Source organism: Arthrobacter sp. H20, from assembly GCF_000520515.1.
In the GTDB taxonomy this organism is placed as follows: Bacteria; Actinomycetota; Actinomycetes; order Actinomycetales; family Micrococcaceae; genus Arthrobacter_D.
The window spans coordinates 1-51201 of record NZ_AZRY01000139.1; the positions used below are offsets into that span (position 1 = coordinate 1).

The 51201-nt window shown below is 60.6% G+C and carries 37 protein-coding genes, 1 tRNA gene and 1 pseudogene; 13 read left to right on the forward strand and 26 right to left on the reverse strand.

Annotated elements, in window-relative coordinates:
* From Y703_RS0100005 to Y703_RS0100030, 7 genes are all read right to left on the reverse strand, one after another.
* On the reverse strand, nucleotides 1–810 hold an 810-nt coding region (locus tag Y703_RS0100005; protein ID WP_253907875.1), incomplete at its 3' end, for an IS3 family transposase.
* The gene (locus Y703_RS0100010) at nucleotides 810–1148 is read right to left on the reverse strand and encodes a transposase (RefSeq protein ID WP_081743284.1); all 339 of its coding nucleotides are present in this window, start codon (nucleotides 1146–1148) and stop codon (nucleotides 810–812) included. The genes Y703_RS0100010 and Y703_RS0100005, both read right to left, overlap by 1 nt.
* Nucleotides 1149–1226: 78 nt before the next feature.
* A complete protein-coding gene (locus Y703_RS0100015) occupies nucleotides 1227–1865 on the reverse strand; it encodes a tyrosine-type recombinase/integrase (protein WP_162148835.1) in 639 nt (212 codons plus the stop codon).
* Between the two features lie 95 nt (nucleotides 1866–1960).
* Nucleotides 1961–2188 carry a hypothetical protein gene (locus Y703_RS22260; protein ID WP_162148836.1) on the reverse strand — a complete coding sequence of 76 codons (228 nt, stop codon included), beginning with the start codon at nucleotides 2186–2188 and terminating at the stop codon, nucleotides 1961–1963.
* Nucleotides 2185–2529 carry a tyrosine-type recombinase/integrase gene (locus Y703_RS21125; RefSeq protein ID WP_081743285.1) on the reverse strand — a complete coding sequence of 115 codons (345 nt, stop codon included), beginning with the start codon at nucleotides 2527–2529 and terminating at the stop codon, nucleotides 2185–2187. The genes Y703_RS22260 and Y703_RS21125 overlap by 4 nt, the downstream gene beginning before the upstream one ends.
* On the reverse strand, nucleotides 2427–2963 hold the full coding sequence (locus Y703_RS21815) for a tyrosine-type recombinase/integrase (protein ID WP_155849337.1): 537 nt from the start codon (nucleotides 2961–2963) through the stop codon (nucleotides 2427–2429). The genes Y703_RS21125 and Y703_RS21815 overlap by 103 nt, the downstream gene beginning before the upstream one ends.
* Nucleotides 2964–3111: 148 nt before the next feature.
* Nucleotides 3112–3516 carry a hypothetical protein gene (locus tag Y703_RS0100030; RefSeq protein WP_026551097.1) on the reverse strand — a complete coding sequence of 135 codons (405 nt, stop codon included), beginning with the start codon at nucleotides 3514–3516 and terminating at the stop codon, nucleotides 3112–3114.
* 590 nt (nucleotides 3517–4106) lie between these two features.
* On the opposite strand from Y703_RS0100030, the gene Y703_RS0100035 reads away from it, so the two are divergent.
* The 7 genes from Y703_RS0100035 (at nucleotide 4107) to cysC (ending at nucleotide 13287) form a co-directional block, all read left to right on the forward strand.
* Entirely contained in the window at nucleotides 4107–5471 is a 1365-nt protein-coding gene (locus Y703_RS0100035) for a GumC domain-containing protein (RefSeq protein ID WP_162148838.1), read from the forward strand.
* Nucleotides 5472–5782: 311 nt separating this feature from the next.
* Nucleotides 5783–7036, forward strand: a complete 1254-nt coding sequence (locus Y703_RS16920; RefSeq protein WP_162148839.1) for a polysaccharide biosynthesis C-terminal domain-containing protein — start codon at nucleotides 5783–5785, stop codon at nucleotides 7034–7036.
* A 227-nt stretch (nucleotides 7037–7263) separates the two neighbouring features.
* Nucleotides 7264–8841: a CBM96 family carbohydrate-binding protein gene (locus tag Y703_RS20570; RefSeq protein ID WP_051427150.1), complete on the forward strand. Its 1578-nt coding sequence runs from the start codon at nucleotides 7264–7266 to the stop codon at nucleotides 8839–8841.
* Between the two features lie 293 nt (nucleotides 8842–9134).
* Entirely contained in the window at nucleotides 9135–9980 is an 846-nt protein-coding gene (locus tag Y703_RS16930) for a hypothetical protein (RefSeq protein WP_155849340.1), read from the forward strand.
* A gap of 149 nt (nucleotides 9981–10129) precedes the next feature.
* Nucleotides 10130–10870, forward strand: coding sequence for a hypothetical protein (locus Y703_RS0100055; RefSeq protein ID WP_026551099.1), 741 nt, complete (start codon nucleotides 10130–10132; stop codon nucleotides 10868–10870).
* Between the two features lie 99 nt (nucleotides 10871–10969).
* Nucleotides 10970–11974, forward strand: a complete 1005-nt coding sequence (locus Y703_RS16935; protein WP_253907876.1) for a sulfite exporter TauE/SafE family protein — start codon at nucleotides 10970–10972, stop codon at nucleotides 11972–11974.
* Between the two features lie 2 nt (nucleotides 11975–11976).
* Nucleotides 11977–13287 (forward strand): adenylyl-sulfate kinase, encoded by a 1311-nt coding sequence (gene cysC, locus Y703_RS16940; protein WP_253907879.1) that lies wholly within the window; start codon nucleotides 11977–11979, stop codon nucleotides 13285–13287.
* A gap of 22 nt (nucleotides 13288–13309) precedes the next feature.
* Here cysC and cysN read toward each other — a convergent pair whose 3' ends face one another.
* The 6 genes from cysN to Y703_RS0100095 all read right to left on the reverse strand — a co-directional run bounded on the left by cysN (nucleotide 13310) and on the right by Y703_RS0100095 (nucleotide 22647).
* Nucleotides 13310–14560: a sulfate adenylyltransferase subunit CysN gene (gene cysN, locus Y703_RS0100070; RefSeq protein ID WP_026551100.1), complete on the reverse strand. Its 1251-nt coding sequence runs from the start codon at nucleotides 14558–14560 to the stop codon at nucleotides 13310–13312.
* Entirely contained in the window at nucleotides 14560–15480 is a 921-nt protein-coding gene (gene cysD / locus Y703_RS0100075) for a sulfate adenylyltransferase subunit CysD (RefSeq protein ID WP_026551101.1), read from the reverse strand. Before cysD ends, cysN begins: the two co-directional genes overlap by 1 nt.
* Nucleotides 15481–15508: 28 nt before the next feature.
* Nucleotides 15509–16300, reverse strand: a complete 792-nt coding sequence (locus Y703_RS0100080) for a 3'(2'),5'-bisphosphate nucleotidase CysQ (protein ID WP_026551102.1) — start codon at nucleotides 16298–16300, stop codon at nucleotides 15509–15511.
* Nucleotides 16297–17103: an LbetaH domain-containing protein gene (locus Y703_RS16945; RefSeq protein WP_162148840.1), complete on the reverse strand. Its 807-nt coding sequence runs from the start codon at nucleotides 17101–17103 to the stop codon at nucleotides 16297–16299. Before Y703_RS16945 ends, Y703_RS0100080 begins: the two co-directional genes overlap by 4 nt.
* Nucleotides 17104–17386: 283 nt before the next feature.
* Nucleotides 17387–19990 (reverse strand): LuxR C-terminal-related transcriptional regulator, encoded by a 2604-nt coding sequence (locus Y703_RS0100090; RefSeq protein WP_026551103.1) that lies wholly within the window; start codon nucleotides 19988–19990, stop codon nucleotides 17387–17389.
* An 11-nt stretch (nucleotides 19991–20001) separates the two neighbouring features.
* On the reverse strand, nucleotides 20002–22647 hold the full coding sequence (locus Y703_RS0100095; RefSeq protein ID WP_026551104.1) for an AAA family ATPase: 2646 nt from the start codon (nucleotides 22645–22647) through the stop codon (nucleotides 20002–20004).
* A gap of 474 nt (nucleotides 22648–23121) precedes the next feature.
* On the opposite strand from Y703_RS0100095, the gene pssD reads away from it, so the two are divergent.
* Nucleotides 23122–23571, forward strand: coding sequence for a PssD/Cps14F family polysaccharide biosynthesis glycosyltransferase (gene pssD / locus Y703_RS0100100; RefSeq protein ID WP_026551105.1), 450 nt, complete (start codon nucleotides 23122–23124; stop codon nucleotides 23569–23571).
* 173 nt (nucleotides 23572–23744) lie between these two features.
* Nucleotides 23745–24143 (forward strand): hypothetical protein, encoded by a 399-nt coding sequence (locus Y703_RS20575; RefSeq protein ID WP_051427153.1) that lies wholly within the window; start codon nucleotides 23745–23747, stop codon nucleotides 24141–24143.
* Between the two features lie 88 nt (nucleotides 24144–24231).
* Here Y703_RS20575 and mfd read toward each other — a convergent pair whose 3' ends face one another.
* The gene (gene mfd / locus Y703_RS0100110) at nucleotides 24232–27906 is read right to left on the reverse strand and encodes a transcription-repair coupling factor (RefSeq protein ID WP_173400591.1); all 3675 of its coding nucleotides are present in this window, start codon (nucleotides 27904–27906) and stop codon (nucleotides 24232–24234) included.
* A gap of 172 nt (nucleotides 27907–28078) precedes the next feature.
* Here mfd and Y703_RS0100115 point away from each other — a divergent pair, with 172 nt between their 5' ends.
* Genes Y703_RS0100115 through nhaA form a run of 3 tightly spaced genes read left to right on the forward strand, consistent with a single transcriptional unit; the run spans nucleotide 28079 to nucleotide 30189 of the window.
* Nucleotides 28079–28585 carry a DUF2505 domain-containing protein gene (locus Y703_RS0100115; RefSeq protein ID WP_026551107.1) on the forward strand — a complete coding sequence of 169 codons (507 nt, stop codon included), beginning with the start codon at nucleotides 28079–28081 and terminating at the stop codon, nucleotides 28583–28585.
* 8 nt (nucleotides 28586–28593) lie between these two features.
* Nucleotides 28594–28815 (forward strand): SCO4848 family membrane protein, encoded by a 222-nt coding sequence (locus tag Y703_RS0100120; RefSeq protein WP_026551108.1) that lies wholly within the window; start codon nucleotides 28594–28596, stop codon nucleotides 28813–28815.
* Between the two features lie 21 nt (nucleotides 28816–28836).
* Nucleotides 28837–30189 (forward strand): Na+/H+ antiporter NhaA, encoded by a 1353-nt coding sequence (gene nhaA / locus Y703_RS0100125; RefSeq protein ID WP_026551109.1) that lies wholly within the window; start codon nucleotides 28837–28839, stop codon nucleotides 30187–30189.
* Nucleotides 30190–30195: 6 nt separating this feature from the next.
* Here nhaA and sufU read toward each other — a convergent pair whose 3' ends face one another.
* The 9 genes from sufU to Y703_RS0100170 form a co-directional block, all read right to left on the reverse strand.
* Nucleotides 30196–30648 (reverse strand): Fe-S cluster assembly sulfur transfer protein SufU, encoded by a 453-nt coding sequence (sufU, locus tag Y703_RS0100130; RefSeq protein WP_026551110.1) that lies wholly within the window; start codon nucleotides 30646–30648, stop codon nucleotides 30196–30198.
* Nucleotides 30649–31947 carry a SufS family cysteine desulfurase gene (locus tag Y703_RS0100135; RefSeq protein WP_275450764.1) on the reverse strand — a complete coding sequence of 433 codons (1299 nt, stop codon included), beginning with the start codon at nucleotides 31945–31947 and terminating at the stop codon, nucleotides 30649–30651.
* Nucleotides 31948–32059: 112 nt separating this feature from the next.
* Entirely contained in the window at nucleotides 32060–33445 is a 1386-nt protein-coding gene (locus Y703_RS0100140) for a sugar transferase (RefSeq protein WP_162148841.1), read from the reverse strand.
* Between the two features lie 608 nt (nucleotides 33446–34053).
* Nucleotides 34054–36735 (reverse strand): helix-turn-helix transcriptional regulator, encoded by a 2682-nt coding sequence (locus Y703_RS0100145; protein ID WP_026551113.1) that lies wholly within the window; start codon nucleotides 36733–36735, stop codon nucleotides 34054–34056.
* Nucleotides 36736–36739: 4 nt separating this feature from the next.
* Entirely contained in the window at nucleotides 36740–39391 is a 2652-nt protein-coding gene (locus tag Y703_RS0100150) for a LuxR C-terminal-related transcriptional regulator (protein ID WP_081743288.1), read from the reverse strand.
* Nucleotides 39392–39846: 455 nt separating this feature from the next.
* Complete coding sequence (locus tag Y703_RS20580; RefSeq protein WP_081743289.1) at nucleotides 39847–42525, reverse strand: LuxR C-terminal-related transcriptional regulator; 2679 nt, start codon at nucleotides 42523–42525, stop codon at nucleotides 39847–39849.
* Nucleotides 42525–44849 carry a LuxR C-terminal-related transcriptional regulator gene (locus tag Y703_RS0100160; RefSeq protein ID WP_026551116.1) on the reverse strand — a complete coding sequence of 775 codons (2325 nt, stop codon included), beginning with the start codon at nucleotides 44847–44849 and terminating at the stop codon, nucleotides 42525–42527. The genes Y703_RS20580 and Y703_RS0100160 overlap by 1 nt, the downstream gene beginning before the upstream one ends.
* A 341-nt stretch (nucleotides 44850–45190) precedes the next feature.
* Nucleotides 45191–45778 (reverse strand): aminoacyl-tRNA hydrolase, encoded by a 588-nt coding sequence (gene pth / locus Y703_RS0100165; protein WP_026551117.1) that lies wholly within the window; start codon nucleotides 45776–45778, stop codon nucleotides 45191–45193.
* A gap of 19 nt (nucleotides 45779–45797) precedes the next feature.
* Nucleotides 45798–46418 carry a 50S ribosomal protein L25/general stress protein Ctc gene (locus Y703_RS0100170; protein ID WP_026551118.1) on the reverse strand — a complete coding sequence of 207 codons (621 nt, stop codon included), beginning with the start codon at nucleotides 46416–46418 and terminating at the stop codon, nucleotides 45798–45800.
* A gap of 339 nt (nucleotides 46419–46757) precedes the next feature.
* Between Y703_RS0100170 and Y703_RS16960 the strand changes: the two are divergent.
* Nucleotides 46758–48073 (forward strand): annotated as a pseudogene (locus Y703_RS16960) (UDP-glucose/GDP-mannose dehydrogenase family protein).
* Nucleotides 48074–48104: 31 nt separating this feature from the next.
* Here Y703_RS16960 and Y703_RS0100180 read toward each other — a convergent pair.
* The 3 genes from Y703_RS0100180 to Y703_RS0100190 all read right to left on the reverse strand — a co-directional run bounded on the left by Y703_RS0100180 (nucleotide 48105) and on the right by Y703_RS0100190 (nucleotide 50804).
* Nucleotides 48105–49085: a ribose-phosphate diphosphokinase gene (locus Y703_RS0100180; protein ID WP_026551119.1), complete on the reverse strand. Its 981-nt coding sequence runs from the start codon at nucleotides 49083–49085 to the stop codon at nucleotides 48105–48107.
* The gene (gene glmU / locus Y703_RS0100185) at nucleotides 49082–50641 is read right to left on the reverse strand and encodes a bifunctional UDP-N-acetylglucosamine diphosphorylase/glucosamine-1-phosphate N-acetyltransferase GlmU (RefSeq protein WP_026551120.1); all 1560 of its coding nucleotides are present in this window, start codon (nucleotides 50639–50641) and stop codon (nucleotides 49082–49084) included. The genes Y703_RS0100180 and glmU overlap by 4 nt, the downstream gene beginning before the upstream one ends.
* Before the next feature lie 91 nt (nucleotides 50642–50732).
* Nucleotides 50733–50804, reverse strand: a tRNA-Gln gene (locus Y703_RS0100190).
* Nucleotides 50805–51201 lie beyond the last annotated feature (397 nt).

A 51201-nucleotide genomic window follows, 5' to 3' on the forward strand; every position in this document is an offset into this window, starting at 1 on the left:
ATGAAGCCGCTTCCTGTTGTAATAGACTTCAACGTACTCAAATACCTCTCCCCGCACTTCGTCAATGTTCAGCCATGGCCTACGGTAGATAAGCTCCTTCTTGATCGTGGAGAAAAAGGATTCCGCCACCGCATTATCATAACAAGACCCGGTCCTACCCATTGACCGGACCACATTGTAATCCCGGCAGTATTGCGCGAAAGCAGAGGACGTGTATTGAGATCCACGATCTGAATGAAAAATAACATTCTCCGGCATACCTCGGGTGGTCAGAGCATTCGCTAAGGCATCCCGCACCAATGATTCACGCATATGATCGGCAATCGAATAACCAACGACCTTCCGCGAAAACAAATCAATCACCGTTGCCAGATACACCCACCCGGCACCGACCCGTATGTAGGTGATGTCGCCCACCCAGCGTTGATCCGGTGCGTCGGCGGTGAAGTCACGGCCGATCAGGTCCGCCACCTTCGGCGCATCCGGGTCAGGGATCGTGGTCTGCTTACGCGGGCGCGGATGGCAGCAGACCAGCACGGCATCCGCCATCAGCCGCCAGACCCTCTTGACGCTGGTACGCACACCGGAACGGGCCAGCCATGCATGCACGGCCCGGGATCCGACCCGCCCCTTTTGCTGCTCGAAATAATGCCGGATCATCTCCGTCAGTTCACGGTCGCGGCAATCATGGGCGGACTCGCCCCCGCCGGCCCGCCGGTAATACGTGGATTTGGGGACGTTCAGATAATCACACATGAACCGGACGGAGAATTCTCCTTCGTCAGCCCAACCGGCGATAGCAGCACACATCACTGCTCGGTCTTCGCCAGCCAGGCCGCGCATTTTTTTGCGAATCGAAGTTCCATGTCCTGTTGCTGGATCCGCTTTTCCTGATCGTTCCGCTCTGCCCGCAAACGCAATAACTCACGGCGTTCACTCTCATTCAGCGGTTCAGCCTCATCCGGCTCAGGCAAACTTTCCCTCCATTTCTTCACCCAATTGCCTAAAGTCTGCGGCGCAATACCCAGATTCTCCGCAACACCAGCAATCGTCACACCGTCATTGCTCACCAATTCTACAGCGTTCTGCTTATACTCCGCCGTGAACTTCCCTCGAGCCGATCCCATATAAACCAGACGTCCTTCCATAGAAGGCAGCTAAATCACCCGTCCCAAAAATCGGAAACAGTCCAACTGCAGGGTGGTAGCGAGGTAGGTCATGGCGGTTCACTCCATGGTGGTGGTTGTGTTGGTGTTGGTGTTGATGCGGTGGGCAGCCAGTGCCAGGAGCTCCGGGACGGCTTGGATATACCAGTAGGTGGGGGAAGGGTCGGAGTAGCCGAGCCAGGTTGCCAGCAGGCTGAGCCTTGCTGCGGGGTTGCCGCCGTCGGTGGTGTAGGCCTGGATCATCTGCCGGGTAGCAAAGCTATGGCGCAGGTCGTGCAGGCACGGGGCCGGACCCTCCCACGTGAAATTTGCCGCCGCGCGGATCCGCCGGAAGTGATCTTCCACGGTTGCCCGTTGGTAGTCGCTGCCCCTGGTACTGACGAAAAGGGGCCCGTCGAGGTGCGGGCCCACGGTTTGGCGATAAGGGCTGGACTCGTATTTGGCTAGCGCATTCACAGTGGTGGGGTGAAGCGGAATGAGCCTGTCGGGGCCGTGCTTGTTCGCGCGGACCAGCACGGTGAACTCGGGCGCATGGATGTCTTGAGGTCTCAGTCGCAGGACCTCCCCGATCCTCATGCCGCTGACGGCCAGCAGGGCGATGATGTTCGCCATCGTGGCCTGGACGAGCACGGGTGTTAACACCTTTTGGCAGAGGGCGATCAACGTGTCGACCTCATTTTGGGTGTAGATATGGGGCATGCGTCGGTCCTTGGCAGCGTTCAAAGTGCTGGCCGCAGGGACGTGGACGTCCAATTCCCGGGCCTGGCAGTAGCGTGAGAAGCCTCTCAGTGAGTTCAGGCGCTGGCCCTGGTATGAGCTTTTGAAGCTGCCGGCTCCCCGCGCCCACGTGGTCGCCTCGCGGCGGTGAAAGCTGCCCGGGTGTTCCCGCAAGCCCACAGCCATTCAAGAAATCGACGGGTGTGGCGTTCTTCCTCGATGAGTTGGAACCCCAGTGCGTGCCGCCGGCTGAGATAGTCATTCAGGGCAGCCACGAGGACTGCATTGACCGGTTCCTTGTTCACGGCAATTTCCCCCACGCCGGTGCCAACGGGCGCAACGGCGCCATGTCGACTCGGGCATACGTCATCGACGAGGCGATGCTCGCATGCCCAAGGAGTTCCTGGACCTGCCTGAAGTTCCCGCCTCCGGCGAGGACCTCGGTGGCGGCCGTGTGGCGAAGACGATGAGGATAAACGCCATCAAGGCCAGCAATACGGGCATGCTTGAGAATGATCTCGGTAATACCTGCACGCTTCAGGGTCATAAAGGGTGGCAGGGAACGAATGAAAACACCTCGTTCGCCAGGCTCCGCCCGTCGGACTCGTAAGCAGCCCACCAGCGTCTCACCAACATCAACGGGCATAGGCAAAACGAGGACGCTCCCTTGCCGACCACCCGTAAGGACGGTTCCCGCCAGTTAACGTCCTCCAGCGTCAGGCCAGCGATTTCACCCGCACGCGCTCCGAGGCGGGCCAGCATCACGATGACCGCCATGTCGCGACTGCCGGTCGGGCTTGCCAAATCCACTGCACCCTTCAACGCCGCAACGCCGCCAACGCTCAGTGCCTTGGGCAAACCCGAATGGATCCGCCGGGGCGAGAGGACACCGAAAGCAGTCCCACGCTTGACCCATCCGTTGCCCGCAGCCCAGGTAAGCAGGCCACGTAGCAGCGCTGCCGTGCACTGAGCCGTTGATGAGGAATATCCGGCCACAGCACGGACCAGAAAGTCATTGGCCATCGCGACATCGACGCGTTCCCAGTCCAGGTCCCCGGACCGTTCTTCGATCAGCTCCAAGAAGGGTTCCCCGACTCTGCGGGCCTTGTCGACCCAGCTGCTGCCCCGGCCTTGGTCCTCCTCAAGAAACCGCAGCCACTCCGCCAGGCATGCCTTCGCAGGGCGAGGTTGTGCGTGGATTACAGGCACAGATCGGAGGCGACCCGTTTCATGCAGGAACCGAAGGACCGCGGAGAACGTTCTCATTGGCCGAAGCATGCTCCGGGAAGCGTTTGTTGTCCTCCCTGACCAAGCGAATTCCCCGCTCCGCATCCAGGTCACCGAGCCTGAGATCCTCAGTGACCATCCATGAGCCAAGACGCGCTGCCGCACGAACATGGTTGCGTTGGGTGGTCGGGGCGTAACCCTGCATGGTCAGCCACTCGATCAGCTCCATCACCACTGCGGCAAGAGGACCGGCCTGACGACGGAGCCAGATCCTCTCGTGCCAACTACCCGCTGAAGGGGCTGTGCTTCCGTCAGCCACTGAGGCCCCAACGTACGCTAGCTCGTCCTCGTCCTCGTCCTCGACACCGGCAACGAGCGCACACTCGACATGCTTCGGATCATCCATGACCCATCTCCTTCTCCCGTTCGGAGAAGGAGACTCTCACACCGCCACTATGCCGACAATGCCCCGCAGTAACCGGCGCCAGGCAAGGCGGGCATACGCATAGTCGACATAACCCAGACCTCGGCATAAGCGATCAACGGGCGCCTCGAGCATCTTCGCGGCTCAGCCCTGGGTTTCCGGAACCTCAACAACTACATCGCCCGATCGCTTCTGGAATCCGGCGGCTTCAGACCCCAACTACACCCTCGTTCGTGAAGAGCCACTTTTGTTTACAAATTCTGGTCTTATTGACGCCTTCCTATGTCAGAATGGTGCAACAGTCACAGTCTGGGTCTTTTCGCACGACAAAATTGTGGGGAAATAACATGTTGGATCAATCTTCCGCTCGCTCTGCCTTCTTCGGCCGATCAATTAGGAGGCATTGGCGTGTCCTCGCGTCCGTGATGGTCGTTGGGCTGTTGGCTGCCGCCGCCTATTTGGGCATAAACACAGCGCGATATTCGTCCACCAGCATCGTTTTTCTTGAACCCTTGGCGGGAAATCCCTATTCGCCCGCCACTCCGCCGTCACGCCCTGAACAATTGGCTGCCTTGACTACCGAAGCCGGTCTCGTCTACACCGATGCGGTAGTGGACCTCTCGTCGAGCATCGGGACTACCCTCGGGTATGACCTCGGAAGTGGTATTCAGGACGATGTAGTCACCGAGGTTCCGTCAAATTCGCAGGTAGTCCAAATCACCTACACAGAAAATAGCCCGGAGCTGGCGCAGGCCGGCTCGCAGGCATTGGCAGAGGCATATCTGCAGTATCGGCGGGAACGCGCGACACGCGTGGTCGAAGCGCAAACCGAACTCAGCAACCAGCAGTTGGATTCGATCTCTTCCCTTCTTAGTCAGGCGTCTGAGGCGCTGAATGCTGCGATAGCCTCCGGAGATGCAGACGAGGCGGAAGCACTTGACCTTGAGCAACAGGTCATCCTGTACGCGAACCAGTTAGCGCAGGTCCGGCTGGACCAAACTGATGCAGCCACCACCTCAATTACCCCCGGGGACATTATCAGTCCGGCTCCTCTACCGCCGGTTCGTGACGGAGTTCATCCACTGCTGATTGGTTCAGGCATCCTCGGCTTGACGCTGTTTATCGGCATCTCGCTTACACTCGTTCGCGAACACACTGATAGGAGGATTCACGATCGTGAAGACCTGACGGCAGCAGGAGTGTCACCTTTCTTAGGCTCTGTTAGCCGAGGTGGTGGTCCTGATCAAACGGGGGCCCGCGAGGATTACCACCGCCTGACCAATAGCTTGCACCAGTTCATCTCCTTGCCGGAAGGAGCGCTAATGGTTGCGGGCGTCTCCACTCAGACCCCGGCTTGGGAGGTGGCGGCAGGGATCGCCGATACCCTGGCGGAAGCCGGCGTGTCCGTCACTATAGTCCTCGCAACAGATGAAGCCCCACACGGGATGGGTTCCTCGACCGCAGGTTTCACCGACGTGTTATCAGGCCAATACCGGCCCACTGCGGCCCGCGAGTTGGTAGTCCGAGTGACTGACCATGTAGCGGTGCTGGGCCCCGGCACTCAGTCGGGTCGTCTCGAGTCCCTGGTGTGGGACCCGTCACTGGAAATGATCTTCAGGGACCTGTGCACTACCGGGTTGGTGCTCGTCGTGGGGCCGTCAGTGAACACTGCGCTCGGCGGGGTCCTGGCACGCGAGTCCGCAGCGATCCTGTTGGTCGTCGAGGAGGACAGGTCGACCCTATCCGAGGTCCTGACAGCCAGGGAAATTCTTGAGCAAGACCGGACGGAGATCGTGGGCGGGGTGCTTCTGCCCCGTGTACAAGGGAAACGTCAAACCCCAACCAACGTGTCAACCTTCGATCTTTGGGGGCACAGGTCCAGAACACCTTCCGATCCGGAGACCGAAGCTGCCGCCCAGCACTCATCTCATACGTGAGAATCCGGAGGCTCCCCCCGGCCACAACCGCACGCTCCAACGGGCAAACGGCTGTCGCCACCATAGCGCGGTCAGGCAGCGCTAACCTGCTGGGCGCTGGGCTGTCGGCGTTGGCGAACTTCACAATCGTGGTGCTCGTCTCCCGGATGTGGAGTTTGGAGATAGCAGGGTCCCTTTTTGCGGTGACTTCCATCTTCCTTATCGCCCTCGCTTTATCCCAACTTGGAGTTGACCAGGGTTTGGTTAGGTTCATTGCCTGGAACAGCGCTCGGGGTGAGGGCGGGAGTAACCGCTACCTAATAGCCCGAGGCGTGAATATAGCGCTGGCGGTGAGCTGCGTGGTCACGATTGCGGGTCTTGCTCTGGCTGAGGCCTTGAGCGTTCTCCTCGCAGGAAACGACGGTTCAGAAGCGACCCGCGCAATGATCATCGTCTTCGCCGTCGCGCTGCCGGTAGCGGCGACTTATGAACTGTTTCTGGCTATCACCCGGGGGCTGGCTCGGATGCGGCCCACTATTCTGATCGAAAGGATATTACGTCCGCTCCTGCAGCTTGCGGCGGTGGCTTATGCCGGGTTAGTCGGTGCCGATGCGGGTTACCTGGCACTCTCCTGGGTTGCGCCCTACGGTGTTGGCTTGATTTGTGCCATTGGCAGTCTCAGGGGCATCGTGCGCGACAATCCCGGCATCCTTGCGCATGGAGGTTCCGTCGACAAGAAGGCGGTTTCGTCGGAGTTTTGGGCGTTCACCGTGCCACGGGGTGCGGCCCGGCTAGGCCAGGTTGGGCTCCAGCGAGCCGACATCGCGATAGTCGTGATTTTGGCCGGCCCTGCCGCCGGTGCACTATACACAGCCGTGACGCGGTTTCTCGTCCTCGGTCAACTTGCCGGAAGCGCGCTTCAGCAGGTCAGCGAGCCCCAGTTGGCGCGTCTGCTGGCGGTCAAAGACCTCGACGGCGCCAAACTGGTGGCGCGCCGACTAACGTTATGGACGGTCCTGCTGACCTGGCCCATCTATCTGATCATCGCTGTCTATGCCGAGTTTTTCTTGATCCTTCTCTTCGGCACGCCTTACGGGGCTGGGACCCTCAGCCTGCAGATCCTCGCTCTTGCCATGTTGTTCTCCACGGCAATGGGGCCGCTTGACGTCCTGCTATTGATGGCAGGGCGTAGCAGCCTTTCCCTGATCAATACGACGACGGCGTTGGCCGTCGACGTTGCCGGATGCCTCCTGCTTGTCCCGGTCATGGGCATCACCGGAGCAGCGATCGCGTGGGCCTCGGCTATCATCACCAAGAATGTCTTGTGTTTCATTCAGGTACGCCGGTCACCTGGCATCACGCCGTCTTCAAAGGAACTTCTATGGGTGACGGCTGCCCTGGTGTTGTCCTTCGGAGCTCTGCCGTCCGTGGTTCATCACCTGGCGTCCGTACCGCCCGCGGGGGAGGTCACGGTGCTGGCCGTCACTGCGGTGAGCTACGTAGTGCTGTTGTGGCTTCGCCGCGGGGCGATCCTTGCTGGCAGTGCTGGGCCGCCACCGCGCAGACCCGCCTCCAACACGGCGTGAGCCCTGTTGTGTGCCAGTAACATCAGTCTCCCGTTTCCCGCTTCGAATCAATCTTTGTTACAGTTTGGTAACCTTCACCCACCACATAGGGTGCTTCGACTTGCTAGCTGGGACAGGTAAGCAGCCGAAACGGAGTTATATCTATGGCAAAAGTCACTCAATCACGACGGCCAAATCACGGTTCAGATGCCGGCCCCCGATCGTCCCTGAGGAACCAGCTCAGGCTATTGACTGCATCCGGCGGGGTCGCAGTTCTTGCAGCCACCATGCTTGCAGCAGGAACGACCGCAGAAGCAGCCTCCCCCGCGATAAGTGTTGCCGACGCCTACACCGTGTCGACGATGCCTAACGAAAACCGGGGGGACTCGACCAAAATTGCTGTAGGCCTGGACGCCGAGGATCGAAAAACCGGATTCATCCGGTTCGATCGACAAACCGGCGATAGCGATTCGGGTCTGCACCTTGAATTGTCCGTCACCGGCGGTAACGCAGGCAACCTCGAGGTCCATCAGGTTGGCTCTGACTGGACTGAACAGGGCGTCACTGCCACCAACGAGCCGTCGCTTGATTCGCTCGTCGGAAATTTTGCGGTGGCGGGGGGTGCCCAGACCATCAGAATTCCTCTCGTCGGTCTCCAATCGGGTGAGGACGGGACGGTGTCCCTAGCCTTGACCCGCGCTGGCAACGGTGTCAGCCGGATCGCCTCGCGTGAAGGCGGCGCTGAACTTGCGCCGAAGTTCACCAGCGACGTCGAGACCGGATCGCCGGCTCCGACGCCGGCACCTAGCCCTGTGCCGACACCGACACCCGTACCTGCCCCGGTACCGGATCCCGCCGCACCGGAGTGCAGCGTCTCCGCGATACTTGTCCCCAGTTGTGGAAGTTGGTTTGGGGCAACAGCCAACCCGCTGAGCGGTGAGAGCTGGGATACGGCCCTCGCTAACTTCGAGGAAACCGCCGGGCGCACCATGGATATCGCCCACTACTACAAACGCGGTCAGAGCGCCTTATTCCCCAACGAGGTTGAGCTGAACCGTCAGGATGAGGCGGGCAAGAACCGCATCCTGTTTTACAACTGGAAGCCGACCGGTCTAACCTGGCGCCAGGTTGCTGAAGGCGCCGCTGACGGATACTTGCAGGACCTCGCAGCCCATATGAATCGGCACGCGGACAAGCCCTTCTACCTGTCCCTCAATGCAGAGATGGAGGATGAGGTCGACCTAGCCCCCGGATCCGGCCAAACACCAGCCGACTTCCGGAACTTCTTCCGCCATGTCGTAGAGGAACTACGCGGCAATGGCGTCGACAATGCGGTCACGGTCATGAACTACACAGGGATAGAAAAATGGGGGGAAATGCCTTGGTTCAATGACCTTTACCCCGGAAACGATGTCGTCGATTGGATCGCTCAGGACCCCTATGCCTTCGGGAAACCACCAGTCTGGCTGACCGACTTCGCCGGTATGGTCAATCGGACGGACGGCGGCTGGCCAGGATTCTACAACTGGGCCGCCATTAATTACCCGGATAAGCCGCAGATGCTGGCCGAATGGGGGGTGGATGAGGATCCTGCCTACCCGACTTACAAGCGGGACTACTTCAACACCGCCGCTGACCAGCTCGCTCAGCACCCGAAAATCAAGGCCGTCGTGTACTGGGACTCGACGGGCATAGACACGTCAGGAAACCCGCTAATCGTTGGCGATACGCGGGTCGATTCCACACCCTCCAGCTTGAACGCGTTTAGGAGCTTTGTTGACAGCGACATCCTGACCGCGCCCCGAAAGAGCTATCTCGACCGATAAATCTGATTGGGAAACATTAGGTGCCACCGAATGTTTTTCGGTGGCACCTAATGCATTTCCGGAATGCGATGACTAGGATCGATATCTGAGCAACGAGGACGAGGGGGCAGATGAAGCATCCATCCCCGCTCGTCGCGCTCGGCCTCATTCTCTGCATTTTGGCTACCTCGTGCGCAGCACCCACAAAACCGTCGGCAGGGTGTGACGTGTTCTTTGGAGTAGCTGCCAATCCCCACGGGGATGAAAACTGGGACACCGCATTGACAAACTTTGAGCGAACCGTTGGGAGACCGGTGGATATCGTTCATTACTACAAACGCGGCCAAGACACAATGTTCCCGAATGAAACTGAACTGAACCGGCAGGACGAGCTTGGCAGCGAACGGATTCTCTTTTACAACTGGAAGCCGGATTCCCTGACCTGGCGCCAAGTAGCGGACGGCGAGGCGGACGCTTACCTAAGTGAGCTTGCCGCCCATATGACGCGGGAAGCGGATAAACCGTTTTTCCTTTCGCTCAATGCGGAGATGGAGGACGAAGTCAATGAAGACGGAAAGTCCGGGCAAACGGCAGCTGACTTCCGCGACTTTTTTCGTCACACCGTCGAAGTCCTCTCACGCACCAACCCTGAGACGATAGTGACGGTGATGAACTACACGGGGACGCAAAAGTGGTCGGAAAAGCCCTGGTTTGAGGATCTCTATCCGGGCAACGACGTCGTTGACTGGATTGCGCAGGACCCCTACGCCTTCGATCTGGCAGCGACGCCAGACATCTTCCAGCTTGCCAACCAGACTAGCGGCGGATCCTGGCCCGGATTTTATCAGTGGGCGGCAGCAAACTTTCCTGACAAGCCCCAGATGCTTGCGGAGTGGGGAGTGAATGAGAAAACCCGTGGATCACACTCCAAGGCAAGCTTCTTCGGCTCAGCCGAGGAGAAACTATCCCGTATGCCCAAGCTTCGTGCGCTCGTGTATTGGGACCACCCGGAGGTCACCACGGAGGGAGAGGAACTGAACGTGGGCCATACGAATATTCAATCGTCCCCCGAAGCTCTCTCAGCTTTCAACAGCTTCGTTAACGGCCCCTCCCTGACCTCAGAGCGAAGTTGTCAGATAGGGCCTTCCCAATCCGGCTAATTCCCTAAATTCCAGACTAGATTAAGTTTTGGGGCGCAACCAACCAAACCAATTGATTTTTACTGTCTCTTGCGCCCCAACTGGGCTAAGATCGGCCCACCTGTTTGCTTTAGAGTCCTCATAGCCAACCCATCTTCCGGGAGAGCACGATGAATCGTTCGGACCGCATCCTCACCCTAGCCCTCGCTTTCACTTTGACCGGTTGCACGGGCTCGCCAGCCCTGGATTCCTCCGACACTCCGCCCGTTCAGAACGAGTCTTCCGCAGCAACCTCCCCTTCTCCGAGCGCCAGCGCCAGCCCCAGCGCCAGCCCCAAACCATCAGAGATCACGAGCAGCGAAAGCCCACCCCCTCCGGAGGCGACCGGCGGTGCCGAGGACGGCGAGTCCGCTTCACCGCTGCCTGAAACTCCTGAGCCTGGAACCGCCCAGGGGCGGCCGGTCAACGAGCACGGAAACCTGGGCGAAACTGTGGGTGAGACCAGTGTCTTCAACGACGGTTCCGGCACCACGTTCGCCGAAATGGAGGCCGAGGAAATTCAGGTCGATTTTCAGTGTACTGGCGGCTCAGCTCAGAAGAGTATTAACGGCCAGTTCGTCGCACTGCAGTTTTCCGTGGAGGCACAACCCGAGCTGGTGGATTCCGGCTGGCCTTACTTTGCCATGTCAGCCCGCGAATTCAGGGCCTGGGATGCTGACGGGCAACCGGTCGACGACCCGGTAGGAAACAGTGCTGGCTGCGTAGATCCTGACGAACTCTTAGCCAGTCCCATCGAGCCGGGGAGCGACGCCGTAGGTCTCATTGTGCTCGATGTGCCCGCTGGCAGCGGCTCCGCAAGTTTTACGATCGGTGGCTTTGAAGGATCGTACGGGTGGGAATGGGCCTGGTAGCTATCAGAATTTCTTCTTTGGCAAAATGCGACGAATTTCTGGTTCCATAGCAGCCCGAAAAGAAAATGCGGTGAAGCCCTATTCCCGGCATTGTTATTTATGACAGAATCATTTTCCATGGACCAAACCATGGTTGTCGCCGCTTTCGGCGTGGGGATCGTAGTCGGATTGACGGGCATGGGCGGGGGCGCACTTATGACGCCCATTTTGGTTCTCTTTTTCAACGTTCCACCACTGACAGCAGTTTCGAGTGACCTCATGGCAAGCGCTGTGATGAAACCGGTCGGGTCGGCCGTTCACCTGCGTCGGGGCACCGTGAACCTTCAGTTGGTCAAATGGCTGGCGATCGGCTCCATTCCGTCTGCATTTTGCGGGGTACTGATCCTCAAGGCCCTGGGCGACGAGCAGAGTGTTCAGGCGGGCATAAAGTTGGCACTCGGCATAGCACTGATGGTTACTGCGATACTCCTTGTAGTCAGGGCTTACATGCGATTGGTGGAACGGGCACGAACCCGGAGCGGGATCGGGCCGAAGCTGCCGCAGGGACGGCCCGAGGTTACCCCGAGAGTCATGCCGACACTCCTGCTCGGAGCGGCCGGAGGCCTCATTGTGGGCTTGACCTCAGTGGGTTCCGGCTCGATCGTCATCATCGGCCTCATGATGATTTACCCGGGGTTAAAAGCAAGCCAGCTGGTCGGAACTGACCTATTGCAGGCAGTTCCCATGGTGGCTGCTGCTGCTGTGGGGCACATGCTCTTCGGGTCGCTGGACCTTGGAATCGCGTTACCTCTGATCGTGGGCAGTATTCCCGGCGTATATATCGGCGCTCAGATGTCATCGCGGCTCAGCGGGGGTTTCGTCCGCCGGGCTCTGGCGTTCGTATTGCTGGCCTCCGCCCTCAAGATGCTCGGGGTGGACAACGTCACGACCGGCGTGATTCTTGTTGCGGCCCTCCTACTTGCCCCAGTCCTTTGGATGTACCTACGCCGGCGCTATGGTTTTCCGGCTCTGGCGTATACAGAGAAACGACAGAGCGCTCAAGCCCGCAAACTTGCTGATGCCCCCGCCGCAAGTAACGACTCCGGACAAGGAAACGAAAGGTGAACATGATCGCCGGGCACACCCACCTCCTCGAACCCGCCCTGTCACTGGATGGATCGATGCTCGATGAACTTGAACTGCTGTCGGGGGGGCTGTACAGCCCGGCGAACGGCTACTGTCTTCCGGGCCAGATGCCGGCCGGTTGGCCAACTGAATTCACCCTAGGAGTCCCCGCGGCAGTCGCGCAGGAAGCACTTCGGCACGGCGCCATCCTTATTACAGATCCGGACGGCACACCGTTGGCCAGACTCACCGTGACGGATGCCCAGAATGCCTCATCGGTGGTCTTCCTCGCTGGCAGCATCAGCAAACTGCAACCCGCCGAGCATCCACCAGCGCGGAATCTCCGCGTCACTGGGCCACTGTCCCGATCCGGCCCAGATGGCCCACAACGACTCCTCGTTGCGGCGTTCGCCCACCCCCCATTGGCCGACCAAATAGCTCTCACCATGTCTAAAGCGCGGGAGGCGGACTGCGATCTTCTCCTGTTCGCCGTGGTTGACAGCAACCAGACCGGTACCCAATTCGTCCAGGAATTGATCGACAGCCTCCAACTGTGTGCGGACCAAATCCCCAATGCCCGCGTGCGTCTTTTGGTCTTTCCAACAGCTAAAGGCCCTGAAGGGATGCACGCGCCCTTGTTGCGACGGCACGTCCTCGACCGCGTCGACGCCGACCTGGTCCTCGACTTCACCACGCGGGTAGTTGAGCGAACTCCCCCCGCCATCTCGCAGGGGGGCGGACTTGTCGTTCTTTTTACCGGGTTCTCCGGTTCAGGCAAGTCGACCCTAGCGCGAGAGTTGGTCGAACGCCTTCGGATAGTCGACAGCCGGCATTCAACACTCCTGGACGGAGACTCCGTGCGCAGGATGCTGTCCTCGGGGTTGGGCTTTTCCCGGGCCGACCGCGAGATGAACGTTCGACGAATCGGATGGGTCGCCTCTCAGATCGCAAGTGCGGGCGGTATTGCGGTGTGCGCTCCCATAGCTCCTTACGATTCAACGCGACAAGAGGTTCGCGAAATGGCTGAATCGTTCGGGGATTTTCTTCTTGTCCATGTCTCCACCCCATTGGCCATCTGCGAACAACGGGATCGAAAGGGTCTTTACGCTAAAGCACGTGCCGGGCTGATCAAGGAGTTCACAGGAATTGATTCACCCTATGAGATCCCTACCGATCCCGACTGTTGCTCGATAGATACTTCAGCGGTAGAAGTAGAAGACGGCGTCACACGGGTATTGGAAGCCATTAGCCGACTACGCCCTGATCTTGCTCGCGAGACGCCGGTCTCACGGCGGCAGATCCTCGCCGAGTAGGGATCTGCCCCCGTGAGCCGGACTAGTCGGCCCCGACAATCATTCCGGCCCCCACCGTGCTGTTGCTGAACTCATCGATTAGAACGAAGCCGCCTGTCTGGCGATTGCGCCGGTACTCATCGGCGAGCAGGGGTGACGTGGTGCGTAGGCGCACCCGACCTATCTCATTCAACTTGAGATCATCCACGCCAGAGTTCCGGTGCAGAGTGTTGATGTTTAGTTCGTAGTGCAGTTCCTTGACGAGCGCACGAGCGTTCCGGGTCGTGTGCTTGATCGCCAGCTTGTGGCCCGCGCGAAGCGGTTTGTCACTCATCCAGCAGACCATTGCATCTATGTCCTGCGACACGGTCGGCTGGTTGTTGGCCCTGCAGATCATGTCCCCGCGGGAAATATCCACGTCGTCTTCCAGCCGAACCACCACGGACATCGGTGCATAGGCCTCAGCTAAGGGACCGTCGGCTGTCTCGATCGATGCAATCCGGGACGGCAGCCCGCTGGGCAGGACCAAGACGTCGTCCCCCGGCCTCATCACGCCGCCGGCCACCTGACCGGCATATCCCCGGTAGTCGTGGCTGCGGTTCTGATGCGGACGGATGACATATTGCACGGGAAAGCGCACATCAACCAAATTTCGATCGCTTGCAATGTGAATATTTTCGAGGTGATGCATGAGAGCTGGACCCTCATACCACGGCATGTTGCTCGACCGCGTTACCACGTTGTCACCCTTCAGCGCGGACACCGGGATTACCGCGAGATCAGTGATATCAAGCTTCGCCGCAAACTCTACAAACTCCGCATGGATCGACTCGTAAACTTCCTCCGACCAGTCCACCAGGTCCATTTTGTTAATTGCCAGCACAAGATGGGGAACGCGGAGTAGTGAAACCAAAAAGGCATGCCGTCTGCTTTGCTCTACCAGACCTTTTCGGGCATCCACCAGAACGATAGCCACATCAGCGGTAGAGGCGCCGGTGACCATGTTGCGGGTGTACTGGATATGACCCGGGGTATCCGCAATGATGAATTTGCGTTTCGGCGTTGCGAAGTACCGATACGCCACATCAATGGTGATTCCCTGCTCCCGCTCGGCGCGGAGGCCATCCGTCAATAGAGCGAGATCCGTGTACTCGTCTCCCCGGTCTCGGCTGGTCCGCTCAATTGACTCCAGCTGATCGCTGAAGATGGATTTGGAATCGTACAGCATACGGCCGATGAGCGTGCTCTTGCCATCATCCACTGACCCCGCCGTTGCAAAGCGCAAAAGATCCATCAGAAATACCCTTCCTTTTTGCGGTCTTCCATGGCCGCCTCGCTTACCTGGTCGTCGCCGCGGGTCGCTCCCCGTTCGGTGATCCGCGTCGTCGCTACCTCGGCAACGACCTGATCAGCCGTCGCTGCGTCTGACCTGACCGCTGCAGTGAGGCTGGCGTCACCCACCGTGCGGTAACGGACCGTCTCCGTGAAGACCCTCTCGCTTGCATGAGGTGTACAAAACCGGTGCACTCCAAATAACATCCCATTCCGCTCGAATACCTCGCGTCGGTGAGCGTAGTAGATCGACGGCACCTTAATCCCCTCGTGAGCTATGTAGCTCCAGATGTCCAGCTCGGTCCAGTTGGAGATTGGGAAAACCCTGATGCTTTCTCCCACCTGCACTTTGGTGTTGTAAAGATTCCACAGCTCCGGCCGCTGATTCTTCGGATCCCACTGTCCGAATTCGTCCCGGAAAGAGAACACCCTCTCCTTTGCGCGTGCCTTCTCCTCATCCCTACGGGCACCACCCATTAGCGCGTTGAATCCATTCTTCTCCGCGGTTTCCAGCAGAACGGGCGTCTGAATACGGTTCCTGGAACCATTCGGCTCCTCCTGAACCAGGCCGCGGTCAATTGCCTCCTGCACCGAGCCCACCACGAGATGCACCCCTATCCGTTTGACCATTTCGTCGCGAAATTCCAGAACTTCGTCGAAGTTATGTCCCGTGTCGATATGCATAACCGGAAAAGGCACCGGGGCAGGGGCGAATGCCTTGGCCGCCAAGTGCAACATAACGATTGAATCTTTTCCCCCAGAAAACAGCAGTGCGGGGCGTTCCAGCTCAGCCGCCACCTCGCGGATAATATAGACCGCTTCAGACTCCAAGGCTTTCAATTGTGTCAGGTTATACCGCGGGCCTTTGTCATTCTCAACCATAGTGCACATCCCATCTTTTGAGACCGATTTATCGTAGTAATTCTTTTTGGCTTAATACCTGTAATTTCATAATCAACAATTCCGCAAGGTCAGGGCGGCAAATGAGGAGGTCCGGCAAGTAAGGATCGCGCTGGTTATACGCCAGGGGCGAGCCGTCGATTCGGCTGGCATGCAGTCCCCTGCTTCGGGCCACAACCACCGGGGCAGCAGAATCCCATTCATACTGGCCTCCCGCGTGCACATAGGCATCGACTTCCCCACGCACCACAGCGCAGGCCTTATACCCGGCCGATCCCATCGGAACCAGCTCTGCATCCAGCGATTCGGCGAGCACGCCGACTATCGACGGGGGTCTACTCCGCGAGACGGCGATTCTTATCCGGCCGTTCTGGGTTGTGGCCGGGGCGACTTCCGGGCTGCTGTCCAGAACCACTCCGAGACCCGGCAGTGCTACCGCTCCAACCGACAGTTCGCTTCCCTGCCACAATGCGACATGAACCGCCCAGTCAGGGCGACCTTCTGCAAACTCGCGTGTCCCATCCAACGGATCGATAATCCAAACCCGATCCGAATGCAACCGGGCTGAACTGTCGGCGGCCTCCTCCGAGAGAACGGCATCTGTTGGCCGATATCGGTTAAGCCCCGCGCTGATCAGGAGTTGCGACTGAGCATCTCCTTCATCCTTGAGCTGCTCGCGAGTCAGGGAACGGTTCGTTGCCGTTCGCTGACGTTCCAGAAGCATCTTTGACGCTTGGTTTGCTAGCTGGACAGCCAAGCGTAGATCAGAAGCATCCTCGCGTAACCCTGTCCTGGAATTCATGACACCTCTCCGAGGTAGGGCTGATTATGCACGTAGGTTCTGCCGTCGCTTTTGGACGAAATGGCACCCAATTCGTTACCTTGCGTTCGAAACGACGCTGACATGACCAGCCTCTCGAAGGCAGACGAGGAGCCAATTCCTCCCCGTAGCCGGTCGAATCCGGTCCGGGCACCGCGGGAAACCGGCGCCGCGGGTACACCACCCCAGCGTTCGCCGGCCGGTACGTCCTCGAGGACTGCGGCGCCCATATCGACGCTGGCGCCAGCTCCGATCAGGACCCCGCCCCGAACGCTGGAGTTCATCCCAAGGTAGGCTTCACGGCCAACATGCACCTGACCGCCGAGCGCCGTTCCCGCGGCAAGCATCGAAAAATCCTCCAGTATGTCGTCATAAGCCAACGACACCCGGGGCATCACTACCGCATGATGTCCAATCGACACGGCTGTAGTCATCACCACGTGGGCCAACACGATACTGCCCGTACCGACACAACAACCCGGCGGCACCCGGACGCTCCGATCAATGACCGTGGCGTATCGGTCGGCTGTCACGCCGACATCACAGAGGGCTTCCACCCCTCGTCGTCGTGCAGTCCGCGACGAAGCGCAGACCAGGAACTGCGCACGTGGATACAGTCCGGCATCACTCACGAGGCCTAGAATGGAAACGCCATCCAGGTCAGTCTTGAGCAGATGCTCCTCATCGTCGAGCACCCCGACCACGTCGTAAGTATCAGTTCCTCTGAGAGAGGAAATGACCTCCCTTGCAAGACCGCTCGCCCCAATGAGCAGGAGGGGAATCATTGAGCTGACTTCCGGACGCACCCTAGGAAATCGTTTGTGAGAGACCGCAGCATCGAGACCCTTAATACCGTCGTAACGAGTGATTCCCTAAAGAATAGAAAGACCACAAGTTCAGCACACGCGTAACGCCTACCCGCCGTTCAACTCCCGGTACTTGCATTTCGAAGGAACGCCACCTAGAGGACCGCGTCATCTGGAGCGAGTATCCGGAAATTTACGCGGGAATTGAAAGCGGACTACTTCTTTCCGGGCATCCGACAGCAACTAAAAGCCACCGTCGGTCCTAGCCCTCGGCGCGGAGGTGGTCCTCGTTAATCGATTCCCGACGACTGATGCCGAGCTTCTCGAAAATCCGATACACGTGTCCTTCGACTGTTCGCACAGAAAGCCCCAGTTCCAGCGCTACCTCAGCATTGCGTTTCCCTCTGCCCACCAGAACGGCGATATCCCGCTCTTTGCGAGTAAGCTTTGGTGAGCTCACGCCCCGGTGGAAGGACTGGCCCTTCTGGTGCAGCTGCTCCAGCAGTTGCCTGATGTTCTGCTCCCGCAACCGGTTCTGATCGGAGCCGGCCAGGTTGAGGGCTTCCTGCAGGCAGAGCAGGGCGAGCGGAACGTAGCCGATATCCTCGGCCTGGTGCGCGATACGGACCAATTGATCGGCGTCGTGTTGATCCACAGCTCGGCAAAAGCCAGCCACTAGCGCGGCGCCGGCGCCATCCACCAAGCTGGCAAGTTCCTTTACCCGCGCAAACCGACTGTGCTGTCCCACTCCCAGGGCGAGGACACGCAGGTCCATCTCGGCAGACACCCACCCCCTCGCCTCGGCATGGTCGGCCAAAGAGTGCAGCTGGGCCACTGCATCCGGGTCAGCTGACTGCACCACCCTGGCAGCGAGAATGAAGCCACGGCCCATAAGTTGTGACTGTTGATTTCCCTTATCGCCGATGCTGTCGAACTCCATCGAGAATCGTTGCCAGCTAACCCGCTCGCCCACCACTGAGGCGGTGAACGCGGCGAGTCCGAGTGCCACTGGACGCAAATTCTCCACATCGTGGATGCGAAGGCCTTCCACGGCACCACTCAAAGTTTCAGACGCCTCCCGATATTTGCCCTCACACATCTGGACGACCCCCATGGCTAGGTCAATAGCACCGCCCCAGTAGGCAAACGAGTCCGACGCCGACTCGGTATATCGATTCAGCACCGCTGCAATCTGGCTCCACCGGCCAGCCCGAATCAGTGAGACAACGTGGCGGATAAGGACCCATTCGTGGTCGAGGATGAACCGCTGCGGATTGTCCTTCAACCTACGGAGTGCGTTACCGGTAACATCAGCTCCCCGCGCGGCCTGCCCCGTCGATGCATAGACCTCTCCCAATAGCGTGAGTGCAAGGATTGTGCTGCGTTCGTCATCGTCCGACAATGCGCCGTCAAGGTGCCTACGGAGACGTTCGGTCACGCCCGTGTACTTTCCCTCTGAAACCTCGCGATGCAGCTGCAGCAGGTCGACCTCCCGGTCGGAGGAGAACGGTCTGATCGCCTGGGCATCACCGGCACCAGGTGACTGCAGTCTGATAGCGAGGTGGGCTGCATAGTTCATTGATTCGAGGTCCAGATCGGCTGCAGACAGGTCCTTCAGACACTCCTGAGCTGATCGATACTCGCCTCGGTGGACGTATGCCCGCGCTTTTTGGACACAAGCGGCTGAAGCCATCCTCGGTTGGTCGACCGCTGATGCTGCCCGCAAAGCGAAGGCTGAATCAGCAAGGTTATTGGCCACCGCGGCGGACTGGAGCAGCCTGTCGTTGGGGACAGACACACCACAGTCCAATAACCAGGACGTGTGCCGCACCAGGGCTTCACCGGTTAAGGAACCCGCGCTCGCACCAGCTTCCAGGAGCTGACGAAGCCGCAACTTGCGTCCCGCTGGAACGAGTCCACGAAGGATCTCGCCCAGCAACGGGTAGCTCGGGCGGACCAACGGCATCGGAGGCTCCCCGATAGCAATGAGGTGCGCCTCGTATAGCGCATCGATCGACGAGTGCCTACCCAGTTCGAACAGGGCAGAGATCATCAACGGTTCAGCCAACGCAACCAACTCAAGAACCTCACGATCTCCCGGCGACAATCTCGACAGCTGCCTCTTCGTCAGTTCAATCGAGTGCTTGCCGGGTAACAGGCAGCCCTCCCTGAGAATCCACACCCCATTACTGTTGACTACTGTGCCGCCTCGGCGGGCCTCCGCGATGAGAGTGAAAATGAGGAGCGGATTCCCTCCGCTCACACGTTCCACTGCGGCGCTCGTGCTCAATAGCACCCGCCCGCCGAACACCTGCTGGCATAGTTCATGGACCCCATTCTTGGTGAGAGGCCGAAGCTGGTAGCGGGCCAGAAGCCTGTCTACCGCTGGTCCGAATACTTTTGCATCCATCGCGTGACCTGGTCTACTGAGCAGGAGAACCCGGACTTCTCGTGAAGCCACCACCTGCAGGATCAAATCCGCGCTGGCTTCGTCGAGCTCGTGCGCGTCGTCGACGATCAACAGGGCCGGCGCTGAGCTGGCCGGGTCATTGCCCGCGCGAAGGCTCCCGATCAATGTGCGCATGAAAGCAATCGGGGAATCCGATTCGAGAGGACTGAGCTGTGTCAGCAGCGGCGCCAGCGCCCCGTAAGGGATACCTGCCAACGCCGCGCTGCCGTGCACACGGAAGGGTCTCACTTCTGCTTTGAGCTCTTTGAGCGCGGCCTCGGCGAGTGCACTTTTGCCTAAACCCGCATCACCAACAATCCACGTTCCACTGCCGGACCTGATGTATTCCAGGATGATCTGCAGTTCATCCGCCCTGCCAACGAGGTCACAAGACCCGGGGTTAGCTATGAAGTCCATTGATCACACCTTCAACAAAGAATTTCTCGAAGTTGTGCCCGGCCGGAGATGTGAAGCCGCTCGAAAATTTTCCCCAAATGCCAATCAATCGTGCGCGCGGACAGATTCAGACTCCGGCCCAGAGCGGCACTGCTCTCGCCAGCCGCGGCGGCCGTTGCCAAGGCCAGTTCGAACTCGGTGAGCAGCGCCAAACGATCCTCGATCCCGTGAGAGCGCCGAAGCAGGCGGTAGCTTGTATTCTCCACCAACCGCGCGGCCCGAACCCCTGCCCGGTTCCCCGCACGGTGCGCCGCAGCGCGGGAGGCCCTAGCCGCGTCATAACTGAAAAGTGGATTGCCAATCTCCTGCGCTAGTTCGGCTGCGCGGATCAACACTGGTGCGTCGTCAAGAACCAGACCAGCCCCGAAATCCCTACACAGTGTGGCGTATGCCCCATCGTTTCTCCGGGCGGCGCTGGCGAGCATATCCCCTGAAACTGTACCCTCTAACCGAGTCGCGGCTGATAGAAAAACCAGAGCATGGGATACGTTCCCGTTTGCCAGATCCTCACTGGCAAAAGAGGTCAGTTCATCGGCAACGTCCTCAGTTAACCCGCTGCCGGAAGAAGCTAGAAGGGTAAAGTACGTCGTTCCGCGCTGGATGCTCCATGAAGAAGGGTAGCCGTGAACCCGTACCAGACCAAGATGGTGCTTTGCGCGCTCGGTCTCGTCCTGGAGGGAATAGGCGTAGGCCGTAGCGGCCCGAGCATAAGGCGCCATCCCTTCCGGGTCCCGAAGGCTTAGCTGGCTCAGCGCTGGCACTAGGGACTCCAGGGCAAGATCAGAACATCCCGCGTACGCATAGAGTAGGCCCCGGAAAAGTTCGCTACGGGACGCCCACCGCACCCGGTTCATACCGAGTGCTTCCTCGCCGTCGAGCAGTTCAAGGCATTCGGCGTACTCCCCCGCAAACAGGAGCGCGTTGAATGCCCGAAGATACACCGCGTCTCGCGCCGCCTCCGATACGTTCGAGGTGCCGATTTCCCGCAGCAGGTCCCTAACCAACGTCACCGCTTCTTGCTGTCGCCCAGTCACCGACCACGCCTCGCAGAGCAAACTGCCGGCGTACATTCGAAGGTCGGGTAACCGGTCGCGGTCGAAGTAAAGGTCAGGCAATTCATCGGGCAGTTGCGCGTGCCTGCCGTCGAACATTGCCTGCTCAGCTTTGGCCAGGATCAGTCTGTCCACCATCATTGTGGTCTGCGGGTCCACACGATGGATGGCCCTAGCCATGCCTTCGTGCACACACTCGGTTACCGACAAAACTCCGGTTGGCTGGCCCGTTTCGTCGGGCAACGCCCGCGCTAGTTTGTGATGCTCGATTGCTAGGCTGGCCCGTAGCTCTGGATCTGGCACACCTTCGACGGACGAGATCGTGCCCAGAACCTGGCTCGCGGTTGCTAGCTCGCCGAGTGCCACGAGCGCCCGTACCGTTTCAAGGAGTGCTGCCGGCTCGCGTGTCGCTGTGTCGATATCGGGTAGCAGCGCCAGAGCTGAACGGGGGTCACACTGCTCGTTGGCAGCTTTGGCCGCCCGCAGCAGCAGTGATGGGTCAAGATCCACTCCGCAATCGCGGCCCCAACACGCAAAGTGGGGAAGGCTAGCCGGCGGGAGGGTGGAAGGATCCAGGACCGCATTGAGGCGTTCCCAGAGCTCACGACTCCTTCCTGATGGCATTCCAAATCTTAGGGCTTCAGCGGTGAGCCGGTCGCTGATTCGTGCGGTGAGCTCCGGGCCTGGTGAGACCTCCACCATCTCTTGTTCCTGGAGATAATCAGTATCCTCGGGGTCAACGATCTGGTTCAGGACTTTCACGGGCAACGCGCCGGCAAGGGCAAGAACCTCCAGCACGCGACACTGCGCAGGCGTCAGGGCGTCAAGTCCTAGCCTGACGATTTCCGCGATGTCCTCTGAGAAGAGGACATCTCCGGCCAGGACCCACACACCGTCGAGTTCAAACAATCGTCCGCTACTTATCTGCTTTTGGGCCAACACCTGCAGGAATAGGGGATTGCCTCCCGTGACCGACCACAACGTCCGAATAGCGATAGCGGAGAGACGCTTTTCTAACGTCTGTTGCAGCAGATCTCCGGCTTCAACGAGGCTGAGGGGTTCCACGTCTATACGCCGTAAGTGGCCCGTAGTCCACAATTTGAGGAACTCCCCGCTCCCAGCGGCAATGTCTTGGCTTGTGATGAGCAGAGTGACCGAACCGCTGGAGGCCAACTGAGTGATCACTGTCGCGGTGAGTGGATCAAGGCTCTCAGCGTTCTCCAGAAAGATCAGCAATGGTTTCCCCTTGGCATGCTCGATGAGCACGCTCGCAAGTCCCTCAAGGAGGAGTGCAGGATGGCCGAGCGAACGGGCGTCCAGGGCGCTCAATAACAGGCTCAGGGCGCCATACGGCGTCCGGGAAGCCACCGGGCTGCACCGGATGTGTTCTACGTGGAAGTTTGAACCGGTTCGCGAGAGCATAGCGCTGGCAATTGTGGATTTGCCGACTCCTGCGCCACCCACGAGAATGACGCCGCCTCTCCCCGGCTCAAGCGAATGTAGCGCCGCCGAAACCATCTCTTCCCGGCTCCGGATCGTTGCAGTGGGCGTCTGACGGGTTGTCATGAGCCTGAGCCGATACTCGTCGTAAATCGGCTCCAGGTAGAGCTGAAGACGACCATGCGGGCTTCCTCTAGGGAGCGGATAGTGCGATGTCGGGCTGGTGAGCCCATCCTAGGTCCGATTCGAGAATGCGTCCATGGCAACTCGCGATCGGAGCTTTCGATACGGCCCTGAACTGGTGGAGGTGTAAACATGCCCTGCGCCCAACCCCCAACCCGGGAGAACCGAGTACTACCCGGTCGATGACGGGTAGACGGATCGGTACTTAACCTTCCTCGCATGGTTGAGTTCCCCACGGTTTAGCTCGTCGCGGGTACTCGCCACAAGAAGTCCGAGTAGCGAGTACTCGTGTCCTGCCCGACCCCCTCACCCTAGGCTTCTGTCCATCACATCGATATCAAGCCGAAACTCAGGTTCCGTTCGGGAGTGGGCACTGACAGGACGCAGCACGGGGCAGATCCCGGAAAGGAAGAATCGATGAAGATCATGCTAGTGACCTCCGCGGGAGGCCACCTCGCTCAGTTGTTGCCATTGGACGATTGGTGGCGCGCTCATGCGCGATCCTGGGTTACTTTCCGCCGCCCAGAGGTGGAGGCAGCGTTGGCAAGTGAAGAGGTCACTTGGTGCTATTTCCCGACGACTCGCAACATCCCCAACGCATTCAAGAACCTTCTGTTGGCATGGCCAACCCTGCGTCGATTCAGGCCCGATGTGGTGGTGTCAGTCGGCGCCGGTGTGAGCGTTCCATTCTTCGTTGTCGCAAAACTTCTGCAGATCCATACGGTGTACATCGAGTGCTTTGACAGGATTACAATGCCCACCCTTAGCGGCAGACTGTGTTATCCGCTCTCCGACGTATTCTGCGTGCAATGGGAGGAACAAATGCGGTACTACCCTGATGCAATCAATATCGGACCGATCCTATGAGCAATTTCGCCTCCCAACCGCAGGTGATCGTCTCGTTGGGTACAGATCATCATAGATTCGACCGGCTTGTGGATTGGATTGACGAATGGCTCTCCTCCACGCCGTCAGCGCCGAGTTGTCTAGTCCAACATGGTGCCAGTCGCGCCCCCCGATTTGCGGAGGGTGTAACGCGGATGCCCCGACAAGAGCTGCTGGGGCTATACAGTCGCGCAACCGTTGTTGTGGTTCAAGGTGGCCCAGGGTCCATTCTCGACGCCCGGGAGGTGGGGCATATTCCCATCGCAGTCGCGCGTAGACCCGAAATGCACGAGGTTGTCGACAGTCATCAAATCGCTTTCGCGAACACCATGGCGAGATACGGGAACGCGATGGTGGTCAACAGCTCCGGGGCTCTCGCGCAGGCAATGGAACGTGCCCTCCAATACCCGGAATCAATGCGGACAGCGCCCCGCATCTCCGGCGCACAGACGGCTGCAATGAAGCTGGACGAAGCCATTCGCCAGCTCGAAATGAGCCCCCACAAGCCCGTCGCACTCCGGCGCATCAAGCAGTTGGTGAGCCGCCACTCCTAACGCGGGCGACTCGCCATTGCGTCATTCACGGTCCCTAATCTTCCACATTCCCAGCCTCAGCAGTAGTTATTTGATGCCAGCGGAACCGTTAGTCGGTAAAGATCGCGTCCACCACGTTCTGCGCCCAGGTGAGGATGTCAGCGTCGGCGAGGTCCCGTCCGCCCACCGGCGACGATTTGGGTTTCGGGATCAGCGCGGCGTTCAGGGCTGGCTTCACCGAGGACCCCGGATACATGCGCTTGAGCCGCATTTCCTTCGATTCCGGCAGGACGGCCGGGGCGAACTTGATGAAGTTTCCCTGGAGCGCCACATCGGTCAGGCCCACGGCGCGTGCAGCCACCCTGAACCGTGCAACGGCAATAAGGTTCACCACCGGCGCGGGCGGCTCGCCATACCTGTCATTGAGCTCCTCAACCACCCCGTCAATCGCTTCAACTGTGAGTGCCGAGGCAAGTTTTCGGTAGGCCTCCAGCCGCAACCGCTCCCCCGGCACATAGTCGTGGGGAAGGTGCGCGTTGACTGGTAGTTCGATCTTCATCTCGGCTGCCTTTTCCTCAGCCTCGCCGCGGAAGTCAGCGACGGCCTCCCCGACCAACCTGATGTACAGGTCGAAGCCCACCCCCTGGATGTGGCCTGATTGCTCGCCGCCAAGCATATTACCGGCGCCGCGGATCTCGAGGTCCTTCAGTGCCAGCTGCATGCCAGCGCCGAGTTCGTTATGCGAGGCGACAGCCTTCAGGCGCTCGAGGGCCACCTCGCCCAGGGGTCTTTCCGACGGATAGAGGAAGTAGGCGTAGGCCCGCTCCCTGCCGCGGCCCACCCGCCCGCGGAGCTGGTGCAGCTGGGACAGGCCGTAGTTGTCGGCCCGGTCAACGATCAGCGTGTTGGCGTTGGAGATGTCCAGGCCAGTCTCAATGATGGTGGTGCACACGAGCACGTCAAAGCGTTTCTCCCAGAAGTCGACAATGATCTGCTCCAGCCGGGACTCGCTCATCTGGCCGTGCGCGACGGCGACGCGGGCCTCGGGCACCAGCTCCTTCAGGTGCGCCGCGGTCCGGTCGATCGATGACACCCGGTTGTGGACGAAGAAGACCTGCCCCTCGCGCATCAATTCACGGCGTATGGCCGCCGAGGTCTGCTTGTCCGTGTAAGGACCCACATAGGTCAGCACGGGGTGCCGTTCCTCCGGCGGGGTGGCAAGGGTCGAGGTCTCACGGATGCCGGTCAGTGACATTTCGAGTGTCCTGGGAATCGGGGTCGCACTCATGGCGAGGACGTCAACGTTGGTGCGCATCTTCTTCAGCGCCTCTTTGTGTTCAACTCCGAAACGCTGCTCCTCGTCAACGATCACGAGGCCCAGATCCTTGAACTGCACCTGGTTGGAGAGCAACCGGTGGGTGCCAATGACCACATCGACGGCGCCGGTACTGATTCCATCGGTGGTTTCCCGCGACTCTTTCGCACTCTGGAACCGGGACAGAGGCTTGACCCGCACCGGGAAACCGGAGAACCGTTCGGAGAAGGTTTCGTTATGCTGCTGCACCAGCAGTGTGGTGGGCACCAGGACCGCAACCTGCTTCCCGTCCTGGACTGCCTTGAACGCCGCCCGCACGGCGATCTCTGTTTTTCCGTAGCCGACGTCGCCGGAGACCAGACGGTCCATCGGCACCTCGCGCTCCATATCGGCTTTGACCTCGTTGATGGTGGTCAACTGGTCGGGCGTCTCAATGTAGGGGAACGCTTCTTCCAACTCACGCTGCCAGGGTGTGTCGGTGGAGAAGGCGAAGCCACGGGAGGCCATCCGCGCCGAGTACAACCGGATCAGCTCCCCTGCGATCTCCTTGACCGCCTTGCGCGCCTTGGACTTGGTGCTGGCCCAGTCCGAGCCGCCCATTTTGCTTAGCGCGGGGGCATCTCCGCCCACGTACCGGGTCACCTGGTCCAGCTGGTCAGTGGGCACAAACAGGCGGTCGCCCGGGGCGCCGCGTTTGGACGGCGCGTATTCAAGCAGCAGGTATTCGCGGATGGTTTTGGTCGGCCCGGCGCCTGATGCACGTTGCAGCAGCTCAACGAACCGCGCGACGCCGTGCTGCTCGTGCACCACGTAGTCGCCTTCGCGCAGCTGCAACGGGTCAACTGCGTTGCGCCGTTTGGAGGGCATCTTCCGCATGTCGCGGGTTCCCGAGGCGGTGGTCCGGCCCAGCAGGTCGGCCTCGGTCAACAGCCCCAGCTTGAGAGAATCCAGCACAAACCCGCGGCCCGCCGACGCGGTGGTGATCTCGATGATGCCCGGTTGCGGCGGCGAATCGAGTGAGTCCACCCGCGCCGCCGGAATGTCATGGTCGTGGAACAGTTCGGCCAGCCGCGCTGCCGGGCCGGGGCCCTCGGTGGCGACTACCACCCGCCACTGGTCCTTCACCCGCTTGCCCAGGAACTCCATCATCTCCGCCACATCGCCCTGATAGCCGCGTGGTTCGCGGGCGTGAACTGTGAACGTGTCTATCTCGGGCAGGAGGTCCTGAAGCGAGTCATCGGAGGCGAAGGAAGTGATGGACCACCAGGCAACGTCGTTTGCCAGCGCCGCAGACCGGGTGTCGGTCAGCGACCTGAAGCTGGCCGTCTGCAGGTCAGCACCCAGAGTGCCGCCCAGGTCGAGCGGGGCAGCGCCGCCGTCGGAAGCTGTCGCCCAGGCTGCCTCAAGGAATTCCTCGTTGGTGGCGGCGAGGTCGTGGGCCCGGGTTCGCACCTTCTCCGGCTCGATGACGACCGCGATCGACCCTGCCGGCAGTTCGCCTACCATGGGCACCATCGAATCGACCAGGACCGGCGCCAGGGATTCCATCCCCTCAACCGCGATGCCGCCCGCGATCTTTTCCAGCATGGCGGCGGCCGCCGGGAGGCCTGCCTTCAGGGTGGCCGCCCGGGACATGACTGCTGGGGTAATCAGAATCTCGCGGCAGGGCGGGGCGAAGAGCGCGGCCGGGCTGCCGTCGTCGTCCCGCGCCAATGACCGCTGGTCGGCAACAGCGAACCAGCGCATTGCCTCCACTTCGTCGCCGAAAAACTCAACCCGGATCGGGTGGTCCTCGGTCGGTGGGAACACATCAATGATGCCACCGCGCACCGCGAACTCTCCGCGGTGGGTGACCATGTCCACGCGGGCGTAGGCGGCGTCGGACAGCGCCCGAACCACATCGGAAAACACTGCGTCCTGGCCCACGGTGAGGGTGACCGGCAGCAATTCTCCGAGGCCAGCAACCAGTGGCTGCACCACTGCACGAATGGGAGCGACAATAATCCGCACGGGGCGCCCCGCAGGATGCGCCAAACGCCGCAGCACCGACAGCCGCCGGCCCACGGTGTCGGAGCGGGGGGACAGACGCTCGTGCGGCAGAGTTTCCCAACTGGGGAACTCTTCGATATCTGACGCCGGCAGGTAGCTCCTGAGGGCGGCGGCCAGATCTTCTGCTTCACGCCCGGTCGCGGTGACCGCCAGGACCACTGGTGGGCGGCCGTCGGGTGCGCCGCTGTCGGTTCCTGCAGAGGGGAGGCCGTCCACCATCTCTGCCAGGAGTGCCGCCCGCAGCCCCGCGGGGGCTCCGATCTGCAGGTCGGTGTTGCGTTCAGCGACGCCGTTCGATGCGTTCATCCTCACCCGGGCGAAGGACGTGTCCTCGATCAGTGCGGCGCGCAGTCCGTTCAGGCTCAATGGTTCTCCTACAGGATCCGTCAGTTCCGGCAATTTTCGGTCGCAGATGCACATTCGCGGTGGACTACCGAAACGGGCCTGTCCAGCACAAAAGCCCGAAATTCTGTCGAATTCCGGGGATACCCTAAGCTTACCCTGCGGGGCCGACCAGGAGACCGATCAGGCCTTAGGATAGGTGGGACGCAAATCCGCTTTCCACCTCATCGTCTTACCCTTCGGAGGACCCTTGGCACTGAACGCCTCAACAACTCTGCCCTACGACGTCGCCGCGGTAACCGGCGTCTTCACCGACGAGGCCTTCCTGAAGCACGTCAGCGAACACGTCGGCGGCACACTGAAGTCAGTGACTGTCGACGGCGACACGTTGTCGGCCTTCACGCTGACCGCTGTCAGGACGCTTCCCACCAGGCGACTTCCGGAAATGGCCCGCAAGTTCGTCGGTGATTCCCTCACCGTCACCCAGACCGAACAGTGGGCAGCTCCCCTCGCCGATGGTTCTCGGACCGCCACAATCACTATGACCATCGCCGGTGTGCCGGTCACTGTCGACGCCGAACAACTGCTGGTCTCCGTCGGAACTGACACCCGTGTGGACCTGACCGGAACAGTCAGTTCCTCAATTCCGTTCATGGGATCGAAGATCGCCTCAGCTGCGGAACCCATGATCGGCAAGGCCCTCAACCTGCAGGCCTCCGAAGCCGGCAAATGGCTTGAACGCCGGACGGCAGAGTAGGAATCACCGTGTCACTCCCCACCCCCCTGGCGCTGATTCTCATCCTGAGCGGCGTCTGGACGCTCATTGTCTGGCCACCCTTCCTGCGTCGAATCTTCAAGGACCCCCGTTCAAAGGATGAGCAGGGAGCACCGACCCGTTTCCTGAAGGTGCACTTTATGCTGATCAGCACCTCAATGATCCTGGGACTGGCCACCCTGATCATCGGCGTCCGCACCCTGATCGGCTAGAGCACCAGAAGAGGACCAGACGTGAGCGAGAATCAGGAACCCCAAGCCCCGAAGCGCATCCTTGGGCGGTCAAGCTATCCCGAGTACCAACGAATCAGCGAGATCCTGCGTAAGGAAACAGTTGGCGGCATTCTCCTGCTGATCGCCGCGGTCGCAGCGCTGATCTGGGCAAATTCGCCAGCGTCGGCCAGCTACTTCGCCATCCGGGACTTCGAATTCGGATACGAACCGTGGCACCTCAGGTTGAGCGTCGGAGCCTGGGCAGCTGATGGGCTTCTCGCCGTCTTTTTCTTCCTGGTGGGGCTGGAGCTCAAGCGGGAGTTCGTCGCCGGAGACCTGCGGCGGTTCAGCAGGGCAGTTGTGCCGGTGACGGCCGCTGCTGGCGGCGTCGTGGTACCAGCACTGTTCTATACGGTGATCAATCTGGCCTCGCCGGAGTCCCTGCGGGGGTGGGCTATTCCGACCGCAACCGACATCGCCTTCGCGCTGGCCGTCCTGGCGGTGATCAGCTCGCATCTTCCGAGCGCGCTGCGGGTATTCCTGCTCACCCTGGCCGTGGTCGATGACCTGATCGCTATCGGCATCATCGCGTTCTTCTACTCGGACGACGTCGAGTTCACCTATCTGCTACTCATGCTGCTGCCGCTGGCCCTGTTTGGCTTCCTGGCGCAGAAGAACCCCAAATATTTCGGCCGGCACACCCCGGCCGCCTGGCTGATTCTCCTGCCGATCGGAGTGGCCACCTGGATTTTGATGCATGCCTCGGGAGTCCATGCGACGGTCGCTGGTGTGCTGCTTGGTTTCCTTGTCCCTGTCCTGCGCAAGGGCAGGGATGGAAACGCCTTGCTGCCGCGGCCCAATAAACCTGGCCTCGCCGAGATTTTCGAGCATCGGTTCCGGCCACTCTCCACCGGGTTCGCGGTACCGGTGTTCGCCTTCTTCTCCGCCGGCGTTGCCGTGGGTGGAACCGAGGGACTGATCTCGGCGATAGGCGACACAGTGACGCTCGGTATCATTGCCGGGCTGGTGCTGGGCAAACCCATCGGGATTCTGCTGACCACCTTTGCCCTGACCAAGACCACCCGGGCGAACCTTGACCCCGACCTGCGGTGGGTTGACCTCCTGGGCGTTGGGCTGCTCGCCGGCGTGGGCTTTACCGTGTCCCTCCTGGTCAACGACCTGAGCTTCGAGCAGGGCTCTGAACACAATGACCACGCAAAGGTGGCCATCCTGGGCGCCTCACTGATCGCTGCGCTGGCGGCGTCGGTGATTCTCAGGAGCCGGAATAGGCACTACCGCCGGATCGAGGAAGCTGAACGCGTTGACGCTGACGACGACGGCGTTCCGGATCTCTTTGAGGACCGGAACCGCTAGGACCGGCTAACGGTTCGCTGCGAGAAGCGCCTCTTCCAGTGCCACCCAGGCGAGCATCGCGCACTTGACCCGTGCCGGGTACCGGGAGACTCCGGCGAGCGCCGCCGCGTCACCCAGCACTTCCTCGTCGGCGACGATCTTCCCGCGTGATCGCATCACGGTCCGGAACTCGTCAACCAGGTCCATCGCGTCGTCCCGCGCCAGGCCGAGCATCAGATCGGTCATCACCGACGCCGACGACATGGAGATGGCGCAGCCGGCGCCATCCCAGCTCACACTGGTGAGCGTGCCATCAGAGAGAACTGCCCGCAACGTGATCTCGTCTCCGCAGACAGGGTTGAGCTGGTGGGACTCGCCGCACGTACCAACGCCGTCGTGCTCCTGCAGTCCCGCCCCGTGCCGTTCCTTGGCATGATCGAGGATGATCTGTTGGTAGAGCTGCTGCAGGTCATCGGACATTTACTTCACTCCAAAGAACGGGCGGACTCCGGCGACGGCTGCGAGGAAAGCAGCCACTTCATCGCTGGTGTTATACAGATAAGTGCTGGCACGGGTGGTCGCCGTCAGGCCGAGCCGGCGATGCAGCGGCTGGGCGCAGTGGTGGCCCACCCGGACGGCAATGCCCTGGTGGTCAAGATACTGGCCAACGTCGTGGGCGTGGACACCGTCGACGTCGAACGCTGCCAGACCAATCCGGTCCACCCTCGCGGCCGGACCGAGGACCCGGATCCCAGGGATCTGGCTGAGGCCTTCGACCAGCTGCCGCCCCAGTGTTTCCTCCCACTCCTGGATCCGCTCCATGCCGGTTTCGGTGAGGTAGTTGGCAGCGGCAGCCAGAGCTATGGCCTGGGAGATCCGCTGGGTGCCAGCTTCGAATCTCGCCGGCGCCGGGAGGTACCCGGCGCCCTCCATGGTGACAGTGGTGATCATTGATCCGCCGGTCAGGAACGGGGGCATCGCATTGAGCAGCTCGGCCCGGCCGTAAAGGGCTCCGATGCCGGTGGGGCCAAGCATTTTATGGCCGGAGAACGCCATGAAGTCGATGCCGAGGTCATGGACATCAACGGGCAGGTGAGGCACCGACTGGCACGCGTCAAGGACGGTCAGTGCGCCGTGCTCGCGAGCCATCGCCACGAGTTCGGCAACCGGGTTGATCGTGCCAAGCACGTTGGAGGCGTGGGTGAAGGCCACTATCGCCGTGGCCTGGTTGATAATGGCCGCTGCCTCGTCCAGACGGAGGGCGCCGTCGTCGTCGACCGGGATATAGCGGAGCGTAGCGCCGGTGCGGGCCGCCAGCTCCTGCCACGGGATGAGGTTGGCGTGGTGCTCCATCTCGGTGACGACAATCTCGTCGCCGGGACCGATCGCGAGCCGGTGGGCAGCTGCTCCACCTCGACCCACGGAGGCGTTGGAGAACGAGTAGGCCACCAGGTTCAGCGCCTCGGTGGCGTTGGAGGTCCACACAATCTCGTCCACCGCTGCGCCGACGAAAGCTGAGATCGTTTCGCGGGCCGCCTCGTAGGCGTCGGTCGCGTCGACGGCCAGTGTGTGCGCGCCGCGGTGGACAGCTGAATTGCGTTGTTCGTAGAACTCCTGCTCAGCCTCCATCACGGTCAGCGGGTTCTGTGACGTGGCACCGGAATCGAGGTAGATCAGTGGGCGTGAGTTGACCTGAGTGTCCAGAATGGGGAAATCGTTGCGGATCCGCCGTACCTCGGTGTCGGTCAACGGATGATGCGGTGCGGAGGGTATGGACAAGCGGGCTCTCCTCAGTTATTACGGGGCACCTATACTCTACCCGTCCCGGCCTCATGAAGATCAATCAGTTCTACCCTGCCCATCGCCATGATGGTGCGTGGAGCTCAAACTCCTAGTATGCGCCGACCGGCTGAATCATGACCTTGAAGGTCCGCCACATGATCATCAGATCGCCAGTAACCGACCAATTCTCTACGTAGTAAAGGTCGAGGCGAACACTCTCCTCCCAGCCAAGGTCCGAGCGCCCGCTGATCTGCCACAGACCGGTTAGCCCCGGTTTGATGAAAAGCCTGCGGTGGGTGTGCCCGGCGTACCCGGACACCTCACTCGGCAGCGGTGGGCGGGGCCCCACCAGCGCCATGTCGCCTCGAAGGACATTATAGAGCTGTGGGAGTTCATCGATTGAGTACTTGCGCAGCCAACGTCCCACAGTGGTGACCCGCGGATCGTCACGCATTTTGAAGAGGACCCCGTTGCCTTCGCTGCGGGCTTTCAGTGCAACCAGGTCTTCTTCAGCGGTTGTCACCATTGAACGGAACTTGTACATCGGGAACTCGGCTGACGATCGGCCAACGCGATTCTGGGTGAAGAGCACTGGTCCGGGGCTGTCATGTCTGATCAGCAGCGCAACAACTGCAAAGACGGGTGCCAGCGCGATCAACGCTGAAAGTGACACGATCACGTCCATTACCCGCTTGACCACATGACGTCCCCCAGCGAATTGGGGCATCTCTACGTGCATGAGGGGCAGACCTTCGACTGGCCTCATCTGAATCCGTGGACCCGCCACATTGGTCAGAGTCGAGGCCAGCACCAGTTCAGTGGCGGAGCGCTCAAGCCGCCACCCCAGTTCCCTGATGTATTTGCTCCCCTTGTGCAGGTGTCCTGCGACAATTACCGCGTCGGCTCCGGTCTCGGCGACCGATTTCTCGACTCTGCTCAAGCCGTACACCACTGGGATACGTCGTTCACCTGCGTGGATGAACTGCGATCTGTCCCTACCCTCAAGCACTGTGCCTACGACGTCATAGACCGCGCCTGATTTCTTGGCCAGCTGTCCGACGACGTACTGGACGTCATCGTACCGTCCTACCACTATGACTTTGGAGAGGAACAACCCAAACCGGCGCTGGCGCATGAGCCAGTTGCGCCAGATCCAGCGGCTGCACAGCAGCCCCAGTAGCCCCGCGGGAAGGGTGACGATGAGAAAGTTGCGGAAATCGTTGGCGCCGAACAGCACCACTGCGACAGCCATCCAGCTGAAGGTGGTCGCGCTGGCCTGGACGATCCGCTTGTATTCGGAGGCTCCTGTCCCGATAAGCAGGGGGTCACGGGTTCTAAACATGGATAGCATGACCAGCCAGCCCACGCCGACTGCGGCGGCAAAGGTCACCGTTTCAGCAGTGGCTGTGCCGCTTGCCATGTTTGTCAGGATCCAGTCGGTACTGATCAGGACTACAGTCAGCACGATCAGGGTATCTGTTACACGCAGGGACATCTGGTAGCGCTGGCGCCAGGGGACTCCCGAGACTGCTGCGCCGCGAACCCGAGGGCGCCGCGAGACGGAGGGGAACGGAAAACGTAGCGTCTGTTCTTGAGCCTGATACATGTCAGGCCGCCGGGCGGCAGCACGCGCCCACGTAGATGGCGCTCGTGGAAGGAGCCGACGACGGCTGGGGACGAGCCTTGGTCTCAGAAGGCTCCGACGTCGCCGGCTCCGAATAGGGAGGACGTAGTTCAGAGCGATGGCCCAGTGCCGATACAGAAAACTTTCGGCGGGGTCGCAGCTGCGTCCAGGACAGAATTGGGTGGTCTAACTCGGCCACTATTCCGCCACCTGAGGGGAGATGGGAATTTGTAACTCCAGATGACCAGCGGTTTGCACCGCTGGTTGAATCGATTGACATGGCGAGACCCGCTTCATAAACGCCCTGGAACTGCTTTCGGGGCAAGCCTATGAATCAGCTGAATGCCGGACACGAGTGGTAGCTACCTGAATCGACAGAGCTGGTACTACTCGGATAGGCACTGCGAACTCGGGTAGTACTCGTTGCGGTGACGGGTGCTACGCAACGACGAACCCTTCGCTGAGCATGCTGCACCGGTTTAGGTCTGGTTCAGGTCCTGTAAATCTTCCCGGCGGCTGATGCCGAGTTTGGCGAAGATTCGGTACAAGTGCCCTTCCACTGTCCGGACCGATACCCCGTGCAGCTCAGCGATGTCGCGGTTCGAATGGCCCTGTGACGCAAGGCTAACAATGTCTTGTTCACGCTGGGTCAGCTTGGTGACCGACTGTGACTCTGAGAACTGTTGACCGTGCAGACCCTCAAGCTTCTCAACCACTGTGTTCAGGATGGGCTGCAATGCCCGTGAACGCTGGGTCTGCCCGTGCTGGGAAAGCAGGTTGATCGCCATACCCAAGCACTCAGCCGCAATCAGGAAGTAGTCGCCGTTCTGGGCCTGTTGGGCAGCTGCTTCCAAGGCCGTGGCGTCCTTGGCGAGCATGGCTGCGGCCATCGCGCTCACAATGGCGCCGTCGTTTCCGTCGAATTCGCTGGTAATTCGGGAGAGCGGTGCCAGGGAACTTGAGTCCCCCAGCCGGACCGCCAATTCATACGCTGTTGCGGAAAGGGTTGACATACCCGCCGAATCGGCGTGTTCGGCGATCCGGCGGAGCTCAGAAATGCTCGCGGTCGAACCTCTTAACTTCGCGTCGGCGCTAACCACGTGGATGCGTCCCTGGAGCCGAGCCTGCAGAGAACCGTGCGGTGGCAGTGCGGCAAACTCGGTTGAATACTGTTGCGCCCCAGCGTTATCTCCTGCCATGGAACAGGCATAGGCTGCCATCCCAGTGGCCATCGTCAGGAGCTGCGCAACGTCTGACTCCCGAAAGCCTTCGACGGCGAGCATGAGCCGTTTTCGAGCGGTCCGCATCCTTCCCTGCCGAAGGGCAACAATGCCCTCAAAATACTCAAGGATCCCGCCGAAGAACGCCATCCCACCGCTGGCCGCCTGCGAGTAGGCGACCAGCAGATTGCTGATCTCTTTCCACCGGCCCGCACGAATCAAACACATGCCATGCCGGGTGATCACGAATCCCTGATGGCGCAAGAATCTGTGCCCATTCTCAGCGATGATTGTCAGGGCTTCTTTAGTTACCGCTGCACCTTCCAGCGGCCGCCCAGTGGATCCAAGTGCTTCGCCAAGAAGTGCCAGCGCCGCCAATCGGGTTTCATCGGTACCGTCCGACTCATCGTTGATCTCACGGAGTAGCTTCTCGGACTCAGAAAATCGGCCATCCAGATTGAGCACAAAACAGGAGAGAAGTCGACATCCCATTCGGGATAGTCGAACGGAGCTGCTGGAGGCACCGTCCCGTTGCTGCTCAATCCGGTTGATGGTCTTGGTCCATCTGTTCACATCGTTCTGGATTTCACCAGAGTTGGCTCCTGCTATCATCCGGAGGTCGATGGACAGGAGTGTCGCTTCCTTGGCGATCCGAAGGCTGTCACAGTTCAGGAACGCCTCGTCCACCAGCTCCCGGGCGTAGGCGAAGTCGCCGCGTGTCACGCGTGCGTGAGCTATTTCCACGAGCGCCCGCGATTTTAACACCGGCGTCTGAACAACCCTCGCGGCACGAAGCGCGAACGCGGGATCATATAATCGGTTCGCAACAATCGCAGCTTTGAGGAGGGTGGCGTCGTCGAGCACTGCGCCACAGTCCAGGCCCCAGGAAACCCAGCGGAGGAAACCCTCGATAGACTCTGTCTGCTCCTCCGAGAGCTTCAGCAGACGTCGCCGGATCGTTAGGCTTCTCCCGACCGGAACCTGTGCACGGATGACTTCCCCGTACAACGGGTGAGCTAGAGCTACCCGGCGATCAGGACCGATGGTGAGGGCCAGGAGTTGGTCAGCCACGAGAGTGTCGACCGCATGGGAGTCGCAGTTTTCGCGCAGAACGTTCATGGCCACGGGTTCAGCGAGGGCGACAGTTTCGAGAGCGTCCAGCTCTGCGGGCGAACGCCCCCGTAGTTGGCCTTTGATGAGGTCGGTGAGACGAAGGTCTATCTCCGGCCGCTCGCCCGACAGGCACCACACACCATTGCGTTGAACCAGGTATTTTGATCGGGCGTCCGGGTGAAGCAGCGCAAGGAGGAACATGGGGTTGCCCCTGGACGTTTTGCTGAGGAGCGCGCTGACGTTGGAGAGGACCTCGCTTCCGAGTTCCCGGACGCATAACTCGTGAATCTCTTCCCGATTCAGAGGCCCGAGATCGTACCTGAGTAGCATTCCGTCGTGCCAAAGCGAGAGGAACTCAGAGGGTGGCCCGGGTGTTGATCTGGCCAGCACCAAGACCTGGGCGCGGCGGGTAGCAATAAGCTGCGCCAGCAGGATACTCGTACTGTCATCAAGATCGTGCGCGTCATCGACGATAAATAGGGGAGCCGGGGCGCCGGCCTTCGGCTCCCCGAGATGCTTTGTCAATCCACGATAAATGGCGATCGGCGATCCTGCATCAGCTACCGTCAGCTCGGTCAGGTATGGGGCGAGCGCACCAAAAGGGACCTTGCGCAGGGAGCGTTGTGCACTTATCTGCACCACCGTGACGTCCTCTGCCAGCGCATCGGCGATGGCGCGGGATAACGCAGTCTTTCCGAGCCCGGGATCGCCCACAACTAATACACCGAGAGCGGGTGTGGCGGTCAGTGTTCCGACGATGTCGCTGACCAGTGATTGCCTGCCGACCAATCCGACAGTGGCTGTGGGTACGACTCCCCCTGCAGCCATGGAACTATTCAAGGATCAGCTTTAATTGGCTGCGGTTGGAGACCCCCAACTTGGCGTACACCTGATACATATGGCCTTCGACGGTTCGGATGGACAGGGTCAGCAGCGTAGCAATGTCCCGATTGCTGGATCCTTGGACAACTAGGCGTGCAATGCTGCGTTCTCTTTCGGTCAGCTTGTCCAGCACGCGCTCTCGCAGCTCCCCTCCGCCGCGTCCTACAGAGCGCAGGACAGTGTCGGCCGCGATAGCGGCTCTCCGTTCCCCCTCCCCAGGCCCATTATTGGCTAACCGCTGAACCAGACTGGCCGCGTCGGCTGCCAGTCGGCGGTTACCGACGCTGGCCGCCAGCGTCGCCGCCTGAAGGATCTGAGCCGTGTCACCCGATGCGACGCCTTTGCCGTACAGCGCACAAATCTCAGCGAAAACCCCCTGCCCATCCATACCGCTGGTCGCAAGTCGCTCTGCCTCGTCAACGAGTCCAAGTTGGACTGCCTGGCACAGAAAAAACAGTTCATGGCCGAGGTTGCCTTCTGCTCGATCCTCGTTCGCGAGGTCAAGCATCTCTTGCGCTGCCAGGAGTGGATCCTGTGTCGCGGTGGATGCCAGTACTGCGAAATACTTGGTTGCCCGGCTGGTGTGCCAGTCATACCGACGGGATTCGAGGTCCACCTGCGCGAGGTGAGACATCGACAGTTGAACGTCTCCGGTGAGTGCGTATGCATAGGCGGTCGCGGCCTCCGCCAACGAAAGGAACTCCTGCCTGTCACGGATCCGTAGCTGACTCAGTGCCGGAAGCAACTTCCCGAGCGCTTCCGCTCCTCGACCCGCGTAAGCGTAAAGGCAGCCCTCAGCCAATTCGAACGAGGACCCATCGAAGATGCCTGCCAGCGCACTCTCTGCATGATCGGTCAGCATCGAAAGGCACCGCTCCCACTCGCCCGAGATCAACATCACCGCGAATAGCCGAACCTGGGCAGCTTCTGCGATGAGTGGGTCATCGCTGGAGTCGGCGAGTCGCGACACCACGAGGCGGCTGAGCCGTAGCGCGTCTTCCTGCCTTCCAGTCATGCACAATGCTTCAGCCATCCAGCCACACAGCTGGTGACTGATGGACGTGTCCATGGTGCCGCTCCGGTTCAGCAGCCCCCCGAGGGCTTCAACCATCGTGGGATATTTGCCGTTATAGGCGTTCAGCTCGGCCTCAAGGACAACAGTCTCCGCAAGGAAACCGGCAAGGTCTGCGCGGTCGACCTGACCTTCCAGCGTCAGCCGCTTGCGAATTTCGTCAAGAAGACCATCCACATCGACGAAGCGATCGTGATCACGGGTAAGGAGACGGCACCTGAGCGCCTGCATCCCAATCCATTCACCCAGCCCAGCGGGGTCCAGCACCGATTCGTTGAAACTTTCGAGGACTGCAAGCGCACGGTTTGTGTCGCCCAGGTTGCCGTAGGCTCGTGCCTCCTCGGTAACCTCCGCGGCGCCTACCTGTGCGGGTGGAATAGCCTCGAGAAACCGCAATGCACCTTCAGTATTAAAGTAGCGGTTCGCGAGCTGCGCAGATTCGATGGCCAGCTCGGGTTCAATATCCATCGAGCAGTCCAGGCACCAGGCGGCGTAGTTCATCCGGCTCAGCGCCGGCATAGGAACTTTAAGCGACGCGGCAGCCAGTTGGTAGAGAAGTTCACGACTCCTGCCGATTGGAACCTGGGCCCTTATCACGTCGCCTACAAGCCCATTAGCCATGCGTACGGTCGGCCGCTGAGATAGCCCGATTTGGAGGGTCCCTGATTCCATCAACGCGTCTATCTCGTCCCCCCCAGCGAACTCTGTGAGCAGCTCAAGAGGGATGACGCCGACAATCGAGACAATTTCTGCAGTTCTCAGCTGATCAATCGTCAGCCGGGTAAGGCGTGCAGTAATTCGCTCAGTGATCGTCCGGCTTGGATCCGGGGCCTTCCGGCCACTTGCCACCCAGATACCATCCTGAACGGTGATGTATCCGGAATCCACCTGCTCCCGGCAGATCGCTTGCAGGAAGAGCGGACTACCTCCGCTAACGTGCCACGCGTCCAGCACAACGGACCGGGATACCGGGCCCTCAAGGGCTGCGGCAAGCAGCTGTGTTGTGTCAGCCAACGAAAGAGGGCCAACATCAACCCGTCGGATGAGTTCGTCTTTCCATAGGTCGCTAAACTCTTCGGGTGCCGCCTGAAGGACCTGGCAGATTAGCAGGACTTTGACTGAGCCACTTCTGACGAGGTGTGCAATGGCCATTGCCGATGCGCTATCCAGATCTTCGATGTTGTCGACGAGGATCAGGGTGCGCTTGCCATCTATCCGTGAAGCGAAGAGGTGCCGGAGGCTTTTCAGGAGGACCAGTGGATTGTCGACTGCATCGTCATCGAGTTCGCTGAGGACGAAGTTGAGGGCCCCGTAGGGCGTATCGGCTGTGATGACGCTGCCGCGCAGATAAAGCAGCTCGTACTCTGCTCCAAGGTCCCGGGCGGCGCTCTGGGCTAGAGCAGTCTTTCCGATGCCCGCAGGTCCGATCAGAACGGCACCATTCCACGCCGGATTAGCCACGGCCTCCCGCAGCGTATTCAGCTCGTTCCCCCGGCCAACAAGTGGCCACACTCCTTGCACCCAAAACATAGCGCCCCACTACACGGTGCAGGTCGGCACGGCGAGTCGTCCCAGCCCGACAGTTACGAAGAAAGCGGTGTGTCGTCCCGCTTCCGGTCCTACGTCGGGTGCAGACTCCGCCTCGGCATCCGACATACTAGGACACCACCATACGCCGGTTAGCGTAATAAGGCACGGAGGATTAGGAGAAACCTGTGATCAGCGCAATCGAATTGCCTTGAACAACGCGGTCGAATCTTCCCATGGTGGGGCCGGCGACGGGCTGGGGATCAGCCCGGTCTCAGAAGGCTGGCCGCCGCCGGCCCGACCGTGGGTCCGCCGTTGCAGCGGATGCGTCTCGCCAGCGCGCCCGGCCTGGGTGACTCAACCAGTCTAGAAAATCAGTCACCCGTTTACATAGGTAGTCGCTACTCGTCTTATTGTGGACGCCTACCTCCACCTCCGACGAGCCCTACGCAACACCATCAGGGGGCGAACCCCGCCGCTGCAAGGCCTCTACTCAGTTCGTCCCGACCACAGATTCCGAGTTTGAGATAGATCCGGTACAGATGGCCTTCAACTGTTCGACGGGAGACGGTGAGCCCTCTGGCAATCTCGCTGGATGCTGCGCCGTCTGCGGCAAGCCACGCAATCTCCTGTTCGCGCTGGGTCAGCCCTACCTGGTCCATCACCTCATCGCTCATGGCACTGGTGCGGACCCGCCCCAGCGAAGTGCCCAACTCCCGCAGTTGCTGCAGGACCCCCCGCTGGGCTCGCCCGTTTCCTACTGAGGCAAAGCCGATAGCAGCGCGGGCCAGACATTCAGCCGCTAGCAGGCGCCTTCCTCGCTGCAAAGCCCTGGCGCCTGCCGCTGCCAGCACCCCGGGATCGAGTGAGTCGGTGACCTCCATCATGATCTGGACAGCCTCTGAGTCAGCGGCGCCCATCCGCTCCGTCAGGTCCTGCATTCGTTCCTGCTGCACGGGACACTTCAATAGAAAGAGAACCTCCACTATTTCTGCCTCCGCGTGAACAAGACCGGCTGCGCGGGCTTCGTCGGCCCGCTCCAGCACAACCAACAGGTCCTCCGGGCTTACCGCTGGCCATGACTGCGCAGCGGAGACATAGGCATCAGCGACCAGCCGCTGGGGCAAGGAACCACTATATGCAAGCGTCCTATAGTCCTGCGTATAGGTGCGGGACTTCCCCAGTTCTCCAACCAGTCTGTTGGCGAAGGCGGCTGTTCCCAAGGCTAGGGGTAGCAGCAACTCTGGGTCGCAGCGCCGCAGTTCTTCTATCCCAGCGGCCAGCAGCTCGCAACCATTCGTTATTCTTCCGCTTCTGAATTCCATGAGTCCCTGCAGCGTGATCATGTCGCCGCCAAAGTATCGAAGTTCTGGCGGTGCGTGTTCTTCGTGCCACTGCAAGAGCTCGGTGAGCCCTGCTTCGTCTCCGGTCTGCACCAGCAGAGATCCGTGACGGGCGGTGATTGAACGGTAGTGGTTGACAAGGGTCCCGCCGGAGGAGGTTTCAGCCACGGCTCGCAGGGTGAGATTCCTCGCCTCGGTGGTGTCCCCTGTTGCGCCCAGCATTTCCCCGAGAAGCACTTGGGCAACCATGCCAGTAGCGGATTTCGGGGGGGCGTCATCTGTGATCTGCTTGAGCCACTCAGTAGCGGCGCCGTAGTCACCCCCGAGGCTGAGAGCTATACACTTCAGGATCGCCGCGCCCTGCTCTGGTTGATGTGTGAGGTCAATTGGCAAGGTACGCCCGATGATCACCCAGCGGTCGGCCACCTCATTAAGACCGTGAGGCCCGCCGCCACGCTGCAGCGATATTCTAGCCTCGGTAACAGCTGCGGTCGAAAGGGTCAGCTGGTCCGCAGCGTCCTCCATCAGGCCACGAATTTGAGCTGCAGCAGCCTCGGTGTCACCCAGGCTAAAAATGCTTCGCACTATTTCAATCCGCGCCGCGGTGGCGAACTCTGGCGAGGTGATTGCGGCACAGAACCGCTGTGCCAGGCGGGGCGCATACCCGTTGTTGGCCAGATGTGCTGCTTCCAGCAATAGGGGGTCCTCGATCGGGTAACCCAGGTCCATTTCCCAGGTGAGGCTGCCGCTGACTCCGCCACCTTTCAGCAGTCCGCGTCCAAGCGCTGAATCCTGAAGCCAATGCAGGATTTCGGCGCGTCTCCCGGGCGGAACCAGGTCTCTCACCACTTTTCCGTAAACCTTCGGGTCAATCGTAACTAGGCTCCTGTCGCTGCCTTGTGGTCCGGAATATGACAGGATACCGATTGTCAATGCCTCTTCCACAGCGCTGGCATCCAACAGGTGTCGGGCAGCCGCGATAGGGATAGAACCCAGCAGAGCAACAACCTCAACTACCCGGCGTTGGGCCCGAGTACAGCCGTGGAGAATGGTCTGTACTTGATCAATAAGCACCTTTCCTGGCGATTCGGGGGCACGGGCCATCAGCCACACTCCGTCTCGTTTAACCATTGCCCCTGAACGAACAAGGTGAGCAAGCAGCTCTTTCGCAAGGTGAGGGTTGCCCTGAGACCAGTCCGAGATGAAGGCTGCGGAGCCGGAGCTGACGATGTCGCCCAGCTCCTGCCGGCACAGCTGAGTGGTTTGGTCAGGGCTTAGCGCCTCAAGCTCAAACAGTGCAAGTAGCCCATCTCGGCGCAGCGCGTCCAGTTCTTCGGGCCTGTTCCCTGACCCACGGGACAGGATCAGTAACCGGACTTCGCCAGCAAGCGCGAGTTGACCGAGCAAGTGGCTGCTATCTTCGTCGAGATGATGGGCGTTCCTCAAAACAACCAGCACCGGCAACGCCGCATCGTTTGAGGTCAACCGCAGGGATGACCGAATGCTGCGCAGGACCGATAGCGGCGAGCTGAGATCGTTAGGGAAACGTCCGTTGAATACTGGAGCAAGTGCGCCGTAGGGAACGTCCTCCAGTGAGGCATCAGCGAAGACCGTGACCGGATCTACCGTGCCGTCCAACTGATCGAGGACAGCGTCGACCACCGCCGTTTTACCGATGCCCGGTGCCCCGCACACCAGAACGCCGCCGATCATCGGATCCAGGATGCTCACCGCAATTGCCCGAATCTCGGCGGAGCGTCCCACGAGACTTCCAAACCCTCGTTGGGGGCCCATCACGTGGCTCCTGCGCTGAGGGCAACCTTGGCCAGCAATTCCGCTTTCGTCCTGACATGCAGCTTCGTATAGACCCGATGCAGGTGCCCCTCGACCGTGCGAACGCTCAACCCCAGTGCCAGCGCAACATCTCGGTTGGACCTGCCGTCAACCACAGCACTAACAACTTCCGCCTCCCTGCCTGTCAGAGAAGCGAGCTGGCGACGTGCGCCGAGCACGGTGCCGGTTAGCACAACGACCCCGCGGACGCGTTCAGCGACATAACCCCTGGTGACCTGATCCCCCGACTGGGTTGCAAGTTGAACTGCCGAAACAGCCATGTCACGGGCAAGGAAGCGGTCGTCGAGGGCCTGCGCGGTATCCATCGCATGTAACAGCAGCTCGGCGTCTTCGGCATCGACACCTTTGGCATACAGCTGGCACAGCGACGCATACTGACCTTGGCAGGTGGGACTGAGCTTAAGGATCAACTGCGCGACACCATGATCACCTTGTCTCATCGCATTGCATAGGCTGACCAGTTGCCACGAGCTGTTGCCTAATTCTTCGTCCTGGCTACTGAGTGCCCGGAGCTCGAATGCCGCGCGGTCAGCCGAAGCTGTGCCCTGTAACGCGAGGGCAGCAAAGTGTTTGGTCAACCTCCGAACAATCCACGGAGACGCAATGGACTCCGCCATGGACATCGATAAATATTGTTCTGCCCGCTCGGGCGCATCCGCAGTGCTGATCCATGCCAGTACCGCAGCGGCGAGCGGCGCGACGCCCGCGGGATCGTGTATCTGAAGCTGGCGAAGTGCGGGGAGCAGCAGACTCTCAGCCTCGACCAGCCGCCCGCCTGCCGCTAGGATTATGCCTTCGGCGAGTTCCTCGTACGTCCCAGTGCCGCAGCTGCGGTTACGTAAGTGGGCTGACACTTCCAGCATGGCGGCCACGTTCCCTACCGATGCTTCAAGTACTGCCAGCGTAATGGCAATGCGCGTCGGTAGTTCCTTCCCCTCGAAGCGGGAGAGTTGCAGCGAGTTTGCCGCCTCCTTTGCGTCATCCGCCTGGCCGGTGAACGCCAACGCCTCGCACAACAGAACAGTTGCACGCTGACGAGCTTCTGGTTCCAACGCCCCAAGTTCAAACTCCGGGGACTTCAATTCGTGGATAGCCCGCCGATATTCGCCTTTGAAAGCTGCCTCACGCGCGCGCTCAAGCGACCTTTCTGCGTTAAATTTCCCCCCACTTGTGCCGGAGGAGGCGGAACTGTCGACAGCTATCCTCTGACCCGGCTGACCCGGCTCCCAAAGATCGACCCGACTGGCTCGACCGAGAATCACGTCGCTGAGTAGGGGGCCGATCACCGAGACGCTCGCCCACCGATCACTATCGATCGATAGCACCCCCAGTTCCTGAAGGTCATCCAGATCGCCCAGGTTATCGGCGGGGACTACGGCCAGCGGGGTTTCGCCCGCTACTGCGAGGGTGCCGAGCAATTGGCGCTGCGATGGCAGTAGAGTTCTGATGCGGTCGGTCACGAGGTGTGTTGCGTTTGCGCCGAGATTCACCTCATCGGCAGCCAAAACCCAAACGCCGCCGACGCAGCGCAGGGCACCTGTTGCCAGATAGTCGTCGAGGAGCGCGCTGAGCAGCCTGGCGTTTCCTGCACTTTGGCGGTGTAGTGCGAGCGATGATGCGCGGGAGACAGGAAGTCCGAGCGCAGCGAGGAGGTAGTCAGCGACGTGCTGTTGGGTGAGATCAGGCATATCTACCCGGACCAGAATCCCCTTGCGGCAAAGGGTCTGAAAGTACTGTGGCGCTCCCGGAAGGTCAGTGCACGCAGCGACCAGCCGCACCGTCCCCGCCTGCACTAGCTGACCCAGTGCTGTGATGGAGCTTCCATCTAGGTGATTAGCATCATCGACGGTCACGATCACCGGCAGATCGTGCGCCCGATCTTTCAGTGCCCGTGTCAAGCCATTGATCACCTTGGCCGGATGATCTAGCAGGTCTTCGGGCAGATCAGCCAACAGAACACGCAGGGCACCATAGGGCTGTTGCTCGGCATGAGTCGAGCCACGCAGGTGGATCAGGCAGGTAGTTGCCCGTAGGCGGTCTACCAGTGCCCGCATCATCGATGTTTTACCAGTTCCAGTGCCACCGAGGAGGATCATCCCAGATGGGACGGACTGGCTGATCAACTGATCTCTCAGCGAGTCCGCCAACTGCTCGCGGACCTTGAGTACCCGGGACGCCAAAAGCTGGGGGCTCCCTCCGGCAGGCCCTCCGCCAAGACGTGTGGGGGCAGGATTGCAGGAGTAGTTACTGGCATCGAAACTCATGAGAGACCTTTTCCTTCGCGTTCCCAGCGTGTTGAAGTACTGAACAGGCTAGGACCTGCGGGCGCTCCGCACATGAGTAGCGACTACTCGGGTTTTGCCAGCAAATTACGCATCGACTACTTGCATTCCTCAGCCTGGGTGCTGGCGATGATGTCTCCTGGCCTCGGCGTTCGAAGCCGATAGCGCTGATCATGGGCACAAAAAAGGGACCGACGTTGGGATGGGGGTGGCCCAGTCTCAGAGGCCGCCCAACGTCGGCCCCGGTATTTGGGGCCACCCTGGCGTGACGCGGTCGAGGGTATTTACTTACCTGACCGCTGGTAGTCAATTCATTTTATCCGCTATTTGCCGGCGGAGTGGAACTTCTGCTGAGCGCTGACAAGCCCGTCACTGACGAGTGATTCAACTGCATCGGCTGCATCTTCAAGCAGAAACGTCAGCTCCTTCTTTTCGACCGAGCTGAAATCGCGGAGCACGTGGTCGGCGGCGTCTTGTCGCCCCGGGGGCCGACCCACCCCAACCCTGACTCGTAGGTAGTCTTTAGTCCCGATCGCTTTGGAGATGTCCCGCAGACCGTTGTGTCCGCCCTCGCCGCCTCCGGTCTTCAACTTGATCGTGGTGAAGTCAATGTCGATCTCGTCGTGGACAGCGATCACGCGTTCGGCGGGAATGTCATAGAAACGGCACAGCGCGCTGACCGGCCCACCTGAGAGATTCATGAACGTGAGGGGTTTTGCCAGCACCAGTCGTGGCCCACCCATGCCGAGTCGGCCTTCAAGGACTGCCGCGTGTGCTTTGTGGCTCTTGAACTTCCCGCCTAGACGCAACGCGAGTACGTCAAGGACCATCTGTCCGACATTGTGCCGGTTACGGCTATAGTCGGGCCCGGGATTCCCGAGCCCGACTATCAGCCACGTGTCAGTCGCCACGAATCCGCCAGCGAAGTGGCTACTCGCCTTCTTCGGACTTCTCGCCGGAAGCGGCTACGACGTCGCCCTCTGCAACTGTCTCATCGTCGTCGCCGAGGTCCTGAACTGTGGGCTCGCTGATGTTCACGATCAGGGTGTCGTCATCGATCAGCAGAATGACACCCTTGGGAAGGACGATATCGGAGGCATGGATGTGCTCGCCAACGGTGCGTCCTTCAACGTTAACGGTCAGTGAATCCGGCAGGTGAGTCGCTTCGGCTTCAACCTCAACCGAAGTGTGCTCGAGGTTCATCACGGCGCCCGGCGCCAATTCGCCCTCGACATGGATGTAGACGTCAACAATTACCGTCTCGCCGCTGCGAACAGTCAGTAGGTCGAGGTGCTCGACGATGCGCTTCAGCGGGTTGCGGACAACGTACTTGGCGAGGGCCAGGTGCTTCTCGCCTTCGACGTCCAGGGTCAGCAGGGCGTTGGAGGTCCTCAGAGCCAAGGTGGTCGCCTTGGAGGGAAGCAGCACGTGGATTGGGTCGGCGCCGTGGCCGTAGATGACCGCAGGAATCTTGTCTTCGCGGCGTGCGCGGCGTGCCGCACCCTTACCGAATTCGGTGCGTACTTCTGCGGGGAGTGTGAGGTCGGACATGGAATCTCCTGTAATGACGATTAGTGGATCGTTGCTTGGGTCACGATCGGCATCTGTCTAGAAACAGTTAATCGTCAACACGTTCCGTGCTGGACGTTAGTCGCTAGCCACTGTCGATCACGGAGCAGTTCCCGGGTACTACCGGGATGCTCCCTCGCCTAGGCATCGCATTCGATAATACAGCACCCAGGGAGTCAGTGGCGACGTGGCAGCTCTCCGGCGCGTGCTCTGTTCATCTGGAGTTTCTCATCATCCTCTAATGTGTGACCCATACAGTTCACAGCTGATGGAGCGTCGGATCCTGCAGAGGATCCGGGGCCGACCCTTCAAAGGATCAACATGCGAATTTCTGTCATCGGTTGCGGCTACCTCGGTGCTGTCCACGCGGCGTGCATGGCGAAGTTGGGGCATGAAGTCGTCGCCATTGATGTCGACGAGCGGAAGATTACCGAGCTCCAGGCGGGGCGCTCGCACTTCTTTGAGCCGGGTCTCCCGGAACTCCTCAACGAGGTCCTGCAGACCGGCCGGCTCAAGTTCAGCTCGGACATCGCAGACGCGCGTGGGTCTCAGGTCCACTTCCTGTGCGTCGGGACCCCGCAGCGCAAGGGCGAGTACGCGGCGGACCTGCGGTATGTCGATGCTGCTTTCTCCTCGCTGGTGGACTCGCTTGAAGCGGGGAACCTGGTCGTGGGCAAGTCTCGACTGTCCCGGTGGGAACCGCAGCGCGGCTCGCCGATGACCTGGCGGAACGGTTCCCCGAGGCAAGCCTCGCCTGGAACCCTGAGTTCCTGCGGGAAGGTTTCGCCGTCAAGGACACGCTGAGTCCTGACCGTTTGGTGTACGGCGTCCCGGCGGGCGAGGCAGGGAGCCACGCGACGGCGATGCTTGACGAGGTGTATGCGGGACCCCTGGAACTGGGTACCCGCAGGCTGGTTGCGGACTATGCCACAGCTGAACTGGTCAAATCGGCCGCCAACTCGTTCCTCGCGACCAAGATTTCCTTCATCAATGCCATGGCTGAGGTTTGCGACGCCGCTGGCGCTGACGTCACACTGCTGGCGGACGCCATCGGGATGGATGACCGGATTGGACGCAAGTTCCTCAACGCTGGGATCGGATTCGGCGGTGGATGCCTCCCCAAAGACATCCGTGCGTTCATGGCGCGTGCCGGTGAGCTGGGTGCGGATCAGGCTCTGACCTTCCTCCGCGAGGTGGACGATATCAACCTTCGACGTCGGATCAGGGTTGTCGAGCTAACCCGCCAACTGGTCGGTGGATCGCTCCTTGGCAAACGGATTACAGTGCTGGGGGTGGCGTTCAAGCCGAACAGCGACGATGTCAGGGACTCCCCCGCGCTGAGCATCGCTGCCCAGCTTCAACTTCAGGGCGCGGACGTCACAGTGACCGATCCTGAGGCGCTGGCCAATGCCAAGGGTCGCTTCCCTGAGCTGACCTATGAGCCCGACTTCGACGCCGCCGTCGGGAAGGCCAACGCGTTGCTCGTCCTTACCGAATGGGACAAATACCGTTCGCTGGGCCCGGCGGAACTGGCCACGCGGGTGGCCAGCAAAAACATCCTTGACGGCCGCAACGTCCTCGACCCCGGACAGTGGCGAGCGGCGGGATGGAACTATCAGGGCATCGGGCGGCCGTAAAGACCCAACCCGATGCCTTCGATGAGTTGGCCTAGGCGTTGCCGTCGAACAGGCTGGTGACCGACCCGTCGTCAAAGACCTCGCGGATAGCCCGCGCGATAAGTGGTGCGATCGACAGCACGGTCAGCTGCGGGAATCGCTTCTCGGACGGGATGGGCAGGGTGTTGGTCACCACAACCTCACGGGCGCCGGACTCGGAGAGCCGGCGGGCTGCGGGGTCCGAAAACACTGCGTGCGTCGCGGCAATGATGACGTCCTTGGCTCCCGCGCTCTTCAACACCTGGACGGCGCCGGAGATGGTTCCACCAGTATCGATCATGTCGTCGATCAACACGCAGGTCCGCCCCTCGACCTGACCCACTACCTGTTTGGAGACCGCCTGGTTGGGCACTGTCAGGTCGCGGCTCTTGTGAACGAACGCCAGCGGCGAACCACCAAGGCGCTCGGCCCACTGCTCGGCGACTCTAACCCGGCCGGTGTCCGGGGAGACCACAGTGACATTGTCGGCGTCGACCCTGGTTCGGATGTAGTCCGCCAGGAGGGGAATAGCCATCAGGTGGTCGACCGGCCCGTCAAAGAAGCCCTGGATCTGCGAGGTGTGCAGGTCAACTGACATGAGCCGGTTGGCGCCGGCCGTTTTGTACAGGTCAGCGACAAGACGCGCAGAAATCGGCTCGCGGCCGCGACCCTTCTTGTCCTGGCGAGCGTAAGGATAAAATGGGGAGACAACAGTGATCCGCTTGGCCGAGGCCCGCTTCAGCGAATCGATCATGATGAGCTGTTCCATCAGCCAGTTATTCAACGGTGCTGGATGGGCCTGGATGACGAAGACGTCGGTGCCTCGCACGCTTTCGCCGGATCGGACATAGATCTCGCCGTTCGCGAAGTCATAGGCAGAGATGGGCAGCAGCTCGGTGCCGAGGGCTGCAGCGATCTCTTCAGCGAGTTCTGGGTGGGCCCGCCCCGAAGCCAGGACCAGTTTTTTCTCGCCGCGTGCGGTGATCTCGCTCATAAACTGTCGCTTTCGTCAGTGCTATTGGTGCTGCTGGTGGATTCACCGGTGGCAAATGTATCTGAGGCCTGTTCCTGCGCCGAAGCGGCTGCAGTCGCTGCTGAACTGCCCGGTCGTTTGGCTTGCACCCAGCCCTCGGCCGTTCGCTGCGGTGCAACACTGACCGCAAGTGCGCCAGGCGGAACATCGCTGCGCACAATGGCGCCGGCACCGGTGTAGGCGCCGTCGCCGATCGTTACTGGCGCCACGAACACAGTGTTGGAGCCGGTCCGGACGTTGCTGCCAATGGTGGTGCGGTGCTTATTGACGCCGTCGTAGTTGGCGGTGATGTTGCCGCAACCGATGTTGGTGTCCTCACCAATCTCGGTGTCGCCCGCGTACCCGAGGTGGGACAGCTTCGAGCCGCGCCCGATAGTGACATTCTTTGTTTCATAGAACGCCCCGATCTTGCCGTCCTCCCCCAGTACCGTGCCCGGTCGCAGATAGGTGAAGGGCCCGACGGTGGCGCGGGCGCTAATCCGTGCACCCGATCCATGGGTCCGGAGCACTGTTGCTCCCTCTCCTACCACCACATCGGTGAGAGTGGTATCCGGGCCGACGACGGCGTCACGTGCGATCTCGCAGGCGCCGTGAAGCTGAGTTCCCGGCAGGAGCGTCACATCTTCGGCAAGCTGCACCGAGGTGTCGACCCAGGTGGTCGAGGGGTCGACAATTGAAACCCCGGCACGCATCCAGCGGGTAAGGGTCCGCCGATTGAGCTCGGCACCCAGGGCAGCAAGCTGCACCCGATCATTGGCTCCCTCAACCTGCCAGGGATCGTTCGAGACGACTGCGGCTACTCGTCCGCCCTGCGCCGACGCGATCCCCAATACGTCAGTCAGATACATTTCGCCCTGGGCATTGCCTGCGGTGACCGAGGTGAGGCCGCCGCGCAGGGTTGCCGCGTCGAAGGCGTAGATACCCGAGTTGATTTCGTTGAGGGCCCGCTGGACGTCGGTCGCGTCCTTGTGCTCGACGATGCCGGTGACTGTGCCGTCGTCGGCGCGCAGTATCCGGCCATAGCCGGTCGCGTCCTCAAGGACGGCGGTCAACACTGTGACCGAGTTCTCCTGGGCGGAGTGGGACTCAACGAGCAGGGCAAGGGTGTCGGCGGTCAGCAGTGGTACATCGCCGTAGGTGACAACTATCGTTCCTTCGAGTGGCGCACCAGCCGCCCGGTCCAGCGCCTCGAGGGCCACCTGCACTGCTCGCCCTGTACCCGGTACGTCGTCCTGGTCCACAATGATTGCCTGGGAGTCGAGGCTCGCGATATGACCGGCGACGAGGTCGCGCTCATGCCGGACCACCACTGCCATCGCCTCGGGCACCACACCGCGGGCGGCGGCCATAGCGTGCCCCACCATCGACCTTCCGCCCAGGGTGTGGAGGATCTTCGGCGTCCGGGATTTCATCCGGGTGCCTGCGCCTGCGGCGAGCACAATGACCGCGGCGGGCCGAAGGACTCCTGCCTCCGCATCGGATACCTGATGGTTAGTGCTTGAGGTCTGCGGACCCATTGAGGAGACACTCCTGCCTGTAGTTTCTCTGTCAACCGGAAAAGTACAGGCTCACACCGGCAATACTACCCGCGGCACTCCTGCCCGACAGTTCCGCCCATAGGATTCGAACCTATACTCCACAGCTCCAAAGGCTGGGGTGCTGCCATTACACCAGGGCGGACTGCGCCGAAGGAACCGACAATTCTTCGTCCCGAAGCGCGGTTATCCAGTTTGCCATGAGTCGGGGGCATCCTGCGACTTGTATCCCCTTCCCGAGCCAGCGCCTGAGTGAAGCTGCAGGGATCACCGCGGCTAGCAGGTGGCCCCTGCAATGGTCCCAGCTGTTGGAGAGTCGTGGTCCCGCTTTTCTGCTGGACCCGCAACAGCACTGAATAATCTCCAAACGTGTTCGGCCGAGCACCCTGGCCGAGCCCTTGTTTTGTCAGTGGTCGATGATGGAATGGGGGTATGGACAGCAGAACAGCTTCTTCGTCTCGGGCGGGGTTTCCGCCCGAATCTGGTGGCCCGCTGGGAGTCGGAGCGCTCTGGAGGGCGCCACTGGGTGACCCGCCAGAAAA

Coding starts and splice junctions, on each gene's coding strand:
- Y703_RS0100180 (WP_026551119.1), bottom strand. CDS start 49,085: ATGAGCGAGATCACCGCACGCGGCGAGAAAAAACTGGTCCTGGCTTCG.
- Y703_RS0100095 (WP_026551104.1), bottom strand. CDS start 22,647: ATGACAACCCGTCAGACGCCCACTGCAACGATCCGGAGCCGGGAAGAG.
- Y703_RS0100170 (WP_026551118.1), bottom strand. CDS start 46,418: ATGTCCGACCTCACACTCCCCGCAGAAGTACGCACCGAATTCGGTAAG.
- glmU (WP_026551120.1), bottom strand. CDS start 50,641: ATGGGTCCGCAGACCTCAAGCACTAACCATCAGGTATCCGATGCGGAG.
- cysC (WP_253907879.1), top strand. CDS start 11,977: ATGATCGCCGGGCACACCCACCTCCTCGAACCCGCCCTGTCACTGGAT.
- Y703_RS0100080 (WP_026551102.1), bottom strand. CDS start 16,300: ATGAATTCCAGGACAGGGTTACGCGAGGATGCTTCTGATCTACGCTTG.
- Y703_RS0100030 (WP_026551097.1), bottom strand. CDS start 3,516: ATGGATGATCCGAAGCATGTCGAGTGTGCGCTCGTTGCCGGTGTCGAG.
- Y703_RS0100010 (WP_081743284.1), bottom strand. CDS start 1,148: ATGGAAGGACGTCTGGTTTATATGGGATCGGCTCGAGGGAAGTTCACG.
- pssD (WP_026551105.1), top strand. CDS start 23,122: ATGAAGATCATGCTAGTGACCTCCGCGGGAGGCCACCTCGCTCAGTTG.
- Y703_RS0100145 (WP_026551113.1), bottom strand. CDS start 36,735: ATGGCTGCAGGGGGAGTCGTACCCACAGCCACTGTCGGATTGGTCGGC.
- Y703_RS0100015 (WP_162148835.1), bottom strand. CDS start 1,865: ATGCCCCATATCTACACCCAAAATGAGGTCGACACGTTGATCGCCCTC.
- Y703_RS20575 (WP_051427153.1), top strand. CDS start 23,745: ATGCCCCGACAAGAGCTGCTGGGGCTATACAGTCGCGCAACCGTTGTT.
- sufU (WP_026551110.1), bottom strand. CDS start 30,648: ATGTCCGATGACCTGCAGCAGCTCTACCAACAGATCATCCTCGATCAT.
- Y703_RS21125 (WP_081743285.1), bottom strand. CDS start 2,529: ATGCCCGTTGATGTTGGTGAGACGCTGGTGGGCTGCTTACGAGTCCGA.
- Y703_RS0100055 (WP_026551099.1), top strand. CDS start 10,130: ATGAATCGTTCGGACCGCATCCTCACCCTAGCCCTCGCTTTCACTTTG.
- Y703_RS0100150 (WP_081743288.1), bottom strand. CDS start 39,391: ATGTTTTGGGTGCAAGGAGTGTGGCCACTTGTTGGCCGGGGGAACGAG.
- Y703_RS0100140 (WP_162148841.1), bottom strand. CDS start 33,445: ATGTCCCTGCGTGTAACAGATACCCTGATCGTGCTGACTGTAGTCCTG.
- cysN (WP_026551100.1), bottom strand. CDS start 14,560: ATGGATCTTTTGCGCTTTGCAACGGCGGGGTCAGTGGATGATGGCAAG.
- Y703_RS20580 (WP_081743289.1), bottom strand. CDS start 42,525: ATGGGCCCCCAACGAGGGTTTGGAAGTCTCGTGGGACGCTCCGCCGAG.
- Y703_RS0100160 (WP_026551116.1), bottom strand. CDS start 44,849: ATGAGTTTCGATGCCAGTAACTACTCCTGCAATCCTGCCCCCACACGT.
- Y703_RS16945 (WP_162148840.1), bottom strand. CDS start 17,103: ATGATTCCCCTCCTGCTCATTGGGGCGAGCGGTCTTGCAAGGGAGGTC.
- cysD (WP_026551101.1), bottom strand. CDS start 15,480: ATGGTTGAGAATGACAAAGGCCCGCGGTATAACCTGACACAATTGAAA.
- Y703_RS0100090 (WP_026551103.1), bottom strand. CDS start 19,990: ATGGACTTCATAGCTAACCCCGGGTCTTGTGACCTCGTTGGCAGGGCG.
- mfd (WP_173400591.1), bottom strand. CDS start 27,906: ATGTGCATCTGCGACCGAAAATTGCCGGAACTGACGGATCCTGTAGGA.
- Y703_RS16935 (WP_253907876.1), top strand. CDS start 10,970: ATGACAGAATCATTTTCCATGGACCAAACCATGGTTGTCGCCGCTTTC.